The following is a 57671-nucleotide window of genomic DNA, read 5'->3' as shown; positions in this document are numbered from 1 at the left end:
TGCTGGCCGCCACAGCCGAAACACATCGCGCACCGGCTCAGGAATCTCGATCTCGCGCTCCTGGCTCACCTCCTGCATGATCAGCGCCATGGGGAACAAGGGTGCCAGGTCATCGGGCCCGACTGGCTGCAGGGTGCCCGGATGCAGCACGGCTGGCATCGGCTTGGGCAAATCGGCCTGCAGGTTGTACCAAAATTTTGGCATCTGGTCTTCGTTCAAAAGAAACTTGGTCTGCTTGCTCATCAATGCTCCTGGATCAGTTTGGAATCAACAATGGAAATGACGGGGCCACCCGGAGTATCCCCGGGTTTGGATTGAAATCGCGGCACCGAACAGCTCGGGTTTACCCGCAGCACATGGATCAAAACCCGGCATATCGATATGAAAACTCGGTCTGTGCACAGCCCGATGCGGGCCTTAAGATGTGTCTTCATTTTTTTGCACTCGAAAGCCCCTCATGAAAATCGAAACCCTGGCCGTCCACGGCGGCTACACGCCCGAGCCCACCACCAAAGCGGTGGCCGTGCCCATTTACCAAACCGTGGCCTTCGCGTTTGACGACACCCAGCATGGTGCCGATTTGTTTGACCTGAAGGTCGCGGGCAACATCTACAGCCGCATCATGAACCCGACTTGCGGCGTGTTGGAGGCGCGCGTGGCAGCCATGGAAGGCGGCATTGGTGCACTGGCAGTGGCCTCGGGCATGTCGGCGATTGCCTATGCGATTCAGACCATCACCGAGGCGGGCGACAACATCGTGTCGGCCTCCACCTTGTACGGCGGCACCTACAACCTGTTTGCCCACACCTTCCCGCAAATGGGCATCGAGGTGCGCTTTGCCGATTACCGCGACCCGGCCTCCTTCGCCAAGCTGATCGACGCGCGCACCAAGGCGGTCTACTGCGAAACCATTGGCAACCCGCTGGGCAACATCACCGACCTGGCCGCGCTCGCCACTGTCGCCCATGCCCACGGCGTGCCCTTGATTGTGGACAACACGGTCGCCAGCCCGTACCTGTGCCGCCCGTTCGAGATTGGCGCCGACATCGTGGTGCATTCGCTGACCAAATACCTGGGCGGCCACGGCACCACCATTGGCGGCATCATTGTGGATTCAGGCAAGTTCCCGTGGGCCGAGCACAAGGAGCGCTTCAAGCGCCTGAACGAGCCCGATGTGAGCTACCACGGCGTCGTCTATACCGAGGCGCTGGGCGCTGCCGCCTACATTGGCCGCGCCCGCGTGGTGCCGCTGCGCAACATGGGCGCCGCTTTGAGCGCGCTGGCTGCCTTCCAGATTCTGCAGGGCATCGAAACGCTGGCCTTGCGCATGGACCGCATCTGCGACAACGCCCTGCGCATCGCCCAGCACCTGCAGGCGCACGCCAAGGTGGGCTGGGTCAACTACGCCGGGCTGCCCGATTCAGCGGACCACGCGCTGGTTCAAAAGTACCTGGGTGGTCGCGCCTCGGGCATCATCACCTTTGGCCTCAAGGCCAGCGACAGCCTGGCGGCCGGTGCGCGCTTTCAGGACGCGCTCAAACTGTTCACCCGGCTGGTCAACATTGGCGATGCCAAGTCCTTGGCCTGCCACCCGGCCAGCACCACGCACCGCCAACTCAACGCCGAAGAATTGGCCAAAGCGGGCGTGAAACCCGACATGGTGCGTCTGTCAATCGGCATTGAGCACATTGACGACCTGCTGGACGACCTGGACCAGGCGCTGGCAGCGGTTTGACCGCCTGACTTAAGCCCGCTCCACCACCGGCCGCCCGGCCTGCACTGTGAAGCGGGCCAGGGTTTCAATTTTTGTGTCTTGCCGCGTCACGTCATCGACCACGCGCAGGGTGGTGGTGAGCTGCGCCTTTGTGAACTCGACCACGCCGTAGCCTTTGCGCAGCGCATCGGCAAAGACAAAATGCGGGTTCTCGGCCAGCCGCTGCGCCGTCTTGGCGTTGCCGCCGGAGCGCGAGCTGATGCTGGTGCCGCAGAATTCGACACCGACGCTGGCACTGTTCGGATCAGCGTAATCGGCCTTCACGTGGCCGACCCAGTTTTCATGCACATCACCGCCCAGAATCACCAGGTTGGCCACCGCGTGCTGGCGCAGGGCATCGGTCAAGCGCGTGCGGGCTGCGGGGTAGCCGTCCCAGCCGTCGTTCCAGAGGGTCTGGCCGGGGCCCGGTTTCAGATCACGCTGGCCAAACAGCGTGGGCTGGCCCAGCACATTCCAGCCGGATTCATGCGCATGGGGTTTTGAAAATTCGTCATACAGCCAGCGCTCCTGCGCCCGACCCAGCAGCGAGCGAGCCGCATCGTTCCACGGCGGACAATCAGCCGGGTTCACCATGCCGGAGCCCACGCCACCACCCGGGGTGCAAGTCTGCGGGTCTTTGTACTGCCTGCCATCGAGCAGGTACAAGGAGGCGAGCTGGCCGTAGGACAAGCGGCTGTAGATGCGCAGCTCAGCGCCCGTGGCCAGGCCGGCCAGCCCTTGCGTGAGGGCTGAGGCGCGCACCGGCATGTGCTCGTACCAGGCCTGGTAGGCCGCCGCACGACGGGCCAAAAATTGACTCGCCGCGGACGGGTCAGCCGCGCTGCTGTGACCCGCTTGCAGCCCCGCGTAATCGTTTTGCACCTCGTGGTCGTCCCAGGTCAGCAGCCAGGGACAGGCCGCATGCATCGCCTGCAGGTCGGCCTCGCCCTTGTACAGCGCATAGCGCTGGCGATAGTCGTCCAGCGTCAACACCCAGCCGCCGCTGGGCACACGCACCCGGCTGGTGAGCGCCGGGTATTCGTAGATGTAGTCGCCCAGAAACAGCACCAGATCGAGGCTTTCTTCGCGCATGTGGCGCCAGGCGGTGAAATAGCCGTCCTCCCACTTCTGGCACGAGGCATAGGCCAGCCGCAACCGGGCCACCTGTGCCTCAGGCCGGGGCACCGTGCGCGTACGCCCCACCGGGCTGACAAAATCGCCCACCTTGAAGCGGTAGAAATACCAGCGATCAGCGTCGAGCCCGGCCACCTCGACGTGAACCGAATGCGCCAGCTCCCGACTGGCCAGCGACTGCCCGCTTTGCACGAGGCGGCTGAACTGCTCGTCATGCGCCAGCTCCCAGCGCACCGGCACCGCAGCGTGACCCGGCCCGTCACTGACACCCGGCAGCGACGACTGGGAGGTATGCAAACGCGTCCACAAGACGACCGAATCATGCGTGGGCGAGCCGCTCGCCACCCCCAAAGTGAACGGGTTTTGGTGCAAGCGCGGCTGGCTCCAGGCGCTGCGCGGCAGACTCCAGATGGCAGCACCGGCGCCGATCAACTGCAACAACTGCCGGCGCGTCCGGGATTCAAGCGGGGTCATGAAAAAGCTCAGTGCGCCTTGTCCCAATTCGCGCCCACCCCCACCTCGGCCAGCAGCGGCACCTTCAGGTGCGCCACCCCCGCCATCAACCTGGGCACCTCATGGCGCACCCAATCGATTTCCGACTCGGGCACTTCAAACACCAGCTCGTCGTGTACCTGCATGATCATCTTGGTGGCCCGTTTTTCTTCATCAATCACTTGCTGCACTTTCACCATGCTGAGCTTGATCAAATCAGCCGCCGTGCCCTGCATGGGCGCGTTGATGGCGGCGCGCTCGGCGCCGCTGCGACGCGGGCCGTTGGGGGAGTTGATCTCGGGCAGATACAAGCGGCGGCCGAACACGGTTTCAACATACCCTTGGCGCTTGGCGAGCGCCCGGGTGTGTTCCATGTAGTTTTTCACGCCGGGGTAGCGGTCAAAGTAACGTTCGATGTAGTTTTTGGCGGCGGTGTTGTCAATGCTCAACGCTTTGGCCAGGCCGTAGGCACTCATGCCGTAAATCAGGCCAAAGTTGATGACTTTCGCGTAGCGGCGCTGCTCGCTGGTGACCTGGGCCCTGTCCACACCAAAGATTTCAGAGGCGGTGGCGCGGTGCACGTCGATGCCGTCATGAAACGCCAGCAGCAGGGCCGCATCGCCACTGATGTGCGCCATGATGCGCAGCTCAATCTGGCTGTAATCGGCGCTGGCAATGACGCTGCCGGGTGGTGCCACAAACGCCTCACGCACACGCCGCCCCTCGGGGGTGCGCACGGGAATGTTTTGCAGATTGGGCTCAAGGCTGCTCAAGCGCCCGGTCACGGCAATCGCCTGCGCGTAATGCGTGTGCACGCGACCGGTGCGCGGGTGCGCGAGTTGCGCCAGTTTGTCGGTGTAGGTGCCTTTGAGCTTGGCCAGGCCCCGGTGCTCCAGAATTTTGGCCGGTAGCGGGTAGTCTTCGGCCAATTTCTGCAGCACTTCATCGTCGGTGCTGGGTGAGCCGGTGGGGGTTTTCTTGACGACAGGCAGGCCGAGCTTGGTGAAGAAAATTTCAGCAATCTGCTTCGGGCTGCTCAAGTTAAAGGGTTGCCCGGCCAGCTCGTGTGCTTCTTTTTCAAGCTGCAAAATGCGCTGGCCCAGCTCGTGGCTCTGCACCGCCAGCGTGGGGCCGTCGATCAGCACGCCGTTGCGCTCGATCCGGTAGAGCGCTTCGCTGCTGGCGATTTCCAGCTCGTAGATGAAGCGCAATTTGTCATTCGCCTGCAGCAGCGGCCACAGCGCCCGGTGCACGTCCAGCGTCATGTCGGAGTCTTCACATGAATACTGGGCGGCTTGGGCAATATCCACCTGGTCAAAACAGATTTGATTGGCCCCCTTGCCGCATAAATCCTCAAAGCTGATGCCGCTGCGTCCCAGGTGCCGCTCGGCCAGGCTGGCCAGGCCGTGGGGTTTGGTCACCTCCAGCACATAACTTTGCAGCATCGTGTCGTGCGCGTAGCCTTGCACCTCGATGCCGTGGTTGGCAAACACGTGGCGGTCGTATTTGACGTGCTGGCCCAGCTTTTTGTGGCTGGCGTCTTGCAACCAGGGCTTGAGTTTGGCCAGCACATCGGCCAGCGGCAACTGCGCCGGGGCATCGGGGTAGGCGTGCGCCAGCGGAATGTAGGCGGCCTCGCCCGGCGTCACACTGAAACTGATGCCGACAATCTGGGCCCTCATCTCGTCGAGCGACGTGGTTTCGGTGTCCAGCGCCACCAGGTCTGCCGCTTGCACTTTGGCCAGCCAGCGGTCAAACGCTTCCCAGGTCAGGATGGTGTCGTAGTGCAGGTTGGTCACACTGGAGGGGATGGGGTCGCTGGCGGCTTCTGGCTCGTCGAACAAGCCCGGTTCACGGGTCAGTTGGCGCACGGAATTGGGGTCTGAGCCAGCGTCGCTTCGCTCCTTGGGTCCGACCCCAAATCCTGAGCTTGCCTTGCTTGCCACGCTGGCCGCCCCGCCACCCAAGGTGCGGGCCAGCCCCTTGAACCCGTATTTTTCATAAAAAATAGCCAGAGCCCCCGTATCCATTGTACCGGTAGCTATTGAATCAAGAGCGGGCAAATCAGGCATCCAGCCATCCAGATCGCAGTCGGTCTTGATGGTCAGCAGTTGGCGACCCAAGGGCAACCAGTCCAGCGACTTCTTCAGGTTCTCGCCCACCACGCCTTTGATCTGGTCGGCGTTGGCCACCACGGCGTCGAGCGAACCGTATTCCTGCAACCACTTGGCCGCGGTTTTGGGGCCGACCTTGGGCACGCCCGGCACGTTGTCAATCACGTCGCCCACCAGGGTCTGAAAGTCCACCATCAGCTGCGGCGGCACGCCAAATTCGGCCTCGACCCCGGCCACGTCGCGGCGGCGGCCGTTCATGGTGTCGATGATGGTGATGTGCGAGTTGACCAACTGAGCCAGATCCTTGTCACCGCTGCTCACGATCACCTCGATACCCTGGCGCGCCGCCGTCACCGCCAGCGTGCCGATCACGTCATCGGCTTCGACACCGGGCACAGCCAGCACTTTCCAGCCCATCAGGCGAACGACTTCATGAATCGGCTCGATCTGGGAGCGCAAATCATCGGGCATGGGCGAGCGGTGTGCCTTGTATTCGGGGTACAGCGCATCCCGAAAGGTCGGGCCTTTGTCGTCAAAAATACAGGCGGCATAGTCAGCGGGCACCTCTTTGCGCAGGCTTTGCAGCATGTTGATCATGCCGCGGATGGCACCCGTGGGCGCGCTGCTCGGGTCGCCCGGTACGGCGCGCAGGTCCGGCATGGCGTGAAAGGCCCGGTACAGGTAGCTGGAACCATCGACCAAAAGCAAGGTTTTGGGCTTGGCCGGGGAGTCAGTAAAGGAGTCATTCATATTCATGCGCCCATTTTGCCTGCGAGTGCCGCTCGGCTGCGCCCGCTCTACAATCGGGCGATGCGAATCGCCCTGTTTCTTACCCTCTCTTTGTCGTGTGGCAGCCTCGCGCTGGCACAGTCTGCCGCGCCAGCCCAGAGGGCGGCCGTGCAACCACGCGCTGCGGCGTCCGCCGCACCCGGCGTGATTGAAAAGCGCACCGAGCGCATTCAAATCGAAGACTCGGGCGCCCGCATTGATGAGCTGCGCGTTGGGGGTGAAACCAAAACCATCTCGGTTCAGCCCAAGGGGCGTCTGCCCGCCTATCAAGTTGAACCCACCAGCGGTGAGCGCAGCTGGAAAATTTTGGGTTTCTGATTCATGGCGGTTTACACAGAAGTCTCTACCCAAGAGGCACGCGCCCTGCTGCGACAACTCAAGCTGGGCGAACTCACCGCCATGCAAGGCTGCACCAAGGGCATCGAAAACACCAATTATTTTGTCAGCACCGAGCAGGGTGGCGAAACCTTTGATTACGTGCTGACCCTGTTCGAGCGACTCACTTTGGCGCAGCTGCCGTTTTATCTGCGCCTGATGAAACACCTGGCCGAGCGCGGCATCCCGGTGCCCGAGCCGAGCGCCAATGCGCGCGGTGATCTGGTGTTTGAGTTCAAAGCCAAACCGGCCGCGGTGGTGACCCGATTACGCGGCAGCAGCGAGCTCTCGCCCACGCCGGCCCATTGCGCGGCCATCGGCACCACCTTGGCCAAAATGCACCTGGCCGCACGGGACTTCCCGCTGTCGCAGCCCAATTTGCGCGGCCTGGCCTGGTGGAATGAAACGGTGCCGGTGGTGCTGCCCCATGTCAACCCGACGCAGGCCGCGTTGCTGCAAAGCGAACTGGCCTATCAAAACCACGTCGCCGCCTCATCGGCTTATGCCGCCCTGCCCCGTGGACCGATACACGCCGACCTGTTTCGGGACAACGTGATGTTTGACAACGGGCAAGGCCAGTTGGAGCTCACCGGCGTCTTCGACTTCTATTTCGCCGGCGTCGACAGTTGGCTGTTTGATTTGGCGGTTTGTCTGAACGACTGGTGCATTGATCTCGACACCGGGACGCATGACGGGGAGCGTTTTCAGAGCTTCCTGCGCGCCTACAGCGCGGTGCGACCGCTCGAGAGCGCGGAGCGGGCGCTGCTGCCCGCCCTGCTGCGCGCAGCAGCCCTGCGTTTCTGGATTTCACGCCTGTGGGACTACTACCTGCCGCGCCCGGCAAGCCTGCTCCAGCCCCACGACCCGGCCCATTTTGAACGGGTGCTGCAGCAACGGGTCATGCACCCGCAGGCCGCCAACTCGCTGGAGATGCAGCCATGAAGCTCAATATCGTTCCCGCCCGCAGCGGCACGCTCTGGGTCAAGCTGGGCATGCAGACATTTTTCAAACAGCCACTGGCCCTGGCCGGTCTGTTTTTTCTGTTCATGGCGACGATGACCGTCGTCAGTCAGGTTCCTTTCATCGGTATGGCACTGGCCATGACCCTGCTGCCCGCCGCGACGCTGGGCATGATGGCGGCGACCCGGGAGGCGATCGATGGCCGCTTCCCCATGCCCAAGGTATTGCTGACCGCCTTTCGCGCCGGCCGTCAACAAACCCGTGCCATGCTGCTGCTGGGCGCCCTGTACGCCCTGGGTTTTTTGCTGGCCATGGGGGTCTCCTGGCTGGTCGACGACGGTGCCTTTGCCCGGGTCTATCTGGGTGGCGCGACACCGACCCGCGAAATGATGCTGGAGCCCGATTTTCAGGCCGCCATGTGGGTTTTCATTGGCCTGCATCTGCCACTCTCCTTGATGTTCTGGCATGCACCGGCGCTGGTGCACTGGCACGGCCTGTCGCCCATCAAAAGCCTCTTCTTCAGCATCGTGGCGTGTGGGCGCAATTTCTGGGCCTATGCGGTGTTTGGCTTGATGTGGCTGGCCGTGCTGATCCTGGTGGTGGTGAGCGTGACCACCATCGCATCCCTGATGGGCAATCCGGGTTTGGCCGGCGACCTGCTGTTTCCCGCCCTGCTGCTGATGGCGTCGATGTTTTTTACCTCGCTTTACTTCACGTTCCGTGACAGTTTTGACTTCACACAAGAGGAGCATCCATGACACGGCACGCCATGGCGTTGCCATCGGGCGGGCTCCCCATGGCCACGTTGCGTTGTACCGATACGTGGCGCCGCTTGATACGGTTTTTGTGCTGGCCATGCGAAGCCAGCGCGAATCAGGGTACAAAAGCAAACGTTGAAATCGAGTAGGTCAATTTGGGTACCTACTGTTCAGAGGGACATTGTTATCACATAACTACAGGGCAAGTTGACGGACTCTTGAAGACTGACAAGAGACATTCGCTCCGCTCCAAAGCTGACGCTCAACGAGCTAAGCGGGGCGAGGGTTAGGCGTCACTCGGGTGCAGCAAGTGGCAGCCAGCCTCTCGAAGTTTTGGACGAGTAGGCTTGCCAATCCATCGCGGGACGCCTGGGCATTTCCCGGCGAAGGAAGTTGACGAGGTGAAGATAGAACTCAAGGAACATGTTCAGTTCGTCCTTGTCATTCGTCTTCCCCGCATTCTTGGCTGGTCTGATCATGCCTCGATTGAGAACGTAGACCACATCAATTAAGTTCAGCTTGCCTTTGACTGATGTCGCAGCCAGCTCCAGCCGCTTGAACTCTTTATTCAGCCAGTCTTCCGCTGACAGATTCGTTTCATACGAGAAAACGATATACATGCATCGGAAGTTGCCGTCTTCTGCAGGACGTCCTTCCTCGCGGGCAGCAACAAACGACTGCTTAAAGGGCCGAATTGCTCGCACTTTCCGCGACGCCATATAGCACCCGTTGAGATCGTTCTGGGTCAGTGTCGTCTTGACCTCGATGACAGCTAGTAGGCTTTCGGCAGGGATTAGCACGTTCTCAGATTGAGTGCTGATCGGTGCGGCCATGTCCGCGTCGTAAATCAATATATCAAGCTGGCCCGTCCTTCGATCCAAGAAATCAATCGCTTCGCCTTTGGCGACGCCTAGATTGCTGGGCAAGTGCCGGCGGAGGAAACTGGCGAGGGCTGCCGCTCTCTCGTCTCCCCGAATGCCGGTGTGTCGGAAGGCTGCTGCCTCACTTGATGCAATGTGCAGCTGGCGCGCGGCGGCGTCGAGAACCGCTGTGAAGATGACGCTGGGGCGAGTGGATCCGCGTGGCATGTGGGTGTGGTGGTTTGTGACGCTTAACGTTTGAGTTAGGGCTCAGATTTTGGTGCATGGCCTGCCACTAAACATTCCGCTAGCTTCTTCCTCTAGGAGCGGACGCAACCAAGCATGAAGGTCTTCGAGGCGTTGCACGGGCGGAAGGTCGTTCTCAGTCCAAGGATCTTGTTGCAGCGTTGCCATGGCAAACGCCTCGCAACTGCGACGGGGATGGTGAAAGGATATTGTTCGCCTGACATCAGGAAAGATGCCGTAATGCTGGCGGACAAAGAAGTCAGCCCAACTGCTCTTGATGGCCTCTCTCGGCCGAATGTCGACGATGTCGATCTCTGCGAGCTCCCGAGTCGGGTTTTCCATCCATTTATTGAGTAGTAGCGAACGTGCCTCGACATCGGTCGCCGGTGCGCTATAGCCGAAGATTGTTACGAGGTAGGCGCGTTCCAAGGCCCACTGCAACTGCTCCCACTCGCTTCGGATGAATGGGTCCGACGTGTAGTCCTTGTGTTTGACCGGAAACAGTAGGCGACTCGGCTCCATAAGATTACCGCATTCAGAGCACCTTTGTTCGATGAAGCCACTGCGTCGATGTTCACGGCAGGCTCCGACTTCGACGTTCCCATGTAGGAACAGAATCTTGGGTAGGCGTCGGATAGAACGGTTTCGCCGGAATGCTTGGGCGAGGAACGGGTCCCAATTGAAAGTTGCAATAACGTCCTTCTCTCGCAAAGAGAGCAGAAGCAGGTCATAGAGGGTCACCTCCTCAGGCAATTGCATCGCGGCGAAGTAGGCGTGGAGTTGGTCTTCTAGGGTTCGGAGCAGTTCAGGATTAGTGTTGTCTACAGCCAGACCGTCGTACAAGGCTTCAAAGTCCTCGTGGTTTTCGTGCACGCCATGAGCAGCCAACAAATCACCAAGACCTACCACTTCAACAAGATTACGCATCAGCGGAAGCTTGCGCCCGTTTGCGTCTCCAGCTGGGAAGGCCGCAAGGCTGGCACCCGCACCAAGAAGAACGACGTGTGAAGCGTGATTGATCTTGCGCTTGATGTCGAGCGGCGGAAGCGACGGCATCTGAGCCCTAGCGTAGAGCTAACCGGCGCTGCGCGGCTTTATCGCGCAGCGTCCAGCGACCAAAGGGAGCGAGGTTGAGCGCCGGGTTAGCTATCGATGCGTTCATGAACCCAATGCTTTTGCTGATCTCTTTTTGAAAAATGCACAGGTGCATTGAATAGTGCGGCGAGCGGCTTTAGAACTTCCACAATTCGATTGGAGTTCATCGATCTCGCGTTGAGGGAGAAGGTCTTAACGTAGAAGGAACTCCAGAATGCGACCGCGTGATCGAACTGAATGTCGTTCGCCGGTGCTGCGATAGAAATCACTTCCTTGTTTCTGCCTCCAACCACTTCCACAAATAACTCGTTGCCTGCGCTACAGGCTGATACGAAGAGGCGACGATCTTTAAGGCGACCGCTAAAAATATTGGCAAACTCTTGATAGCTAACAGAGTCAAGCGTCGTCTCAAGGGAAGTGTCTCCGCCGTGGCAAGAAACGTGCAAATACCGATAGCCAGAGGCTTCAAACTCTTCTGCCATAAGTTTAAGTTCTGCCTTCGTACGAATGTAGTAATAAAGGGGGTTCTTCCCACACATCTTCAGTACGGCAGCCAAAACCGCACCCTCCCGCCTTTCTTTCGCTTCATCGGTCAGTTCAAGCGACTCGATGATGAAGACCTCAGGAACAGTGTCACTTGGCTTCTTCTTGCGGGTTGGAACTTGAGGCTCAAACAACTCTGCTAGTCTCATATGTTTTCTCGATAGCTAACGATGTAGACCGTCGGATATTCTGGGAAGCCAGTCTATCCGACAGGACATACCTGAAATTCGAATCCAGGTACTGATGACCCATCAGGCGACAAAACCCGTACTGCCTTGATTTACAGCCACATTTCCAAGAAACCGAAGTCATTTCCATCCCTTTGTACCTTGTCGCCTATCCTGGCGAAATTTGGTCAGCGTCGGGTTCGCTTTCCCAACACTTCATGTGGTCTGACTATAGCCCACTGGGCAACGCACCTGAATGACTGCAAGCGCCCTGCAGCCCTGTCCTTAGCGGGCATCAAAACTTGCTTCGTTAACCAGGGACGTCGCCCGCAGAGATTGGGGCGTGGGCTCCCGCCGATTTCTGGGCGTTTGACAGTATGAGGCGGGGGCCCATGCCGCAATCTCTGCCCCCCCGCGACCAGCGCCGACTACGCAGCCCCTATGAGCGGCACCAGACTCCCAGCATCGCGCCCGCCTTTGAGCGCCGCGGTAAAGGCCAGCATGCGGTCAATCGGAATGCGAGCCCGCAGGCCCAACGCGGGGTCGACGTGAACCTCATTGGCGCCGGTCTCCAGCACGCGGGCCACGTCAGCCAGGCAGTTCATGGCCATCCAGGGGCAATGGGCGCAGCTCTTGCAGGTGGCGCTGTTGCCGGCGGTGGGCGCTTCCAGAAACAGCTTGCCCGGATTGAGCGTGCGCAGCTTGTGCATCATGCCGCTGTCGGTGGCGACGATGAACTCCTGGGCCTCCATCTCATGCGCCGCTTTGAGAATGGCCGAGGTGGAACCCACCGCGTCGGCCAGCGCCACCACATCAGCCGGTGACTCGGGGTGCACCAGCACGCGGGCAGCCGGGTGCTCCTTCATCAGGGCCTTGAGCTCGAAGGCCTTGAACTCGTCATGCACGATGCACGAGCCGCCCCACATCAGCATGTCGGCGCCGGTTTCACGCTGGATGTAGCCACCCAGATGGCGGTCGGGCGCCCACAGGATTTTGTGGCCTTTGTCTTTGAGCGCACTCACGATCTCCAGCGCGCAGCTCGACGTGACCAGCCAGTCGGCGCGCGCCTTGACGGCCGCGCTGGTGTTGGCATAGACCACCACCGTGCGGTCCGGATGCGCGTCGCAAAAGGCGCTGAATTCATCCACCGGGCAACCGAGGTCGAGCGAGCAGGTGGCGTCCAGGTCGGGCATCAAGACCCGCTTTTCGGGCGACAGGATTTTGGCCGTCTCACCCATGAAGCGCACGCCCGACACCACCAGCGTCTGCGCCGTGTGGTCGCGGCCAAAGCGGGCCATTTCCAGCGAATCGCTGACCAGGCCGCCGGTTTCCTCGGCCAGGTCTTGCAGGTCCGGGTGCACGTAGTAATGCGACACCATGACCGCGTTTTTTTCTCTCAAGAGACGGCGGATCTTGTCTTTCAGCGCAGCGCGCTCGGCTGGAGCGGGCTCGGCCGGCACCCGTGCCCAGGCGTGTTTGGTGGCACACACCGCGGCACCGGCTGCGGTTTCACGCTGGGGCTGTTCGTAGTCAACTTCTTTGACCGTGTCCGTGGTGTTCGTCATGGCAACTCCTGTTTATCAAAATCAATAGCGCACTACGCAGACTCAGAGCGGGCTAGAAGCAAAACGCATTGAAAAATCAATCGCCTTGACGTCTTTGGTCAAGGCGCCGATGGAAATACGGTCGACCCCGGTGGATGCAATGGCGCGTACCGTGGACATATTCACGCCACCCGAGACCTCCAGCACAGCCCGCCCGGCGTTGAGCTGCACCGCCTCCTGCAACTGCGCCAGGGTCATGTTGTCGAGCAGTACCATGCCGGCGCCGGCGTCGAGCGCCTCTTTGAGTTGCGCCAGGGTTTCCACCTCAATCTCGACAAACTTGGCCTCAGGCGCCAAGACGGCAGCGCGGCGCAGCACCTTTGCGACACCACCGGCGGCGGCAATGTGGTTCTCCTTGATCAGCAAGGCGTCATACAGACCCAGCCGATGGTTGCTGCCGCCGCCGGCACGCACCGCATACTTCTGTGCCAGACGCAAACCCGGCAAGGTCTTGCGCGTGTCCACAATCTGCGCCCGACTGCCGGGCACGCTCTGCACCGCGGCCACATACTCTGCCGTTTTACTCGCGACGGCGCTGAGCAGTTGCAGAAAATTGAGCACCGTGCGCTCGGCAGTGAGCAGCGCGCGGGCCGGGCCTTGCAACTCCAGCACCACTTGATCAATTTCACAGCGCTGACCTTCCAGCACAAGCCACTGCAGGCGGATGGCCGGATCAACCTGCTGCAGCGCGGCTTGCGCCCACGGGGCGCCGCAGATCACAGCCGCCTCGCGCGCCAGCACGTGTGCGCGGGCGTGGCAAGCGGGGTCAATCAGCCCGGCCGTGAGGTCGCCACTGCCGACATCTTCCTCCAGGGCTCGGGCCGCATCGACGCGGGCCAGTTCGGCCACGGCGAGGTCGGAAAAATCAAAATAGCTGGTCATGGCAGAAAGCATAGCGACATAAATCCATGGAAGTAGTTCATTAACGGGGTGGGCGCCATCGACATCTGAAAGTTACTATTAAATTGATAGCTGCTAGTCCATATAACACGGTGGCTAGAGGCCGATTTCTTATAAGAAACGGTCCAGAATTCTTTGACTTTCCTTGGTCAGATTCGAGCGGTCGCGGATCAAGAACTGGATGCCGTGCGAGTCGGTCACCAGCAAAATGGTGGGGCCGACGCGGCGTATGTCCTCATCGCCGCGCAGCACAAAGCGCGTGTCACCGCGGTCAGTCTGGACCTGCCAGGTGCACGGCGTGGAAAAGCTGGTGACACTGTCAATGTGCAAGATTTCGGGCATGAATTCGCGCGTTGCCAGCTCTTCGCGGATCAGGCCTTGCGCCGGCTCGGGCAGCTTGTCCAGGCGCTCAACCCACGCCACCTCATGGCCGTCGGTGTGCACCAGGGCAATACCGTCCTCGGGCGACTGGATCGGGAACGCGCGCACCGGCACCACGCCTTCAAACACCTCACCCGCGGCGGTCGTCAGAACAAGCAGCCCGAACGGATTGCGGGTCAGCTGAAAATGGCTTGTGGCGATGGCAGTGGTCGCGTTCATTTGTCGTCTTTCACGTTATCGACCCTGACATTGCGTCTTCTGTCATCGTCCACGTCCACATCCATGTTGCGCGCTTGCGCCTGGTACAGGTTGAAATAGGCCCCTTCGCGCGCCATCAGGTCGTCGTGCGTGCCCACTTCCACGATTTCGCCCCGGTCCAGCACCACCAAGCGGTTGGCGCGGTGCAGGGTGGAAAGGCGGTGGGCAATGGCAATGGTGGTGCGCCCCTGCACCAGATTCTCCAGCGCCTTCTGGATTTCCTTCTCGGTCTCGGAGTCGACCGAAGACGTCGCCTCGTCCATGATCAGGATGCGCGGATCGATCAACAGGGCGCGCGCAATCGAGATGCGCTGGCGCTCGCCGCCCGACAAGCCCTGGCCGCGCTCCCCCACCATCGAGTCATAACCCTGCGGCAGGCGCAGGATGAACTCATGCGCGTGTGCGGCGCGCGCTGCCGCAATGATCTCGGCTTGGCTGGCCTGCGGCTTGCCATAGGCAATGTTGTCGGCAATGGTGCCGAAGAAAAGAAAAGGCTCCTGCAGCACCAGACCGATGTTGCGACGGTAGTCGGCAATGGGGAAAGAGCGCACATCGACACCATCGACCCGGATCGAGCCTTCCGTCACATCGTAAAAGCGGCAGATCAGGTTCACCAGCGTGCTCTTGCCCGAGCCACTGTGGCCCACCAGGCCAATCATCTCGCCCGGCTCAATGGTCAAATTGACGCCCCGGTTGACTTCGCGGTTGCCATAACGAAAACTCACGTCGCGCAACTCGATGCGCCCTTCCACGCGCTCCAGCTTCACCGGTTGCGTCGGCTCGGGCACGCTGGAGACATGGTCCAGGATGTCAAAAATGCGCTTGGCGGCCGAGGCGGACTTTTCGGTCACCGACACGATGCGGCTCATGGAGTCGAGCCGGCCATAAAAGCGGCTGATGTAGGCAATAAAGGCCATCAGCACACCAACCGTGATGTCCCCCTTGGACACCAGCCAGATGCCAAACGCCCACACCACCAGCAGCCCCCACTCGGTCAGCAGGGAGACGCTGGGCGAAAACAGCGACCAGATCTTGTTGATCTTGTCATTCACCGCCAGATTGTGCTTATTCGCCTCGCGAAAACGCGCCGCCTCGCGATCTTCCTGGGCAAAGGCCTTCACCACGCGCACGCCGGGAATGGTGTCGGCCAACACGCTGGTGACTTGGGACCAGACGCGGTCGATCTTCTCGAAGCCGGTTTGCAGCCGAAAGCGCACCGATCGGATCATCCAGACGATGAACGGCAGCGGCACCAGCGTGACCAGCGCCAGCCAGGGGTTGATGGAGATCAAGATCACGGCCGTCATGATCAGCATCAGGATGTCGGAGGCAAAGTCGAGCAGGTGCAGCGACAAAAAGACGCAAATGCGGTCACTCTCGCTGCCGATGCGCGACATCAAATCACCGGTGCGCTTGCCGCCGAAGTACTCCAGCGACATGCGCAGCAGGTGCTCGTAGGTGGTGGTGCGCAGGTCGGCCCCGATGCGCTCGGACACCAGCGCCAGGATGTAGGTCTTGGCCCACGACAGTCCCCAGGCCAGCAGCGCCGAGCCGAACAGCCCCGACAGGTAGAGTGCCACCAGCATGGGGTCGATGTGCTGCCCGTTCTGAAACGGAATCAGCACCTCGTCCATCAAGGGCATGGCCAGGTACGGCGGCACCAGGCTGGCGGCGGTGCCCAGGAGCGTCAACGCAAAACCGGCGAACAGCTGAATGCGATACGGTCTGGCAAAACGCCAGAGCCGAAATAACGTGCGGGTCGAGGGCGGGGTGTGGATGACTTTGGTGCAGATCGGGCATTCGTCCTGATCGGGCGCCAGCGGCGCCTTGCAGCTGGGGCAACGACGCCCCTCAAGCAGCACCGGGGGCAGCCCGGTCACGGCACTCTGCGCATAAATCTGAAACTGATCGAGCAGGCGGATCGCCTGCAGATTGTGTCCCAGCGTGAAACACCAGGCGGCCAGCCGTCCCTGGGCGTCATTGAGCGCCAGATGGCCCACCCCCGCATGGTCATGGTGCTTCAGCAGCAACCCGGCCCGGTACGGCCAGGCCTGCCAACTGCCGTCCGGCGCGCGGCTCAGCAGGCGCCGGTTGGTGACCAGCACCAAACCGGGAACAAAACAAAGTTTGTTATCCAGGTCCACCTGCAGCAGGGCTGAAACGTTCTCATCTGCTTGCAGCTGCATTTGGACCTGGGCACGCTCCTCATGGGAGAGTTCATTCAGCCAGGGTTCGGAGTCGAGGATTTGGTTGGTCATGGGGGCCAGAGGATTCTGCAGGTTAACGGGCGGGTTGACGACAGCCCGGACCACCGGCGCCAGTTGCGAACTGCAATAGACTAGGCAACATCAAGATTTATACCGACTACGGGCTTTCCGGAAGTATTTAGATTCATGACAACGAAGAACATTCAATTGCTGCGGGTGACTCATCTGCGCGGCCCCAATATCTGGACCTACCGTCCGGTGATCGAAGCGTGGGTCGATATCGGCGCACTGGAAGACTTCCCATCCAACACCATACCCGGATTTTATGAGCGTTTGACCGCCATGCTGCCCGGACTCGCGGTGCATCGATGCGGCGTCGGCGCGCCAGGTGGATTTTTGGAGCGCTTGCGCGCTGGCACCTGGGCCGCTCATATCCTGGAGCATGTGGTGCTTGAGCTCCAAAATCTGGCGGGAATGCGCACCGGCTTCGGCAAGACCCGGCAAACGTCGGTGCGGGGCGTGTACAAAATGGCGTTCCGGACCCGGCAAGAGCAGGTCGGTCGTGCCGCGCTGGACACCGGCCGGGATCTTGTCATGGCCGCCATCAACGATCAACCCTATGACCAGGCGGCGGCCGTGGCCAGGCTGCATGACCTGGTCGATTCACTGTGCTTAGGCCCCAGCACGGCACACATCGTGGAGGCGGCCACCGAGCGCGGTATCCCCCACCTGCGCCTCACCGAGGGCAATCTGGTGCAACTCGGCCATGGCGCGGGCCAGCGCCGCATCTGGACGGCGGAGACCGACCAGACCAGTGCCATTGCCGAAGAAATAGCCAGTGACAAGGATTTGACCAAGTCCCTCTTGCAGTCCTGTGGCGTGCCGGTGCCGCAAGGGCAAGTCGTGAACAGCGCCCAAGAGGCGTGGGAGGCCGCGCAGGACATCGGGCTGCCAGTCGCACTCAAGCCCTATGACGGCAACCACGGGCGCGGCGTGTCATTGGACCTGAAAAACCAGAAAGACATCGAAGCGGCCTTTCTGCTCGCGCAGCGCAAAGGCGGCGGCAGCGTGATCGTCGAGCAATTTATTGCGGGCAACGAGCATCGCCTGCTCGTGGTTGGCAAGCGCGTGGTGGCGGCGGCCCGTGGCGAAACCGCCTGGGTCACGGGCGATGGACGGTCCAACATCATTGAACTGGTCGACCGCCAAATCAATACCGATCCCCGGCGCGGCACCGGAGAAGACGCCCCGCTGAACTCGCTGGCGCCCCAGGACGGCGCAGAAATCATTCTTGAGCTGGAGCGCCAGGGCCTCACGGCCTACTCGGTGCCGGCCCTGGGCGAAAAAGTCCTGATTCAGCGCAATGGCAATGTCGCCTTCGATGTCACCGACCTGGTCCACCCGAGCGTGGCCGCTGCGGCGACCCTGGCGGCGCGGGTGGTGGGGCTGGATGTTGCGGGGGTGGACCTGGTCCTTGAAGACGTCTCCCGCCCTCTGACCGAGCAGCGTGGCGCCGTGATTGAGGTCAATGCCAGCCCCGGTCTGCTGGCCCACCTGAAACCAGCAGACGGCCAGCCGCGACCGATTGGCAAAGCCATCATCGAACACCTGTTTGGCACGGACAAGACCGGGCGCATTCCGGTGGTCGGCGTCACCGGCACCCGGGACACCACCCGCATTGCCCGCCTGGTGGGCTGGCTGGTCCATATCAGCGGCAGACAGGTCGGCGTGGCCTGTCGTGACGGTTTTTATCTTGGCGCCCGGCAAGTGGATTCCAGGGACAGCACCCCATGGGACGCGGCGCAGCGCCTGCTCGTCAACCGTTCGCTGGAAACTGCGGTGTTCGAAAACAGCAGCCGCATGATTCTCAGTGAAGGCCTGCCCTACGACAAGTGCTCGGTCGGCGTGGTGACGGACGTCGGCGGCATGGAAGCACTGGCTGAGTTCCATATTGATCACATGGACAAACTCTACAACGTGGTCCGCACGCAGATCGACGTGATCCTGCCGCACGGAACGGCCGTGCTCAACGCGGCCGACCCCCAGGTGGTGGAGATGGCCTCCTTGTGTGATGGCAAGATCATTTTCTATGGGCCCGACCCTCAACTGGAGGCCATCGCCGCGCACCGGGCCAAGGGCGAGCGTGCGCTCTTCGTGCGCGACGGGCAGATCGTGCTGGCCCAAGGCATGCAAGAGGCGGCCGTGATCGCCCTGGCCAGCATGAAACCGGCCAAGGCCGAGAAACCGGACATGCTGATGGCGGCGGTGGCGGCGGCCTGGGCGTTGGGCATCGACCCGGAGCTGATCGCAGCCGGGCTGCGCGCTTTTGAATCAGATTTGAAGAAACAAAACTAAGCTTATGGACATCTCACGCGTTCGCGCCCTGCGCGGCCCCAATCTCTGGAGCAGTCACACCGCCATCGAGGCGGTCGTGACCTGCACACCGGCCGAGTGCGCCATCAACACGCACGACGGCTTTGAGAGCCGTCTTCGGGCGCGCTTCCCAAAACTCGGAACACTGCTGCCGACCGGGCACGACGCCACGGTACCCATGGCCCATGTGCTCGAAATGGCCGCGCTGGATCTGCAGGCCCTGGCTGGCTGCCCGGTTACCTTCGCACGCACAACGGCCACCACGGAACCCGGCGTCTACCAGATTGTGGTGGAGTATTCAGAAGAGGCGGTGGGCCGCCTGGCCCTGGAGCTGGCCCAATCCCTGTGTCTGGCGGCGCAAAACGACACCCCCTTCGATCTGCCGCAAGCGCTGCAGCGCTTGCGCGAACTCGACGAAGATGTACGCCTGGGGCCGAGCACGGGCGCCATCGTGCAGGCGGCGCTTGCGCGCAACATTCCCTTTCGCCGCATGACGCAAGGCAGCATGATCATGTTTGGCTGGGGCAGCAAGCAGCGCCGCATCCAGGCCGCCGAAATGGACATCACCGGTGCCATCGCGGAAGCAATCGCCCAGGACAAACAGCTGACCAAAAAGCTGCTGGCTGCGGCGGGCGTGCCGGTTCCGCTCGGCCGTGAGGTCGATACCCCTGAAGATGCCTGGATGGCCGCCTGCGAAGTCGGTCTGCCGGTCGTGGTCAAGCCCAAGAGTGGCAACCAGGGCAAGGGCGTGACGGTCAACATCACGTCGCGTGAACAGCTGACAGCGGCTTACGCGGCAGCCGCCGAGTTCGGCGATGACATCCTGGTCGAACGCTACATTCCCGGTAACGACTTTCGCCTGCTGGTGGTTGGCAACAAGCTGGTGGCAGCGGCCTATCGTGAACCGCCCAACGTGGTGGGTGATGGTCAGCACACCATCCGTGAAATGGTGGAACAGGTCAACAAAGACCCGCGCCGCGGCTCCGGCCATGCGACCTCGCTGACCAAAATCCGATTTGACGATATTGCCCTGGCGTGCCTGGCAGGCCAGGGCCTTGATGCCGACTCGGTTCCCCCCAAGGGCCAACGCGTCACCCTGCGCCACAACGCCAATCTATCCACCGGCGGCTCCGCCACCGATGTCACCGACAGCGTGCACCCGGAAGTGGCAGCCCGTGCCGTGGCTGCCGCACGAATGGTGGGACTCGATATTTGCGGCGTGGACGTGGTCTGCAACAGCATCCTGCATACGCTCGAAGAACAGGGCGGCGGCGTGGTCGAGGTCAATGCCGCGCCCGGTCTGCGCATGCACCTGTCGCCGTCCTACGGCAAGGGGCGCCCGGTGGGTGAGGCCATCATCACCAGCATGTTCGACCAGCATGAGAATGGCCGTATTCCGCTGGTGGCCGTCACCGGCACCAACGGCAAGACCACCACCGTGCGCCTGATCTCGCACCTGCTGGCCCAAAACGGCCTGCGCGTCGGCATGACCAATACGGATGGTGTCTACATCGCGGGTCAGCGCATCGACACCGGCGACTGCAGCGGCCCCAAAAGTGCGCGCAATGTGTTGCAGCACCCCGACGTGGATGCCGCCGTGCTGGAAACCGCCCGCGGCGGCATGCTGCGCGAAGGGCTGGCCTTTGACCGTTGTGATGTGGCCGTGGTGACCAATGTCGGAAGCGGTGACCACCTGGGCCTGAACTACATCACGACGGTTGAAGATCTGGCCGTGCTCAAACGCGTGATCGTACAAAACATCGCCAGTGACGGTGTGGCGGTGCTCAATGCGGCGGACCCCATTGTGGTCTCCATGGCCAGGCACTGCAGCGCTTCGATCATCTTTTTTGCCATGGACAGGCATCATCCGGTCATGGCCACGCACTTGGCGCAGGGGCGACGCGCCGTCTACGTGGAAGGCGACCATCTGGTGGCTGCCGAGGGCAAGGTGCAGCACCAGATGGCGCTGTCGGACATCCCCATTTCCCGTCGGGGCACCATCGGGTTTCAGATCGAAAACGTCATGGCTTCGGCGGCTGCCGTATGGGCCCTTGGGGTCGGGTGGGAGACGATCAAGCTCGGACTGGCCAGTTTTATCAACAACAACGACAACGCACTGGGCCGCTTCAACCTGTTCAGCTACCGGGGCGCCACCGTCATTGCCGACTACGGCCACAACCCGGATGCGATTGCGGCGCTGGTTCAGGCGGTGGCAAGCATGCCCTCCAAGCGTCGCACCGTCGTGATCAGCGGCGCCGGCGACCGGCGCGATGAAGACATTCGCCAACAGACTGAAATTCTGGGCAACGCGTTTGACAACGTGGTGCTGTACCAGGACCAGTGTCAGCGCGGCCGCGCCGACGGCGAGGTGCTGGCGCTGCTGCGCGAGGGTCTGGCCCATGCGACACGCACCGAATCCATCGCCGAGATTCAGGGTGAGTTTCTCGCCATTGACACCGCGATGGACACCCTGGGCGAGGGCGATCTGTGCCTGATTCTGGTTGATCAGGTCGAGCAAGCGCTGGCGCATATTGCAACGCGAATTAAAAAAGACGCGGGCTGACCGGCGTGTGGCGTCAGCATAGCGCTGGCGCCAGCCAACACTAGGGTTGTTCGTTGGCCGGATCACGGCCCATGAGTGCGGCCACAGCCTCCACCGGCTTCATCTGACCATCCAGCAAAGCCACCACCGCCTGCGCAATCGGCATCTCGACGCCCAAATAGGCAGCGCGCTGCACCACCGTGCGAGCGCTATAGACCCCTTCAGCCACATGGCCCAGCGAATCCACCGCTTGCTGCAAGGTCTGTCCTCGGGCCAGCGCCAGCCCAATCTGCCGGTTGCGTGACAGATCGCCGGTGGCGGTCAGTACCAGATCACCCAGACCACTTAAACCCATGAAGGTTTCGGCACGTGCGCCCAAGGCCACACCCAGGCGCGTCATCTCGGCCAGGCCGCGAGTAATCAGGGCCGCACGGGCATTAAGACCCAGGTTCAGACCGTCGCACAGGCCAACAGCAATGGCCAGCACGTTCTTCACCGCCCCACCGACTTCGACGCCCACGATGTCGTCATTGGCATAAACCCGCAGCGTCGGACTGTGAAAAGCCGCCACCAAGGTGTCGCGCACCACGGCATGAACACTGGCGGCGACCAGCGCGGTGGGCTGACCACGCGCCACCTCCAGCGCAAAGCTTGGGCCGCTGAGTCCACCCGCCATTAAATCAGGCGCTTCCTGTGCCTGCACCTCGTGGGCCAGCAGCCCCAAAGTCTCTAGAGACCTGGCCACTTCAAACCCCTTGCACAACCAGGCCACGGGCACGCGGCACGCGGACAGGTGCGCCAGCATGGCGCGCAAGCCGGCCATGGGTGTTGCCACAATGAGCAGATCAGCGCCGTCGATGAGACGGCCAAACGAGTCCGGGGCGGCAGAAGCGTCGGACAAGCGGGCTGAGCTGATGCCCAAAGCCGGTGGCAGGTTGACGCCCGGCAAGTAGCGCACATTCTCCCGGCGGGCCTGCATGACGGCGGCTTGCGCCGCATCGCGCGCCCAGAGCGTGACAGTGTGCCGGGCCGCGGGGTTGCTGCAGGCACTGAGCGCCAGCGCGGTGCCCCAGGCACCGGCGCCAAGCACTATTATTTTCATAGCTATTTACCCAATCAACACGGGGGCTAGAGGCTAAAACGCTTTATATCTTTACTGCGTAACGAGCTGTGGCGCATCGGCACCGGCGCCGGCCTGCTGCTGTTGCTGCTGCTCGAACATGGCCTGAAAGTTGATTTCAGACAGGTGCACCGGCGGAAAGCCGCCGCGCTGGACCAGGTCCGCCACGTTGCCGCGCAAATAGGGGTAAACGATTTGCGGGCAGGCGATGCCCATGATCTGGTTCATCTGCTCTTGCGGCAAATTGCGAATCTCGAAAATACCGGCTTGCGTGGCTTCCACCAGAAACACGGTTTTATCCTTGATCTTGGTCTGAACCGTCGCGGTGACCGTGACCTCGAACACGCCCTCTGCCACTGGCGCCGCGTTCACGCCGAGCTGGATGTCCACCGTGGGCGACTCCTGCTCCAGCAGAATGGCGGGCGAATTGGGTTGTTCCAGGGACGCCTCCTTGAGGTACACGCGTTGGATTTGAAAAACGGGGGCTTGTTGGTCGGTCATGGAATTTCCTTGAATGGTGGTGGCCAGCGCTGGCCCAGTGACCGCCTGGTGACGGTCTGTTACGCAAATTTCAGTTAAAACAAAGCCCGCTGCCTTGTGGATTGAGCGGGCCAACGAAGGGAAACGGGCGTCATTATCTCAGGTGAGAATCAAGGCGCCGGCGTCACACAGCGTCAGGCGGCATTGAGCATCGGCAGCAAGCCGTCCCGTGCATCGAGCGCGATCAGATCATCGCAGCCCCCCACATGGGTCTGACCAATGAATATCTGCGGCACGGTACGCCGGCCGGTGATCTCCATCATCTGGGCGCGCGCCTGTGCATCGGTGTCAATGCGGATTTCCTCAATTTGGGCCACCCCTTTGGCTTTGAGAATCTGCTTGGCTTGCATGCAGTAGGGGCAGACGGCGGTGGTGTACATCTTGACGGTTTGCATGGGACTCATTCTTCGGAAATCAGGTGGAAGGTGTTATTCATCAGGATTTTTCAAGCGGCAAATTGGCCGCTCGCCAGCCACCCAGGCCGCCCGCCAGGGATTGCGCCTGCGCATAACCCAGCTTTTTGGCGATCGCCTCGGCGCGCTTGGAACGGGCGCCCGACTGACACACCAGAATCAGCGGCACGGTCTTGTTCTTCACGACGGTGGGCAATTTTTCTTCCAGCTGGCCCAGGGGAATGTTCTTGGCGCCAACGATATGAGCAGCTGCAAACTCATTGACTTCGCAGATGTCGATCACCACCGCCTTTTCGCGGTTGATGAGCTGCACCGCGCCGGCCGCCGTCAGGGAGCCCCCGCTGGCGCCTTTGAGCACCGGCCAAAACAGCATGGCGCCTGATGCCAGCGCGACGGACATAATCATCCAGTTGTCGAGAATAAACTTCACTTTGATCCTTGTAGAGAGCCGTGGCTAAAGGCGGCATTTTAGAATGATGGCGCGCGCAAGGCATTTGCGCCTTCGTTTTGCCCTTGTCTGAACCCCAACCACACCATGTACAAACTCGTTCTCATCCGCCACGGCGAATCCACCTGGAACCTTGACAACCGCTTCACCGGCTGGACCGACGTGGATTTGACCCCCCTCGGCATCGAACAGGCCAAAAATGCCGGGCGCCTGCTCAAGGCCGAAGGCTATGAATTTGATGTCGCCTACACCAGCGTCCTCAAGCGCGCCACCCGCACCCTGTGGCACGTGCTCGATGAGATGGACCGCACCTGGCTGCCGGTGGTCAACAGCTGGCGCCTCAACGAGCGCCACTACGGCGCCTTGCAGGGCCTCAACAAGGCCGAAACCGCCAAACAATATGGCGACGCCCAGGTACTGGCCTGGCGGCGCAGCTACGACACACCCCCACCCGCACTGGAGCCGACCGACCCGCGCAGCGAGCGCGCTGATCGACGCTACGCCCGACTGTCACAAGACCAAGTGCCCCTGACCGAGTGCCTGAAGGACACGGTGGCGCGGGTCATGCCTTTTTGGTACGAGGCGCTGGCGCCCGCCATCAAAGCGGGCAAACGCGTCGTGGTGGCAGCCCATGGCAACTCGATCCGGGCGCTGGTGAAATACCTGGACAACATCTCCGACGACGACATCGTGGGCCTGAACATCCCGAACGGCATTCCGCTGGTCTATGAACTCGACGAGAACCTCAAGCCTATCCGCCACTACTACCTGGGCGATGCCGAGGCTGCAGCCAAAGCGGCTGCGGCCGTGGCCTCGCAAGGTAAAGCTTGAGTAAATGAGGAACCTCACCCTCTGACATTCGTCAAAGCGAGTACATTGCATGCGGTTAAAACCTTCCAGTTCAGACCACCGCTCTTCAAAGCGAAGTAAGCTCTTTGCTTAACCAACATGAGACTTTGCGGGACAGACCGCAGTGACAAGCAGCAAAAAAGCTCTGTTCACAACTGATTAGAGGAATATATGGGTCATAAACTGAAAATTACCGGTTGGATTTCAATTGGTGTCATGGCGGGCGCCTTGACCACGGTGTCGCTGCAGACCGTGGCGCGCGGCACGCTGACACCTTTGCCGCTGGAGGAATTGCAGCAATTGGCGGCCGTTTTTGGCATCGTCAAGAGCAACTACGTGGAGCCGGTGGACGACAAAAAGCTGATTACCGATGCCATCGCCGGTATGGTGGCAGGGCTGGACCCGCATTCAGTCTACCTCGACAAAAAGGCGCTGAAGGATTTCAACGAGGGCACAACGGGCAAATTTGTCGGCGTCGGCATCGAAATCTCGCAAGAAGATGGCTTGATCAAGGTGGTGTCCCCGATTGAAGGCTCACCCGCGTTTCGGGCTGGCATCAAACCCAATGACCTGATCATCAAGATCAATGACACCCTGGTCAAGGGTTTGACCTTGAGCGAAGGCGTCAAGCGCATGCGCGGGGAACCCAATACCAAAGTGCTGCTGACCATTCTTCGCAAATCCGAAAACAGAACCTTCCCGGTCCCGATCGTGCGCGAAGAAATCCGCACCCAGTCGGTGCGCAGCAAGGTGATCGAACCGGGTTACGCCTGGATTCGCCTGAGCCAGTTCCAGGAACGCACGGTGGAAGACTTCGCGCGCAAGATGGAAGAAATTTACAAGCAGGAGCCTCATCTCAAGGGCTTGGTGCTTGACTTGCGCAATGATCCGGGCGGCTATCTGGACGCGGCCGTGGCCATTTCGGCGGCTTTTTTGCCGGCCAACGTGACGGTGGTGTCGGCCAACGGCCAGTTGGCGGAAAGCAAATTCACCTACAAGGCGGCGCCCGAGTATTACCAGCGCCGTAGCGGCGGAGATCCGCTCAAGCACCTGACTGACGTGACCAAGGGCGCGCTCAAAAGCGTACCCCTGGTGGTGTTGGTCAATGAAGGCTCCGCCTCAGCCAGTGAAATCGTCGCCGGGGCACTGCAAGATCACAAGCGCGCCAAGCTGATGGGCAATCAGACTTTCGGCAAGGGTTCGGTGCAAACCGCAGTCTGCCTGGACTCTGGATTTCGCATGGACAACTGCCCGACGGCTGCCCTGAAGCTCACCACCAGCCGTTACTACACGCCCAGCGGCAATTCGATTCAGGCCAAGGGTATCGTGCCCGACGTCATGGTGGACGAAACCGCCGAGGGCAATCTGTTTGCCGCGCTGCGCACGCGCGAGGCGGATCTGGAGAAACACCTGAGCAACGGCCAGAGCGACGAAAAGAAAAGTAGCGTCAGCGATAAGGTTCGGGAAGATGCGCTTAAAAAGCTGGAGGACGAACTTAAAAAGCCCCTGGCCGAGCGCAAGCTGCCGGAGTACGGCTCCGACACGGATTTTCAGCTGATTCAGGCCATCCACCAACTCAAAGGTCAGACTGTCCTGGCCAGCAAGACCCTGGTCGAGCGCCCGGAAGAAAAGAAGGAAGAGTGAAAGCCAGCGCATGACGGACGAGCAACTGCTGCGCTACTCGCGCCATATCCTGCTGAACGAAATCGGGATCGAAGGCCAGGCGCAGATTTTGTCCAGTCATGCCCTGATCGTGGGTGCGGGTGGTTTGGGCTCACCAGTTGCCCTCTACCTGGGGTCGGCTGGCGTCGGGCACATCACGGTGGTTGACCATGACCGCGTGGACATGACCAATCTGCAGCGGCAGATCGCGCATACCATGGAGCGTGTCGGCCAGCCCAAGGTGCTGTCAATTCAGACTGCCATTGCCGCCATCAACCCAGACGTGCAAGTCACGCCCATCATGCTACGCGCCGATGCCGCGCTGCTGGACACCCTGGTGGCGCAGGCCGATGTGGTGCTGGACTGCTCTGACAACTTTGCCACGCGCCACGCCATCAATACGGCTTGTGTGAAACACCGCAAACCGCTGGTATCGGGGGCGGCCATCCGCTTTGATGGCCAGGTTTGTGTCTATGACCCGCGCGACGCCAACTCGCCCTGTTACGCCTGTGTTTTCCCCCCCGATAACACCTTTGAAGAAACACGCTGCGCCACGATGGGTGTTTTTGCACCGCTGGTGGGCATCATCGGCTCCCTGCAAGCGGCTGAAGCGCTCAAGCTGCTCAGCGCTGTCGGTAACCCCCTCACCGGGCGCCTGCTGATGCTCGATGGCCGCGCGATGGAGTTCACTGAAGTGCGCATCGCACGCCAGGCCGGCTGCCCCATCTGCGGCGCGGCGCACTGATACCCCGGAGTTATCGCGGCGCGTCATGACACGAACCGTGCCGCTGACGGAAATCACGTGGCAGTTCGGTAGTGTCAGCCGCAAATAATCCTGAACGCGATTGCCGCGCAACGGCCTCTTCGGCCGCGTACGGCCCCAGGGCGCGACGCCAGCGATAGGACCAGGCTTGGCCCGCCTGCACCATCTGCGCGCCCAGATCTTGGCCGTCGAGCCGAATGCGTGCCAATCCGCGTCCGTAATCGTCATTGCGCCGAATCGTTACCTCGACATGCTGGTGCAGCACCAGCTGCCTGAGGACCTCACGCGCGGCCTCGCCACCGGTCTGGCAGATCTCAGGCGCATCAATGCCGTCAATGCGCAGCTTGCGGGGCGGCCCGCCTGCGTCAGGGCGGACCCAGAGCGTGTCACCGTCAGAGACAAATGAAACGTTGCCAGTAAAGATGGTTTTCGCCTGCACATGGGTTGCGGCCATGAAGAGGACCAGCAACAAAAAGCGTACGGTTTTTCGCGGCTCATGGCCCAAGATTGTCTGATTCATCTCGTTGATTGTCAGGGCAATAGGTTCAAGGGCTGCGCCCCGGTCCTGGAACCACCAAAGCCCAGCTATTGGCTGGAAAGATCGGTTAACTTTTGGTCAAGATTCAAAAACGTTCCTGTTAGACTGATCCGCTATCACAGTAATTTTTCCGTGACTTCTAAAACTGTATCCGCCATGATCGATCTGCATGATTTGCGTCTGGATGATGCACGCGCGTTGCTGGCGCATGATGCGTATGGCAGTTTGCCCGAAGCGGATGAATCCCGCACCCAGTACCTGCAGAGAGTTATCGACCAGCTGTGCGAACTCTCCCTCAAAGACCCGCTGACGGGTTTGGCCAACCGACGTCATTTCCGCCATGTACTGGGGCGCGAAATTGATGCAGTGGCCCGTTCAGGTGAGTCTGCGTTGCTGTTGATGATGGATATTGATCATTTCAAGAAGGTCAACGACACCTACGGCCATTTGGCGGGAGACCGGGTGCTGCAGGCCGTTGCCAAAGCCCTGGCGTCCTGTTTGCGCCCGATGGACACCGTGGCGCGCTACGGCGGCGAGGAATTCACTGCAATCCTGCCCAACTGTCCACCCTCGTTTGGGAAAATCGTGGCGGAACGAATCCGCGCAACCGTCGGTTCGCTCCAGGTCTTAGTGGCGCCGCTGGTCAGTCTGCAGGTGACGATCAGTATTGGGGGCGCCTTTGCGCCCGAATGGGTTCGTTCCACCACTGCGTTATGGATCGACCGGGCCGACACCCAACTCTATCGGGCCAAGTCCGAGGGGCGTAATCGCGTTTACATTGATCAGCAGCCGGAGATCGCCGTGAGTGCAGAAGAAAGAAAAATGTTGTTTGGCCACCTCTCAATAGGGGACCCGGCCTGGCTGGAGAGTGTTTCGACTGACGCGGCGGTTGGTGCAGCAGACGGCGCCATGAAGAGGGTGAACTGACGATGGGCGACATCCTGAATCCTGCGCAAGACCATGTGGCTGCGCCCATCGTACCGCTGCGACCACTGGGCAAGGTGCTGGCGGTGACCAGCGGCAAAGGCGGCGTTGGCAAGACCTTTGTTTCGGCCAATCTGGCCGCAGCGCTGGCCAAACGCGGCCATCGGGTGCTGGTACTCGACGCTGACTTGGGGTTGGCCAATCTGGATGTGGTGCTTAACCTGTACCCCAAAGTCACCCTGCATGACGTATTTACCGGCAAAGCCAAACTCGAAGAAGCCATCGTGCGGGCGCCCGGCGGTTTTTCGGTCTTGCTGGCAGGCTCCGGCATGGTGGAGTACTCGCGCCTGACACCCGAAGTGCGCGACGACTTCCTGCGCATCATGAGCGGGCTGATACCGCATTACGACATCGTGCTGCTCGATACCGGTGCCGGCATTTCTGATGTCGTGCTGTTTGCCGTTTCCCTGGCCTCCGAGGTGCTGGTGGTGGCCACACCGGAGCCGACCTCGCTGACCGACGCCTACGCCACCATCAAGGTGCTGGTGGGCCAGCAAAAGCGGCAAAACATTCGCATGGTCATCAACCAGACGGCACGCCTGGGTGACGGGCGTGCCATCACGACCCAATTGCAGCAGGTGCTGGACCGTTTTGTGGTCACCGAACCGGGACGCCCGATTCGCTTGATCCATCTCGGCGACATACCGTCCGACCCCTCGGTACGCCAAGCGGTGATGCGCCGCCAGTTGCTGATGCAATCAACACCGGGCTGCCCGGCCGCCATGGCAATTTCCCAGTTGGCGGTCAAGCTGGAAGACACCGTCATCAATCAGAAGGTCTAAAACCGCCACTGCAGGCGGTGACGATCCAGCCCTCCAGCGGATCCAGGTCAGCCGGCAAACCGTAGCAAGCGTCACCTTGCGCCTGGCGCGCGTACGCCCAGGCCGCCTGGATCAGACACAGCACCGCATCCAGTGCATCACCGCTGGCGTCATCCACCAGTGCGTCGCGCTGTGCATGTGTCAGTTTGAGCCGCAAACCGAGCCGGGTCTGGCCATGCTCCAGCGCAGTGATCAGGTCTTTGCGGGCAATCAGGCGCTCTGGCGTTTGCCGTGCCTTGTCGTCGCTCTTGTAGCTGCGACGGCCCAAGACCTCGCGTGCCAGCAGACCTGGATAAGCCTCCAGCGCCACCCGGCGCGCCTGACCACTCCCATCCACATCCCTGGGGTCACCCGCATGCAGTCCCGGCAGCTGCACGCCGGCCGCCAGCAACAGCGGGACGCCGGCATGCAGCATGTAGGCCACCGGCGGGTTGACCCACTTCATGGACGGACTGGACCCGGCGGGGATGTCGGTCGCTCGGTGCGCAAATTTGCCACCCACCGGGCGGGCAGCGCAGAACGCGACAAAAGAGGCACGAACCTGCTCCCGGCTCAAGCTGGCGTAATGACGAATACAGGCTTCCCACTGCGTCGGCCAACCCAGAGTTTCGACCAGTTCACGCGGCAAACCAAATGGCAGGTCAAAGCCCCCGACCCAGCAAAGGGGTTGCTGCAACCAGCGTGCAAACGCATCCAGGGACTCCAGTCGCTCCAGTTTCGATAGCTGGACACGCCCGGATTGCAGGGCACCCAAGGCCAGAATGATGGGTTTTTTGCGGGACGGACGGCTTGAAAAGTCGCAGCCTAAAAGCACCATCCCGGTCACGGAACTGGCAGCTCAGGCGTGCCCAATGATGCAGGCGGTGGCCATCAATTCTTCCAGCAGTGCCAGTGACACCTTGCCCGAGACCGAATACGGGTTCAGCTCCGGTTTTTCAGCGTATTTGAGCAAAATGGAGGTATTGATCCTGGACATGTTGACCTGCCCCATGGTCCAGCCACCAAAGCGGCGCTCGGTTATTTCTTCATAGTCCAACAGCATCACGTCCTTGTGGCGCGGGTCCTTCTGGATGTGACCATAGAGCTCGCTCACGGCCATGCGTCCGCCTTCGATGGCCTGCAGAAAAATGCCGCCGCCGTAGCAAAGAATACCGGTGATGCCGCACTCCGGGTTGTGTTGGCGCGACTGCAGCAAGATTGCCTCAATGGCATCCGGGCCGGTGTCAACGGCGCGGCTGGCGTAAAGCAAACGGACCAACATGATCAGCCTTCTTTCTTGGGAATAAGGGACAGGAATTCACGGCGCAGATTGGGGTCCTTGAGGAAGCTGCCCCGCATGACCGAATTGATCATCTTGCTGTCCAGGTCCTTGACGCCGCGCCAGCCCATGCAGAAATGGGTCGCCTCCATCACGATGGCCAGGCCGTCGGGCTGGGTCTTTTCCTGAATCAGATCGGCCAGCTGGACCACCGCTTCCTCCTGAATCTGCGGTCGGCCCATCACCCACTCGGCCAGTCGCGCGTACTTGGACAGGCCAATCACATTGGTATGTTCATTCGGCAACACACCAATCCAGATCTGGCCGACGATCGGACACAAGTGATGGCTGCAGGCACTGCGCACCGTGATCGGGCCCACGATCATCAACTCATTGAGATGCTCGGCATTGGGAAACTCGGTGATGGTGGGCGCGCTGACGTAGCGGCCGTTGAACACCTCTTTGAGATACATCTTGGCGACCCGGCGCGCCGTCTCGTCGGTGTTGTGATCATGGTCGGTGTCAATCACCAGGCTGCTCAGGACGCCTTTCATCTTGTCTTCCACCTCGTCGAGCAACTGCTCAAGCTCACCGGGCTCGATGAAATCGGCAATGTTGTCGTTGGCGTGGAAGCGCTTGCGCGCCGCCAGCAGGCGTTGCCGAATTTTGACGGAGACGGGAATACCCTCATCGGCATCGCTTGGATTCATGGTGCTTTGGCTTTTCATTAACATACAAGAATGGTAGCAGCGTTTTACTTATAGGGTTTTTGACCGATAGCCCGCATACACTCTGCGTATCAAGCTATTTTTTTAATAGCGCTTCCCATTCAGGAACAGCAGGACGCGCATCACGCCCAATGCGACGCGATCCAGAAAGCGCTGACGCCACGGGCGGTTGGCATAGGCTGCAGGGTCCACGCGTACACCATCCTGGACCAGGGCGTCCTCAAGCCGCGAGCGTAAATTCTGCGCGAAGGCCACATCGTCCATCACCACGTTCGCCTCACGCGCCAACAGCAGACTCAAAGGGTCCAGGTTGGAAGAGCCGACCGTGGCCCAGTGAGAATCAATGACCGCCACCTTGGCATGGAGAAAACTGACCGAATACTCATGGATTTCAACGCCCGCCGCCAGCAGCGCACCATAGACGGAGCGCGCCGCATGGTACTGCATGAAGTACTCGTAACGACCTTGCAGCAACAACCGGACCCGCACCCCGCGTTGCGCCGCATGCATCAGGCCCTTGCGCAGTTTGCGGCCCGGCACAAAGTAGGCATTGGCAATGATGATTTCAGTGCGGGCAGCACCAATCGCTTTCCGGTAGGCGCGCTCGATCCGGGAACGGTTACGCAAATTGTCGCGCAGTACCAGATCGGCATTGGTGTTTTCGCCCGCAGCCTCATGGGCCAATGTACCCGCATCCCTGGGCATCTCAGCGTCCGAACGGGCCTGCAGCTTGAGCTTCACCGCTTCCTGCAGCGCCAGCCAGGCAGCCGGAAAATCGCTTTGCCGTATGGTACTGGCCGCCTGCGAGCGCCACCAGAACTGTGCCATGGTCTCATGCACCGCCTGTACCAGCGGGCCCGTCACCTGCACGGCAAAGTCAAAACGGGGCGCTTTCAGGGTGCCATAGTTGGGGTCATACCAGTCATCGAGCACGTTGATGCCACCGCAAAATGCCACCGTGCCATCCACCACGCACAGTTTGCGATGCAGGCGCCGCCAGCGACTCGGAATGAACAGCCCAAAGCGCCCCAGCGGCGAGAAAATCCGCCACTTGACCCCCGATGTGTCAAAACGGGACGCCCATTGCGCTGGAATACGCGGGGTGCCCACTCCGTCCATGACCAGATACACCGCCACGCCGCGCCGGGCGGCCTGCTCCAGGGCAATCGCCACACTTTCACCCGCAGCCTCAACACTGAAGATGTAGGTCTCCAACCGGACTTCATGCGCGCTACGCTCGATCGCTCGAACCAGCGCCGGGAAAAACGCCTGCGCACCTTGCAGCAGAAGAATCTGGTGGCCGGTGCGGGCTTGTGGCATGGTTTCCTTCAAGTGCTGCGGACAAGGCTGGCGGTGATGCCGCTACGAGCGGTCCGGCGATGGTTCGATTTCCGGCAAACCGAACTCGGCAATCAAAGGCAAATGGTCGGACATACGCGACCATATCCGGCCTTGGGGCACCTGCACCCCCAGCGGCACCAAGCCTCTGGCGTACACATAGTCCAGCTGCACCAGCGGCAGCCGGGCCGGATAAGTTGGATGACGCGCGCCCGTGAAGGTTTTCAAGTTGGTCGCATCAAGCGCCCGCTGCACCAGACTGCCCCAGTCATTGAAATCCCCGGCCACCAGCAAGGGTGCCATCGGGGGCACTTCGCGCGCGACAAAGCGTTGCAACTGCGCAATCTGGCGGGCTCGACTGGCCTTGATCAGACCCAGGTGCACCACCACCACATGCACGGCTCGGCCATGCACCAGCACCTCGACATGCAGCAAACCACGCTGTTCAAAACGGTGATCGGAAATGTCCTCCTGCTGGTAAGCCACCACCGGCCAGCGCGACAGCATGGCGTTGCCGTGCTCGCCATGCCGGGTAAACGCATTGGTGTGATAAACCGCCTCGTAGCCTTCCGGCGCCAGGAATTCAGCTTGCGACAACTCGGGCCAGCGCGTGAAATGCTGCGCCTCGCGCCGATTCAAAAGCCTCACCTCCTGCAAGCACACAATGTCTGAATCCAACTGCTCGACCGCATGGCCGAGGTTGTGTATTTCCAGCCGTCGCTGCGGACCAATACCCTGCACACCTTTGTGAATGTTGTAGGTGGCGACTCGCACAATATTCATATTGACGCCTTTGCAGCCGCCATCCTGGGCAGCATCAAACACGCTTCCGCGTTGGAAGGTGAAAAACACGCGGCCGCCGCTTCAAGATAGGGAAGCCACAGGTAGCTCGTATGTTCGCGCGGGCTCAGGCGCACCGGGGTTGCGGCGGGCACCTGCAAGCCAAACAAATGCTCGGTGTTGCGTGTCACACCGGGCTCGTAACGATGCCGCCAACGAGGATAAATGTCATAGACGTTCTCAAGTCGCCAGTCGCGCAAATGAGCGGCCAGTGGCGTACCGGGGGCGCACTCAATGCCGGTTTCCTCCAGGACTTCACGCACCGCTGTTTGCTCAAAGGTCTCATCGAGCGTGTCTTTGCTGCCGGTGACCGACTGCCAGAAATCCGCAGCGTCGGCTCTTTTGATCAGCAGCACATCGAGCGCCGGTGTGTAAATCACAACCAGGACGGATTGGGGAATCTTGTAGACTTTAGGCATAAAAAAACGGGCGCCATTCAAGCGCCCTTTCATTCTGCCTGAAGCCCGCCGTCCAGGGCTTGATCAAGCCGCTTTTATGGGCTCAGGCGTGCGCAGCCGGATGTGCAGTTCGCGCAACTGTTTCTCGTCCACCGGTGACGGCGCTTGCGTCAGCAGACACTGCGCACGCTGGGTTTTGGGGAAGGCGATGACGTCGCGAATTGACTCGGCACCGGTCATCAACGTAATGATGCGGTCCAGACCAAAAGCCAGGCCGCCATGCGGTGGCGCACCATATTGCAAGGCATCCAGCAAGAAACCAAATTTGTCTTGCGCTTCTTCCGGCGAGATTTTCAAGGCATCAAACACTTTTTGCTGCACATCGGCGCGGTGGATACGCACCGAGCCGCCGCCCATCTCCCAGCCGTTGAGCACCATGTCATAACCCTGCGAGATGCACTTCTCGGGGGCTGTGACCATCCAGTCTTCATGCCCTTCCTTGGGCGCCGTGAAGGGGTGATGCACTGCGGTGTAGCGCTGCGCCTCTTCATCAAACTCAAACATCGGAAAGTCAACCACCCACATCGGGCGCCAGGACTTCTCGAACAAAGCATTCTTCTTGCCAAACTCGCTGTGACCAATCTTGATGCGCAAAGCGCCGATGGCGTCGTTGACAATCTTGGCTTTGTCAGCGCCAAAGAAAATCAGGTCTCCATCTTGCGCACCGGTGCGGGCCAGCACTTCGGCAATGGCTTTGTCGTGAATATTCTTGACGATGGGCGACTGCAGGCCCGGCCACCGAAGGGCCTTGTCGCCCGGGCCCTTGGCCAACTCGTTGACCTTGATGTACGCCAGCCCTTTGGCCCCGTAGATTTTGACAAACTCAGCGTAGGCATCAATCTCGCCACGGCTCAAGCCGCCGACTTCACGCGCGCCGCCCGGAATGCGCAGGCCCACCACACGACCGCCCTTCATGGTCGCGGCACCCGAGAACACCTTGAAGTCCACGTCGGTCATCACATCGGTCAGCTCGGTGAATTCGAGCTTGACGCGCAGGTCGGGCTTGTCCGAGCCATAACGATGCATGGCCTCGGAATACGCCATCACCGGGAATTCGCCCAAGTCAACATTCAAGGTGGTCTTGAAAACGGTCGTGATCATTTCCTGGAACAGGTCACGAATATCCTGTTCACTCAGAAACGAGGTCTCAATATCAATTTGTGTGAATTCGGGCTGGCGGTCAGCACGCAAGTCCTCATCACGAAAGCACTTGGTGATCTGGTAATAACGATCGAAACCCGCCACCATCAACAATTGCTTGAACAACTGCGGGCTCTGCGGCAAGGCAAAAAAGTGGCCCTCATGGACTCGGCTGGGCACCAGATAGTCGCGCGCACCCTCTGGGGTGGACTTGCCGAGCATCGGGGTTTCAATGTCAACAAAACCGTTGGCATCGAGAAACTTGCGCACCTCCATGGCCACGCGGTAGCGCAACATCAAATTGTTTTGCATATAGGGGCGACGCAAGTCCAGCACCCGGTGCGTCAGGCGCGTGGTCTCGCTCAGGTTGTCATCATCGAGCTGAAACGGGGGCGTGACCGACGGGTTGAGTACCGTCAGCTCATGGCAAAGCACCTCGATCTTGCCGCTCTTGAGGCCTTCATTGACCGTGCCTTCAGGGCGGGCACGCACCAGGCCTTTGACCTGAATACAAAACTCGTTGCGAAGACCCTCGGCCACCTTGAACATGTCGGCACGGTCCGGGTCACACACCACCTGCACGTAACCTTCGCGATCCCGGATATCGACAAAAATCACGCCCCCGTGGTCGCGGCGACGATTAACCCAACCACACAGGGTGACGGTTTGACCCAACAGGGTGTCGGTGACAAGACCGCAATAATGAGAGCGCATGGCCATAAACAGCTTTCAGAGCCCGCCTCGCGAGGCGGCACAGGTTATCAAAAATTAAGGCGAAACTTGCTTGGGCGCAAGCTCAATTGCGACCGCTGGTGCCACTGAACCCATGGAAATGACATAGGTCAGTGCCTCATCCACACTCATGCGCAATTCAATCACTTCGGAGCGCGGCAGCAGCAGAAAAAACCCACTGGTCGGGTTCGGCGTCGTCGGAACATAAACACTCACAAAATCAGCCCCGAGGTGGTGAGCCACCTCGCCGCCGGGAGTGCCGGTCTGGAACGCAACAGTCCAGACACCGGCGCGCGGATACTGGACCAGCATGGCCTTGCGAAACGCATTGCCATTGCTGGAAAAAAGCGTGTCCGACACTTTCTTGACGCTGTTGTAGATCGACTTGAAAACCGGGATATGGGCAAACAACCGGTCCCATTGCGCCAGCCACCAGCGGCCTGCCACATTGGAGACCAGTGCGCCCGTTACCAGCAAGGCGCTAAAAACCAGCACCACGCCAAGCCCGGGAATATGGCGCAGCGGCTCAATCAGGGTGCCCGCCGAGTTGGGGGTCAACGCGACCAGTCCCGTCAATAAACCGCCAAAAATGGCATCGAGCAGCCCGACCAGCCACAACAGCACCCAAATGGTGATGGCCAATGGCAACCAGACCAGTAAACCAGTGAGCAGGTACTTCTTGATGGGCACGAGATTTCCAGCGCTTGGGTGGGGCAACGTTAATGGCAGGCGCAGGCGCCACCGCAGCCACCGGCTGCCGGCGGCGTTGCAACTGGTTTTGTCGTGGAACTCTCGCTTGGCTTGGCGCCCTCTGTCGCAGTTGCCACAGCGCCGGCGCTGTCGGCGGCCGGAGCCGTTGCAGTGGATGCAGCCGAGGCGCCGCCCTTGAAATCGGTGGCGTACCAGCCAGAACCTTTGAGCTGGAAGCCCGCCGCGGTCAGTTGCTTCTTGAAGGCAGAAGCGCCGCAGGAGGGGCAATCGGTCAGCACCGCATCCGACATCTTTTGCAGCACGTCCTTGGCAAACCCGCAGGACTCACATTTATAGGCATAAATTGGCATGGCAATACGGCTCGGATTTCAAGTAACAAAGCCCGACATTATAAAGCGCCATGCAACCAAGCGGGCTGACTAAAAAACCCGTACCCGCACAATCACCTGCATGACCAGCAAGCCGAGCACAAATCCCAGAACCCCATAAAGGAGCGCCTGCAACAAACGGTTGGTGCGTTTTTGCTCCACCAGCAAGGCTTCGAGTCCGCCATTCTGGCCCGACTTTCCATGTTTCAGAAAATCGACCAGCAGGCGCGGGAGTTCAGGGATCAGCTTGGCATAGAGCGGGGCTTCGTTGCGCAACTGGTCCATGAGCATTTTCGGCCCCAGTTGGTCAATCATCCATTTCTCAAGAAACGGTTTGGCCGTGCTCCAGAGATCCAGATCAGGGTCCAGTTGGCGACCCAGGCCTTCGATGTTGAGCAGCGTCTTTTGCAGCAACACCAGCTGCGGCTGGATTTCGACATGAAAACGCCGCGAGGTCTGGAACAGGCGCATCAACACAATGCCCAGCGAGAAATCCTTCAACGGCCGATCAAAGTACGGCTCGCACACCGAGCGGATGGCCGACTCCAGCTCATCGACCCGGGTTGCAGGCGGCACCCAGCCGGACTCGATGTGCAACTCGGCGACCCGCTTGTAGTCGCGCCGGAAAAAGGCGGTGAAATTTTGCGCCAGGTACTCTTTATCAGACGCCGTCAAAGTGCCCACAATGCCGAAATCGAGCGAGATATAGCGGCCAAAGGTGGCCGGATCAATACTGACCTGGATGTTGCCGGGGTGCATGTCGGCATGAAAAAAGCCGTCACGAAACACCTGCGTGAAGAAAATCGTCACCCCGTCACGCGCCAGCTTCGGGATATCAACCCCCGCGGCCTTCAGGCGATCCACCTGGCTGACCGGCACCCCATGCATACGCTCCATCACAATGACATCGGTCGTGCAATAGTCCCAGAACATCTCGGGAATCAGTACCAGATTGAGCCCTGACATATTGCGGCGCAACTGCGCGGCACTGGACGCCTCGCGGATCAGATCAAGTTCGTCATGCAGGTACTTGTCAAACTCAGCCACCACTTCGCGCGGCTTGAGACGCTTGCCACCGTTGGAGAGGCTGTCGACCCAGCCCGCCATCATGCGCATCAGGCTCAGGTCTTTTTCAATCGCCAGCATCATGCCGGGGCGCAACACCTTGACCGCCACCTCGCGTTCGCGACCGTCCCGGTCCTTGAGCACAGCAAAATGGACCTGGGCAATCGAGGCACTGGCAACCGGCACCCGCTCAAACGAGACAAAAATGTCGCCGACTTTTTTATTGAACGCCCGCTCAATGGAGGCAATGGCCACATCGCTGTCAAACGGTGGCACCCGATCCTGCAAGCGGGCCAGCTCATCGGCAATATCGAGCGGCAACAAGTCGCGCCGCGTCGACAGCACCTGCCCAAACTTCACAAAAATCGGGCCCAGGCTCTCCAGCGCCTCGCGAATCCGTTGCCCCCGGGGTGCGTCGAGATTTCGCCCGATCGACACGATGCGGGCCAAGGCATGCAGCCAGGGCTTGCGAAAGCTGGTCAGAAACAGCTCATCGAGACCATAGCGCAACATCATCCAGACGATGAAGACGCCACGAAACAGACGCGTCATGTGGGCGCCTTGGTCGAGTCGGCCGCCGCGGCATTGCCCAGAAACTGACGCAGGGCGGCCGCCATGTTGCGGGCAGCTTGACTCAAGGTATGCGCGGGCGCGTCGCCGATCACACGCGCCAGATCTTCTTCAATGTCCCAGCGCACATGGTCGACCAGCCAATTCACATCGGCGGCAAGTTGCACATCGCCCTCAATACGCACCGCCGGTTTGTCGCCTCGCAGCACGTTTTGAGCGAGTGTCAACGGCGACTCTTCAGAAACCGCCAACACCAGGTCGGGCTTGTCTTGCGCCGTGGCCCGATCCAGCAAACCCGCCGGCGTAGCAACCAACCTGACAGAAAATGAGCGCCACTGCATCAGGACGACACGCCCTTTTTGCCTGGCCAGGCGGCTGGTCGCCTCAACTTCCTGCATCAGAATGTGATTGAGCAGCAAGACGATGCGACGCTGCGCCTCATCAACCGCCCATTCCGGCGGCTGCAAATTGGGCAGGGGTGGAAGATTTTGGAGGAGACCCTCCAGCCATGAAAAAGGGGACTGTGTTGCCATAGCCCCCGATTATTCCCTGAAATCAGACCGTTATTCGCGACCGACTGTGATTGCGGCCCCGGATCCCTGTCCGGCTTGACAGCTATTGCAGTGCCTGCACCCCTGCCACCAGCCAACCGCTCTTGCCGCTCTTGGTCTTGGTCATGTTCCACACTTCGCGGAACGGGCTGGCACCGGCCGACGGTTCTTCACGGATCATGCCGGAAAACTCGACACTGGCCATGTAGTCGTCACCGGTATCTTCAATGCCCAGAAGCTGCGCTTCGATCATGACAACATCCGTGAGATTGACCGGGCCACCGGTGTGGGCTTCCCGCTCAGCGAGTTGCGCTTGAATCTCCTTGAGCATCGTATCGGTCATCATGACGCGCAAGGCGTTGATGTCTGACTTGTCCCAAGCCGCCTGCAGCGACACAAAATTCGCTTTCGCCGACGTGAGGAAACCCTCCGCGTCAAAGCCGTCAGGAACACCCCAACTTTGCGAACCCGCCAGGCCAGAGCCAATCATCGAGCCGGCCACGGCAGGCGTTGTTTTCAGGGCCTCAAACGCCGTGCTGTTGCGCTCCCAGGGACGGGCGGAGGCGTCGTTCCCCACGTTTTCCGGCCGGTAGCTGGCAGGCAACTGCGCTGCGGTTGCGGGTGCTGCGCCTTGAAAAGCAAACGGCGACTTGGCCGTGTCCTGCGATTGCGCGCCTGAGCGAGACCGCTTGAACCAGGCCACCGCCATCATGATCACCATCGCCAGCAAGGCAAACATCAAGATCTGGCCAAAGGCCCCGCCCATGCCCAGGGAATTGGCCAACCAGGCCAGGCCCAGACCGGCGGCCAAACCGCCCAGCATGGCACCCCAAGGCCGCTTGGGCGCAACGCCCGCCGGTGCTGCGGCGGGTGCCGCAGCCGGAGGCATGGGCGCGGCCTGACGCTGCGTCACGTTGCTCGACTGTTTGCCAAAAGAACGGCCGCCGCCAAGGCGCGCTGCCTCGGCGTTAAAACCTGCCAAAAGCATCAATGCCGCCAAAACCCAAGTCCACAATTTCATAAGGTCTCCAAAAAATTCTTTACATCAACATTTGATGCCAACGTGCAAGGCTACCAGCCCCCCGGTCAGGTTGTGGTAATCCACATGACCAAAGCCATTATTTTTCATCAGGGCTTTGAGCTCCTCTTGCCCCGGATGCATGCGAATCGACTCGGCCAGGTAGCGGTAGCTGGCATCGTCACCGGCTACCAGTTGCCCCAGCTTGGGCAACACCTTGAATGAATACCAGTCATAGACTTTCTCCAGAGGCGGTGCCACCTTGGAAAACTCCAGCACCAGCAATTTGCCCCCGGTTTTGAGCACCCGGTTCATCTCGGCCAGCGCCAGGTCCTTGTGCGTCATGTTGCGCAGGCCAAAGGCGACGCTGACCACATCAAAGTGGTTGCTCGGGAACGGCAGTTTTTCGGCGTCACACACCACGGTCGGCAGGGAAACCCCGGCGTCCAGCAAGCGATTGCGCCCGGTGCGCAACATCGCCTCGTTGATGTCGGTGTGCACCACCTGCCCGCTCCGGCCCACTTTTTTGGAAAAAGCCAGCGCCAGGTCACCGGTGCCGCCGGCAATGTCGAGCACCTGATAGCCCTCACGAACATTGGCCACCATCACCGTGAAGGCCTTCCAGGCGCGATGCAAACCCATCGACATCAGGTCGTTCATCAGGTCGTATTTGGGCGCCACGGAATCGAACACGCCCCGCACGTGCTTCGCTTTTTCGGTTTCTGGAACCGTCTTGTAACCAAAATGTGTTGTCGTCATGGGTGCAATGTTAATTGTTTGTTCAATGGCTGCCGCAGGCTTTCCCGGCTTTCTCGGGCATGGGCGCATCCCGCTCCACGCCGGCGGCGGCGAGACGGGCGGTGTAGTCAGCCCACAGCTTGTCCTGCTGGGAACCCAGAAAATAGAGATAGTCCCAGGAAAAAATGCCGCTATCGTGACCATCCGAGAACGCGGGCTGGATGGCGTAGTTGCCGACCGGCTCCAGCCCGGCCAGTTCGACCTGGCGCTTGCCGGTCTGCAATACCTCTTGCCCCGGCCCGTGGCCCGCGACTTCGGCCGAAGGCGAGTACACGCGCATCAACTCAAAGGGAATACGAAAGGTGGCGCCATCGGAAAATGTCACCTCCAGCACCCTGGACTGGCTGTGCACCGTGATCGCCTGGGGCGTCGGCGCGCCTGCTTGCAAACCTGCCATATGAACCACCTTTTCAGAATTACCAGCTACAAAATCACAAAACTCACCAAGCGGCGCGCATCTCGGACAGTGCCCGTTCAATAGTGCCATCCACGTCTTCCAGGCGGGCCGCAAGGGCCGCCACAGCCGCCAAATCAACCGGGCGCTGAGGGGCGCTCCACACCGGCGCCGGAAAATGACTGTCCCAGTCAAAGCGGGCAATCACATGCCAGTGCAGGTGCGCCACCACATTGCCCAGGGCCGCCAGGTTGATCTTGGTCGGCTGCAGATGCTCCCGCAAGGCCTGCTCTACGGCACACACAGCCGCCATGCACAAGGCGCGATCGCTCGGGTCAAGGTCCGAAAACTCGGCCACATGCGCCGTCCAGACGACCCGGTAAAAGGCCGGGAAACCGGCCTCCATCGCCCGGATGACCCGGAATTTTTCGCCCTGAAACACCAGTGCACCACCCGTGGCGGCGCACAGGGGACAAGTTGAGTCGCTCATGCCTCAGACCAGCACCCGTTCAATACCGCCGTCATTGGCTCTGCTGACGTAGTCCGGCATCCACTGCTCGCCCAGAATCTGGTTCGCCATCTCGACCACGATGTAGTCCGCCTCCAGCAGGCCGCCTTTCAAGTCCTCACCGAATCGGCTCAAACCCTGCAGGCAGGCCGGACACGAGGTCAGCATCTTGATGTTGGCGTCCGGCGCCAGGGAACCCTTGGCGCGCAGCTGGGCTTCACCTTTGAGAATCTCTTCTTCCTTGCGAAAGCGCACTTGCGTGGACACGTCGGGCCGGTTCAGGGCCAGCGTACCCGACTCGCCACAGCAGCGCTCGGACTGGATCACGTTGTTACCCAACAAAGCCTTGACGGTTTTAAGAGGTTCCTGCAGCTTCATCGGGCTGTGGCAGGGGTCATGAAACAGGAAGGAGCCCGCATTGGCCAGCGTGATGCCTTTTTCCAGCAGGTATTCATGGATGTCGATGATGCGGCTGCCGGGGAAAATCTTGTCGAACTCGTAGTCCTGCAACTGGTCATAACAGGTGCCACAGCTCACCACCACGGTTTTGATGTCGAGGTAATTCAGGGTGTTGGCGACCCGGTGAAACAGCACCCGGTTGTCGGTGATGATTTTCTCCGCCTTGTCAAACTCGCCGCCGCCACGCTGCGGGTAACCGCAGCACAGGTAGCCCGGTGGCAGCACGGTCTGGACACCGGCATGCCACAGCATGGCCTGCGTCGCCAGCCCGACCTGGCTGAACAGGCGCTCCGAGCCGCAACCGGGAAAATAAAACACCGCCTCGGTCTCGGCCGTGGTGGACTGCGGGTTGCGGATGATGGGAACGTAGTCCTTGTCTTCAATATCGAGCAAGGCCCGTGCCGTCTTTTTGGGCAAACCGCCGGGCAGCTTCTTGTTGACGAAGTGAATGATTTGCTCTTTCAGCGGCGCGGCCCCCAGCGTGGCCGGTGGCGCCTTGGTCTGCGGGCGCGCCAGGCCGCGCAACAGGTCAGCCGCCAGGCGCTGCCCCTTGATGGCCACCTTGGTCATGACCGCACGCGCCAACTTGATGGTCTCGGGGTTGGTGGCATTGAGCATGAACATGGCGGCGGCACCGGCCGGGCGGAAGGTCTTCTTGCCCATCTTGCGCAACAGGTTGCGCATGTTCATGGTGACGTCGCCAAAGTCGATGTTCACCGGGCACGGCGACAGGCATTTGTGGCACACCGTGCAATGGTCAGCCACATCTTCAAACTCCTGCCAATGGCGGATCGAGATGCCGCGGCGCGTCTGCTCTTCGTACAAAAACGCTTCCACCAGCAGCGAGGTCGCCAAAATCTTGTCGCGCGGGCTGTAGAGCAAATTGGCGCGCGGCACATGGGTGGAACACACCGGCTTGCACTTGCCGCAGCGCAGGCAGTCTTTCACGCTGTCGGCGATGGCGCCAATGTCTGACTGCTGCATGATGAGCGACTCGTGCCCCATCAGGCCAAAGCTGGGGGTGTAGGCATTACTCAAGTCGGCATGCATCAAGTCAGGCTCTAGCCCCCGTCTTATCTCATTAGTATGCTCATTATTTCGCAGCAACTTACCTTTGTTGAAGCGCCCTTCGGGGTCGACGCGGGCCTTGTAGTCGGTGAACGGCTGCAACTCTTCGTCGCTCAAGAATTCGAGCTTGGTGATGCCAATGCCGTGCTCGCCCGAGATCACGCCGTCGAGCGAGCGCGCCAAGGCCATGATGCGTTTGACCGCACCGTGCGCGGCCTGCAGCATCTCGTAGTCATCGCTGTTGACCGGGATATTGGTGTGCACATTGCCGTCGCCGGCGTGCATGTGCAGCGCGATCCAGACCCGGCCTTTGAGCACGCGCTGGTGAATCGCCACGCACTCGCGAAGGATCGGCTCGAACGCCGCACCGGAAAAGATCTGCTGCAGGGGCGCGCGAATCTGCGTCTTCCAGCTGGCGCGCAGGCTGTGATCCTGCAAGGGGGGGAACAAGGCCTGCACGTCATCCAACCAGCCGCGCCACAGCGTGCGCACCTCGGCAATCAGGCTCAGCGCCTGTGCCACGCGGTCTTCCAGCAACTCGGCCGACGCAATCTCGTTGGCGTCGTCCTGCTTGCCCAAGGGTAAATGACCCTGCTCAAAAAAGTCTTGCAGCGCGTCACACAGCGCCAGCTTGTTGGCCAGGCTGAGCTCGATATTGATGCGCTCAATGCCGTCGGTGTACTCGGCCATGCGCGGCAACGGAATCACCACGTCTTCGTTGATCTTGAACGCGTTGGTGTGCCGGCTGATGGCGGCGGTGCGCTTGCGATCGAGCCAGAACTTTTTGCGTGCTTCCGGGCTGATGGCAATAAAGCCTTCCCCATGACGTGAATTGGCAATGCGCACCACCTCGCTGGTCACCCGCGCCACGGCATCGGCGTCATCACCGGCGATGTCCCCAAACAACACCATTTTGGGTACGCCGCCACCACTCAGAGCGGCGCCGCGCTTGCTCTTGGTGGCATAGCCCACCGCTTTCAAATAGCGGTCATCCAGATGCTCCAGCCCAGCCAGCACCACGCCCGAGCGTTTCTGCTCGGCAAACATGAAATCCTTGATCTCGACAATGCTGGGCACGGCATCCTTGGCATTGCCAAAAAACTCCAGGCACACGGTGCGGGTGTGTGTCGGCATACGGTGCACGACCCAGCGCGCACTGGTGATCAGGCCATCGCAGCCTTCTTTTTGAATGCCCGGCAGGCCGCTCAGAAACTTGTCGGTCACATCCTTGCCCAGGCCTTCCTTGCGGAAGGTCCTGCCGGGAATGTCGAGCCGCTCGGTGCGGATCGGCGTCTTGCCGTCCGCCTTGAAGTACTGCAGCTCAAAGCTGGCCACCGCCACATCGTGAATCTTGCCCAGGTTGTGGCCAATACGCGTCACCTCCAGCCACTCGGCCTGCGGCGTCACCATGCGCCAGCTCGCCAGGTTGTCCAGCGACGTGCCCCACAAGACGGCCTTTTTGCCGCCCGCGTTCATGGCGATGTTGCCGCCAATGCAGGAGGCTTCGGCCGAGGTCGGATCGACCGCAAACACGTAGCCGCCCCGCTCCGCCGCTTGCGACACGCGCTGGGTCACGACACCAGCTTCGGTCCACACCGTGGCCACGGGCTGGTCCAGACCGGGGAGCTGGACCATCTCGACTTCGGTCATGGCTTCGAGCTTTTCGGTGTTGATCACCACGCTCTTCCAGGTCAGGGGAATCGCGCCGCCGGTGTAACCGGTGCCGCCGCCCCGCGGGATGATGGTCAAGCCCAGTTCGATGCAGCCTTTGACCAGGCCCGCCATCTCGGCCTCGGTATCGGGCGTCAGGACCACAAACGGGTATTCGACGCGCCAATCGGTGGCGTCGGTCACGTGGCTCACACGCGAGAGGCCATCAAACTTGATGTTGTCTTTGGCGGTCAACTTCAGCAGCACGCGCTGGGTTTTGCGGCGCAAGGCGGCAGCTTCGACAAAAGACGCGTCAAACAACTGCACGGCCTGCCCCGCCGCCTTGAGCAGCTCGCCCACCAGGCCATCGCGCTCGGGGTCGGCCTCAGGCGTGCGGCGCTTTTGCACCTCATCAAGGCGATGGTGCAGGGCGTTGACCAGCAGCACCCGGCGTTTCGGGTTGTCCAGCAGGTCGTCCTGCAAATAGGGGTTGCGCTGCACCACCCAGATATCACCCAGAACCTCGTACAACATGCGGGCTGAACGGCCGGTGCGGCGCTCGTCGCGCAGGCGGTTGAGCCAGTCCCAGGCCGACGCCCCCAAGAGGCGAATAACGATTTCGCGATCAGAAAACGAGGTGTAGTTGTACGGAATTTCGCGAATGCGTTCATGCCCATGTGGCGCGACGGCGCCAGCGGGCAACAAGGACTTAAGCTGAGTGGGAGCGTTCATCGGGTTGTGTGATTGCAGCCGTTACGGAGCATGGCGGCGCTAATTAGATCGTGTCCGGGCTGGGTTGACGATGTTACCGCAGCGCAGCATTGCCCTACTGGGTTGATGGAAACCCTGATGACCACGCGTCAAAAACATGGGTTTAATCAAGCTTTTGGCAGATTGACATCTTTCTGCCGCAAATTGGTCATATTTCTTGACTATGCTCAGGCCCCTAACTCTAGGAGATCGCATGAAATTGAAACTTGCTGCTGTCGCTCTGGCAGCGTCGTGTGCCCTTTCGGCCCAGGCTGTGACCGAGGTCCAGTGGTGGCACTCGATGACTGCGGTGAACGGCGAATGGGTCAACGACCTGGCCAAAGGTTTTAACGCCAGCCAGAGCAACTACAAAATTGTGCCCACCTACAAAGGCACTTACGACGAATCCATGACATCGGCCGTGGCAGCGTTCCGCGCCGGCAATGCGCCGCACATTTTGCAGGTGTTTGAAGTGGGCACCGCCACCATGATGGCGAGCAAGAACGCCATCGTGCCAGTCGGCAAGATCATGAAGGATGCGGGGCAGAAGTTTGACCCCAAAGCCTATATCTCGGCCGTGGCCGGTTACTACACCGCACCCAGCGGCGAGATGCTGAGCTTTCCCTTCAACAGCTCCACCACGGTCTTCTATTACAACAAGGATGCCTTCAAAGCCGCCGGGCTGGATCCTGAAAAAGCCCCCAGCAGTTGGCCCGAAGTGGCGCTGGCCGCCGCCAAGCTCAAGGCCAACGGCCACAAGTGCCCACTGACGGTGGCCTGGCAAGGCTGGACCCAGTTGGAGAGTTTTTCCGCCTGGCACAACGTTGAATTTGCCACCAAGGCCAACGGTCTGGCCGGCATGGATGCCCGCATGAAGGTCAACTCGGATCTGCATGTGCGTCACATTGGCAACCTGGCCAACATGGCCAAGCAGGGCCTGTTTGTCTACAAAGGCCGCGCCAACGTGCCCGAAGCCACCTTTGTCTCGGGCGAGTGCGCCATGATCACCACCTCCAGCGGCTTTTACGGCAATGTGAAGAAAAACGCCAAGTTTGCCTATGGCCTGGCCCCCTTGCCCTACTACCCGGATGTGCCCGGCGCACCGCAAAACACCGTCATTGGCGGTGCCAGTTTGTGGGTCATGGCGGGCAAGAAAGCCGATGAATACAAGGGCGTGGCCGAGTTCTTTACCTATGTCTCAAGCCCCGAAGTGCAGTCCGCCAGCCACAAGCGCACCGGCTACCTGCCCATCACCACCGCAGCATTTCAGTTGACTGAAAAATCCGGTTTCTACAAGGAAAATCCGGGCACCGATGTGGCGGTCAATCAGATGATCCGCAAGGTGACAGACAAGTCGCGCGGCATCCGCCTGGGCAACTATGTGCAGATCCGCACCATCGAGGACGAAGAACTGGAACAGGTCTGGGGCGGCAAGAAATCGGCCAAAGAGGCCTTGGACGCCATTGTCAAGCGCGGCAATGAGCTGCTGGAGCGGTTTGAGAAAGCCAACAAAAATGGCTAAGCGCTAGAAAGTGGAAAAGCGCGTTTTTTTCCGGTCAGCATGGCTGCCCTGGGTGCTGATGGCACCCCAGGTGGCCGTGATTGCGCTATTTTTCTTCTGGCCAGCCGCCCAGGCCCTGCTGCAGTCGGTGCAGCAGTCGGATGCCTTTGGCACTTCGGTCGACTGGGTCGGGCTGGACAATTTCCGCAACCTGTGGAACGACGACACCTACCTGGCATCGTTCTATACCACGGCCATTTTTTCAACCCTGGTGGCCGTGTTGGGCATCAGTGTGTCCTTGCTGCTGGCAGTTTTTGCGGACCGCATCGTCAAAGGTGCGCTGGCGTATAAAACCCTGCTGATCTGGCCCTACGCAGTGGCGCCTGCCGTTGCCGGGGTGTTGTGGCTGTTCATGTTTGCGCCCAGCGTGGGCGTGGTCTCTTACTGGCTGCGCGCGCTCGGCGTCGACTGGAATCATTTGCTCAACGGAACGCACGCCATGACGCTGGTCGTGATGGCGTCGGTGTGGAAGCAGATCTCCTACAACTTTTTGTTCTTTTTGGCGGGCTTGCAAAGCATTCCCAAATCATTGATTGAAGCGGCCGCCATTGACGGCGCGCGCCCCTGGCGACGCTTCTGGACGATGGTGTTCCCGCTGCTCTCACCGACCACGTTTTTTCTGCTGGTCATCAACATGGTCTATGCGTTTTTCGACACCTTTGCCATCATCGATGCCGCCACGCAAGGCGGCCCCGGCAAAGACACCGCCATTCTGGTTTACAAGGTCTACTTTGACGGCTTCAAGGCCATGGACATGGGCGGCTCGGCCGCGCAGTCGGTGGTGCTGATGGTGATTGTGGTGGCGCTGACCGTGGTGCAGTTCCGTTTTGTCGAGAAGAAAGTAAATTACTGATGAAGGTCACTCTGCATGGTTGAGCGCCGCCCTTTCCTGACCATGCTGTCACACGCCGTGCTGATTCTGGGTGTGCTGGTAGTGGCGTTTCCGCTCTACCTGACGTTTGTCGCCTCTACACAGACTTCGCAGGCCATTGTGCAAACCCCCATGCCGCTGCTGCCGGGCGGGCATCTGATTGAAAACTACACCGCCGCGTGGAACGGCACAGGCGGCGGTTCGGGCTCCAAAGCGCCGGTCGGGCAGATGATGGTGGTAAGCCTGATCTCCGCGTTGATCATCGCCATTGGCAAGATCGCCATCTCGCTGCTGTCAGCCTTTGCCATCGTGTACTTTCGCTTTCCCGGCCGCATGTTTTTCTTCTGGGCCATCTTCATCACGCTGATGCTGCCGGTAGAGGTACGCATTGGCCCAACGTACAAAGTGGTGTCGGACCTTGGCATGCTCAACAGCTATGCGGGCCTGACGATTCCGCTGATCGCCTCGGCCACCGCCACCTTTTTGTTCCGGCAGTTTTTCCTGACCGTCCCGGAAGAACTGGTGGAAGCCGCGCGCATGGACGGCGCCGGGCCGATGCGGTTTTTCAAGGACGTGCTGGTGCCGCTGTCAGCCACCAGCATTGCAGCGCTGTTTGTCATCCAGTTCATTTACGGCTGGAATCAGTACCTGTGGCCGCTGCTCGTCACCACCAGCGAGGACATGTACCCGGTGGTGATCGGCATCAAACGCATGATCTCCGGTGGCGACTCCGAGATGCAATGGAACATCGTCATGGCCACCGCCGTGCTGGCCATGATTCCACCTGCCCTGGTGGTGATGCTGATGCAGAAATGGTTTGTCAAAGGGCTGGTGGATACAGAAAAATAAACGTGCTTGCGGGACAGGCCAAGATTTGCGCAGCAAATTTGCTCTGTCGCCACAACTGATTAAAACTATGGCTTCAATCACATTAAAAAACGTCACCAAACGCTATGGGCACGGCAAAACCGCCACCCCGGTCATCCATGGCATCAGCGCCGGGATTCTTGACGGCGAGTTCGTCGTCATCGTCGGCCCCTCCGGTTGCGGCAAATCGACCCTGTTGCGCATGGTGGCGGGACTGGAAGAAATCACCAGCGGCGACATTTCCATTGGCAACCGGGTCGTCAACAAATTGGAGCCCTCCGAGCGTGACATTGCCATGGTGTTCCAGAACTACGCCCTGTACCCGCACATGAGCGTGTTCGACAACATGGCTTACGGGCTCAAGATCGCGAAAGTGCCAGTCGACGAGATCAAGACACGGGTGGACAAGGCCGCCAAAATCCTTGAGATCGGCCCGTTTTTGCAACGCAAGCCGCGCGAGCTCTCAGGTGGCCAGCGCCAGCGGGTGGCCATGGGCCGCGCCATCGTGCGCCAGCCGCAGGTTTTTTTGTTTGACGAACCCCTCTCCAATCTGGACGCCAAGCTGCGCGCCCAAACCCGGCTTGAAATCCAGAAACTGCACCGCGAACTGGGCATCACCTCGCTGTTTGTGACGCACGACCAGGTGGAGGCCATGACCCTGGCGCAGCGCATGATCGTCATGAACGCGGGTGTCATGGAACAGTTTGGCACCCCCGAAGAGGTCTACACCCGCCCGGCCAGCACCTTTGTCGCGGGCTTCATGGGCTCGCCGCCGATGAACCTGCTCAAAAACGCCCCCGGCGCCAGCGCCAACACCATCACCGGCGTGCGTCCCGAGCATCTCGACATCGCATCCAGCGGCTGGGCGCTGCAGGTGGAAGCGGTCGAAATGCTGGGCGCCGAACGGCTGGTCTATGGACGCTGGGCGCATGGCGCCGGCGACGAGTTGGTCATTATCCGCAACGAAGAATCACACGCCGTGCCGACCCTGGGTAGCACCCTGCACGTCACCCCGCGCGCCGGCAAGCTGCACTGGTTTGACGCCAGCACCGGCAAACGCCGGGAGTCCGCCGGCGCCCATCCCTGAACGCGCCCGCCATGACAACACAAGACACACGCCCCCCCTGGCCCTACCCGCGCTGGATCGCGCACCGGGGCGCCGGCAAACTGGCGCCCGAAAACACGCTGGCCGCGTTTCGTACCGGGGCCAGCCACGGTTACCGCATGTTTGAGTGCGACGTCAAGCTGAGTCTCGATGGCGTGCCGTTCCTGCTGCACGACGACACCTTGGTGCGCACCACCAGTGCGCGTGAGCAGTTGGGAGCAGGACTTGGCGCCGTCGGCGGCGATCACCCCTGGAGCACCTTGGCTCAGCTGGACGCAGGCAGCTGGCATTCGCGTGCTTTTGCCGGCGAGCCGCTCGCCAGTTTTGAGAATATTGCCCGTTTTTGCCTGGCCAACGGCTATTTTCTGAACATCGAAATCAAGCCCACGCCGGGACTCGAACACCAGACCGGCGCAGCCGTGGCAGACCATGCCGCCCGTCTCTGGGCTCACGCCACCGTGCCACCGCTGCTGAGCTCTTTCGCCCCGCCCGCACTGGCAGCGGCCCGCCACGCCCAGCCGCAGCTGCCGCGCGCGCTGCTGCTCGACGCGCTGTGGAGCGGCTGGCTGGAGACCGCCTTGTCGCTGGACTGCGTGGCCATCGTCTGCGACCAGGTGCTGTGGGACACCTCCACCGTGGCTCAAGCCCGCAGCGCAGGACTGCGCACCCTGAGTTACACCGTGAACGACCCCTCACAGGCGCAGCGCCTGATCGACTTGGGGACTGACGGCCTGATCACCGACCGGGTCGACTTGTTCGCCCCGGCGCGCCAGCCCTGAGCAACTTAAACGGCAACTAAGGCTGCCAAGCGCGGCGCATCAGCCACTGGCTGCTGGCGCAAAACAACGCCATCGCGCTGTAGGTGGCCATCTTGCCGTCATCACCCCATAACCACAAACCAAGCGCCAGCACGGCCGCCGACACTATAAAATTAATAGCTACTTGCGCATACAGGGAGAGGGCTTGCGGTCTTTTCTTCATAAAAAAACGCGCAGCCAGTGTCATCAGCACGGCCAGCCACAAGGCCGGGGCCATGAAATTCGACAAGTGATTCAGAAGGGCAAGCGGGTCCATCAATAACGGGTCCAGGAAAATGAAAAAAAGTTCGGGCCTTTGCGGACGCGCGATGATTTTATAATCCCCGTATGGCAGTCTGGACTTTGGGCATCAATCACACGACCGCGCCGCTTGATCTGCGCGGTCGCTTCGCGTTCGCCCTCGATCAGGTCGAGCCCACCTTGCGGGCCTTGCGCGGCTCACTGTCTCGCCAGCCGGAGGCGGCCTTGATTTCCACCTGCAACCGGACCGAGATTTATTGCGCCGGTGAAAAGCCCGAGCTGGAGCACACGCTGGACTGGCTGGCCCAGACCGGTGGCGTCTCTTCAAGCCTGCTGCGCACCCACTCCTACACCCTGCAAGACGATCTGGCCGCGCGCCACGCCTTTCGGGTCGCCAGCGGGCTCGACTCCATGGTGCTGGGCGAAACCCAGATTCTGGGTCAAATCAAAAACGCGGTGCGCGCGGCCGAAGCCGCCGGTGCGCTGGGCAACACCCTGAGCCAACTGTTCCAGCGCTCCTTTGCCGTCGCCAAAGAGGTGCGCAGCTCGACCGAGATCGGCGCCCACTCCATCAGCATGGCCGCCGCCGCCGTGCGCCTGGCCGGGCAACTGTTTGAAGACCTGGGCCAGGTGAAAATTCTGTTTGTCGGCGCAGGCGAGATGATTGAACTGTGCGCGACCCACTTTGCGGCCAAAAGCCCCAAAGCCATCGCCATTGCCAACCGCTCGCTGGAGAACGGCGAGAAACTGGCCAGCCGCTTTGGAGCGGAGGTCATGCGCCTGGCGGACTTGCCCGATCGCTTGCATGAATTTGACGCGGTAGTGAGCTGCACCGCCAGCACGCTGCCGATCATCGGCCTGGGCGCGGTGGAGCGGGCTTTGAAGCGGCGCAAACGCCGCCCCATGTTCATGGTTGACCTGGCGGTGCCGCGCGACATCGAGATCGAAGTCAAGGCGCTCGAAGACGTGTACCTGTACACCGTGGACGACCTGGCCAGCGTGGTGCAGACCGCGCAGGCCAGCCGTCAAGCCGCCGTGGCGCAGGCCGAGGCGATTGTGGACGCCGGGGTGCTGAGTTTCATGCACTGGGTCGATCAGCGCGGCTCGGTACCTTTGATCCAGCAACTCAATGCCCAGGCCGACGAATGGCGTGCGGCAGAACTGGCACGCGCGCGCAAGCTGCTGGCCAAAGGCGAGGATGTCGAGGCCGTGCTCGAAGCGCTCTCCAAGGGCTTGACGCAAAAAATGCTGCACGGCGCCATGACGGAGTTGCGAGCCAGCGACACCGCCGCGCGTGAGCGGGCCAGCGCCGCCATCCAGCACTTCTTCTTGCGCAAAGAGCGTTAGCGGCGCTGATCCTGGGCTTGCGCCCGGCGCGCTGTCGCCCCTTGGGCACCACGCTCTGCACACCGTTCGAACCCAGCCAGGCGAAGTTGCCCGCCGAAGAACCACACCATTGCCCCCATGAAACCTTTTCTCCGCCAACAACTTGCACGCTACACCGACCGCCTGGGTGAGCTCGAATTTCTGCTCTCGCGCGAGGACATCATGCAAGACATGAAGCAGTTTCTGCTGCTGTCGCGCGAGCACACCGAAGTCGGCGCCGTGGCGAGCCGCTGGGCGCGCTACCAACAACTGGAAGCCGACCTGAGCGGCGCCCAGGAACTGCTGCGCGGTTCGGTCGACGACCCCGACATGACGGCCATGGCGCAAGAAGAAATCGACAACGCCAGTGCCGAATTGCAGAAACTTGAAAACGAGCTGCAACGCATGCTGCTGCCCAAGGACCCGGATGACGCACGCAACGCCTTCGTTGAAATCCGCGCCGGCACCGGCGGTGACGAATCGGCCCTGTTTGCCGCCGATTTGCTGCGCATGTACACGCGTTACTGCGAACGCCGGGGCTGGAAGGCCGAGATCATCAGCGAGTCCCCCAGCGAGCTCGGGGGCTACAAGGAGGTGGTGATCAAAATCGAAGGTGACCATGTCTACGGCGCGCTCAAGTTCGAGTCCGGCGGCCACCGGGTCCAGCGCGTGCCGGTCACCGAAACGCAAGGCCGCATTCACACCAGCGCCTGCACCGTGGCGGTACTGGCCGAGCCCGATGAAGCGGTGGCGATCCAGATCAACCCGGCCGACCTGCGCATCGACACCTACCGCGCCAGCGGCGCGGGCGGCCAGCACATCAACAAGACCGACTCGGCCGTGCGCATCACCCACCTGCCGACCGGCATCGTGGCCGAGTGCCAGGACGGGCGCAGCCAGCACAGCAACAAGGCGCAAGCGCTCAAAGTACTGACCGCCCGTATCCATGAAAAAGACCGCAGCGAGCGCGCGGCCAAGGACGCCGCCGAGCGCAAGGGGCTGATTGGCAGCGGCGACCGCAGCGACCGCATCCGCACCTACAACTTTCCGCAAGGGCGCCTGACCGACCACCGCATCAACCTGACGCTGTACAAGCTGCTGACCATCATGGAGGGCGACCTCGACGACGTGGTGCAGGCGCTGCAAGCTTTCGAGGCGGCGCAGCAGCTGGCGGCGCTGGAACTGGGCGCGGGCGCTTGATTTACCATTTTTATATGCAAAATTGCCTGTAGCCCCCGTCCAATCTTCCTAAGCCGCTAGTTCTTTTATAGCAAGTGACCATGCCGACCCTCTCACAAGCCTTGCGCCAAGCCCAGTCCCACGGCCTGGACCGGCTCGACGCGCAGTTGCTCCTGCTGCACGCGCTCGGCAAGTCGGCCCAGGAGCGGGCCTGGCTGCTGGCCCACGACACGGACGAACTGCCGCCTAGCGCGCAAGCCACGTTGGACGCCTGGGTTCAGCGCCGCGCCGCCAGTGAACCGCTGGCCTATATCACCGGCCACCAGGAATTCTTTGGCCTGGACCTGGCGGTGGACGCCCGTGTGCTGGTGCCGCGGCCAGACACGGAAACACTGGTGGAATGGGCACTGGACGTGCTGCAAGCCCCAACCGGGACCGCACCCGCCGTGCTCGACCTCGGCACCGGCAGCGGCGCCATCGCGCTGGCGCTCAAGGCAACGCGGCCTGAGCTGCGGGTGAGCGCCGTTGACTACAGCGCAGACGCACTGGCCGTGGCGCGGGCCAACGCCCAGCGTCTGGGACTGGCGGTGCAGTTCAGCCAGGGGGCGTGGTTGGCCGGCTTGGCACAGCCGGACGCCCGTTTTGACGCCATCGTCTCCAACCCGCCCTACGTTGCCGCGCAAGACAAGCACCTGGACGCCCTCACCTTTGAGCCGCTGCAAGCCTTGGCCAGCGGCGCCGACGGCCTGGATGACATCCGCCAGATCATCACCCAGGCCCCGGCCCATTTGAATCCTGGCGGCTGGCTGCTGCTGGAACACGGCTACGACCAGGCGGCTGCGGTGCGCGCCCTGTTGCTGGACGCCGGCCTGCATGACGTGCAGTCACGGCGCGATTTGAGCGGCATTGAACGCTGCAGCGGCGGACGTGTGCCACAGGCTTAAGGCCGGACGAAGAACTTGATCGGCCGATTCGACACAATGTGTTGCTTCTATTCGATGTCCAATTGATCAATTTCAACTGGACGATGGGCTTGAAAAGCTCCAATCGATAACATGAGCCATCAGACTGCCCATTCCCAGCGGGTTTTCCCGCATGAATTCGGAGAAATGTACGCCGGCACGACCGAGGCGCAATTCGGCCCCATGCAACGCAGCAAGGCGATGCGTCGCCGGGTCTTTGTTTTTTCCGGCGCATTTTTGCTGTGCCTGCTGGCGAGCCTGAGTTACACCTTCATGCGCAGCCCCATCTACGTGGCCAATGCCAGGGTGCAGATCACACCGTCTGAACAGGTGGTGCTGGGCGACGCGCCCGCCGTTCATGACGGTACGCCGGCTTTTCTGATCGAGGTGCAGGTTCTCACCAGCCGCCCGCTACTTGAAAAGGTGGTCAAACGGCTGCAGGAACAGGAGCATTTGAAGAGTCTGGACGCCGATCCCGTCCTGGCGGTACAAGGCATGTTGACGGTGACGCCGGTTGCAGGCACGCAGGTGGTGAGGCTGCGGGCACAAGGCGCTGAGCAAACCTTGGTGGGGCCCCTGGTCAACGCCGTGATCGATGTCTATCGCAACGAACAGGCGAGCACCGGCACGGCGGTGTCGCAAGCCCAGTTGCTTGAAAGCCGCGAGGCGCTTCGTGTCATCGAGGCCAGCGTAGCCGAGAAGAGGAAAGCGCTGGAGGCGCTCAAACTGCGCTCCAACATCGTGTCGAGTGAACGCGATGAGAACCAGACGCTGTCGCGCCTGAAAGGGCTGGGCACCTCACTGACTGCGGCGACTGATCGCGAGGCCACGGCGGCTGGCCGCGTCCGGGCCATCGAGCAAGCCATCGCGCAGGGCAACCGCACGCCGCTGGCCAAAGACAATCCCACCGTGGCCGCCATTGAGTCGCGCCTGTCGCAGGCGAAGGAAGAATGGCGCGCTTTGGAGCGCCAGTTCACGCCGCAGTATCTGGACATGGACGCGAATGCCCGTGGCCTCAAGACCAGAATTTCCAACCTGGAGCAACAGCTTGAGGCCGAACGCCAGAAAAGCCGGGAGATGGCGCTGGCCGACGCCAAAGAGGAACTTGCCAGTGTGCGGGGCACGACGCAGCGCCTGCAGCAGCAACTCTCGCAGGACAGACAGGACGTGCAGACATTCAGCCGCCGGTTCAGTGACTACCAGGGCATGTTGGAAGAGCTGAAGGGTCTGGAGAAAATGCAGCAGACCGCCCAACAGAAGCTGGTCGCCCTGGAATCCAGCGAAACGGCACGCCGGCCACGGATTCTGGTGGTGGAACCCGCGGCCACACCCGATGCGCCATGGCGCCCGCTGTACTGGCGCGATGCAGGCATCAGCCTGGCCGCCTCCATCGTGCTTGGTTTTTTGGCGGTCTGGTTCGTGGAATTTTTCAACCGGACAGAGATGGAGCCCCAGGGGCCTTCGACCGTGATCGTTCCACAGCCCTGGATGGCGATTCCCCAGCCGCTTGAGCCGGCGCTGGGCGCAGGGCCGACGCCTGAGACGCTGACGGGCGGACCTGACACCCGGCTTTTGACCCAGCCCCTGCCGCGGGAACTGCGCGCCGATGAAGTTGAGAAATTACTGGCGTGCGCGGCGCCAGAGAATCTGCCCATCCTGGCCTGCCTGCTGTGCGGCTTGAGCGCCGACGAAGTCGTGTCTTTGCAGCGCCAGCATGTAGACACGGCAACGGGCACGCTCAAGGTGCCGGGCGAGTCGAGCCGCGCCGTGCCCTTACCGGTCCATGTGCTTGCCCTGCAGACGCACCGTCAGGCGGATGCCCCCGACGCGCCTCTTTTTTTCAAGGCAACGGACCGCCCCCTGGACACGGAGGACATCAATTCCGTTGTCACCTCCAGCGCCTACGACGCTGGTTTGGAGCAGCCGCAATCGGTCGCGCCGGCCACGCTGCGCCACACTTATGTGGCATTTCTGGTGCGCCAGGGTTTGCGCTTCAGCGAGCTGGGCCGCCTGGTTGGCCGCCTGAGCGCGGAAGCTCTCCATCATCTGGCGCCGCTAGCGCCAGATGCCCAACGGGTATCGATCGACAGTGTGGAGCGCGTGTTGCCAGCCTTGCGCACGCGCTAGGCTTCTCGCAGATCGGGGTTGCCGGCGCTCAGTGGTGATGCCCATGCTCGCCATGCACATGGCGATGTGTAATCTCTTCCTCGGTGGCGGCGCGAACTTCCATCACGCTGACGCTCAGCCGCAAGGCCTTGCCGGCCATCGGGTGATTGCCATCGAGCATGACCTTGTCGCCCTTGATCTTCATGACAGTGAACATGTGGGCTTGCCCGTCCTCGCCTCGGCCTTGCAGTTGCCCGCCGACCTTGACGCCCGGCGGGAACTGGGTCTTGGGGATGGTCTGCACCAGGCTCTCGTCGCGTGAACCGAAGGCGTCCTGCGGCTGCAGGTCCAGTGTGGTCTGAAAGCCCGGCATTTTGCCTTCCAGGGCCGCTTCCAGCTTCGGAAACGTGTTGTCGTAGCCGCCGTGCAGGTAGACCATCGGCTCACTGCTTTGCTCAAGCAGTTTGCCATTGGCATCAGCCACCTTGTAACGCAAGGTGACGG

The 57671-nt window shown here is 61.0% G+C and carries 53 protein-coding genes (2 of these 53 cut by a window edge); 20 read left to right on the top strand and 33 right to left on the bottom strand.

From position 1 onward, the window contains the following. Positions 1-243, bottom strand: the 5' end (the start) of a protein-coding gene (locus RFER_RS06670) for a TrpB-like pyridoxal phosphate-dependent enzyme (protein WP_011463630.1). Its footprint begins 1128 nt before the window's first position; 243 of the gene's 1371 nt are visible here — the first part of the coding sequence; it begins with the start codon at positions 241-243; its stop codon lies off the left edge, out of view. A 214-nt stretch (positions 244-457) separates the two neighbouring features. Here RFER_RS06670 and RFER_RS06665 point away from each other — a divergent pair, with 214 nt between their 5' ends. Then, positions 458-1735, top strand: coding sequence for an O-acetylhomoserine aminocarboxypropyltransferase/cysteine synthase family protein (locus RFER_RS06665; RefSeq protein ID WP_011463629.1), 1278 nt, complete (start codon positions 458-460; stop codon positions 1733-1735). Between the two features lie 9 nt (positions 1736-1744). Here RFER_RS06665 and RFER_RS06660 read toward each other — a convergent pair whose 3' ends face one another. Together RFER_RS06660 and polA are read right to left on the bottom strand one after the other, a co-directional pair. Then, positions 1745-3361, bottom strand: a complete 1617-nt coding sequence (locus RFER_RS06660) for an alkaline phosphatase D family protein (RefSeq protein WP_011463628.1) — start codon at positions 3359-3361, stop codon at positions 1745-1747. An 8-nt stretch (positions 3362-3369) separates the two neighbouring features. Then, a complete protein-coding gene (gene polA, locus RFER_RS06655; RefSeq protein WP_011463627.1) occupies positions 3370-6243 on the bottom strand; it encodes a DNA polymerase I in 2874 nt (957 codons plus the stop codon). A gap of 60 nt (positions 6244-6303) precedes the next feature. Between polA and RFER_RS06650 the strand changes: the two genes are divergently transcribed. The 3 genes from RFER_RS06650 to RFER_RS06640 are packed head-to-tail and all read left to right on the top strand — an operon-like array spanning position 6304 to position 8375. Then, entirely contained in the window at positions 6304-6600 is a 297-nt protein-coding gene (locus RFER_RS06650; protein ID WP_011463626.1) for a hypothetical protein, read from the top strand. A 3-nt stretch (positions 6601-6603) separates the two neighbouring features. Continuing rightward, positions 6604-7599 (top strand): homoserine kinase, encoded by a 996-nt coding sequence (locus RFER_RS06645; RefSeq protein WP_011463625.1) that lies wholly within the window; start codon positions 6604-6606, stop codon positions 7597-7599. Then, positions 7596-8375, top strand: coding sequence for a BPSS1780 family membrane protein (locus RFER_RS06640; RefSeq protein ID WP_011463624.1), 780 nt, complete (start codon positions 7596-7598; stop codon positions 8373-8375). The genes RFER_RS06645 and RFER_RS06640 overlap by 4 nt, the downstream gene beginning before the upstream one ends. A gap of 293 nt (positions 8376-8668) precedes the next feature. On the opposite strand, the gene RFER_RS06635 is transcribed toward RFER_RS06640, so the two are convergent. The 7 genes from RFER_RS06635 to RFER_RS06605 form a co-directional block, all read right to left on the bottom strand. Continuing rightward, on the bottom strand, positions 8669-9463 hold the full coding sequence (locus RFER_RS06635) for a DUF6602 domain-containing protein (protein ID WP_011463623.1): 795 nt from the start codon (positions 9461-9463) through the stop codon (positions 8669-8671). A 42-nt stretch (positions 9464-9505) separates the two neighbouring features. Beyond that, positions 9506-10537: a hypothetical protein gene (locus RFER_RS06630; protein WP_011463622.1), complete on the bottom strand. Its 1032-nt coding sequence runs from the start codon at positions 10535-10537 to the stop codon at positions 9506-9508. An 86-nt stretch (positions 10538-10623) separates the two neighbouring features. Then, on the bottom strand, positions 10624-11253 hold the full coding sequence (locus RFER_RS06625) for a hypothetical protein (RefSeq protein ID WP_244095821.1): 630 nt from the start codon (positions 11251-11253) through the stop codon (positions 10624-10626). 461 nt (positions 11254-11714) lie between these two features. After that, on the bottom strand, positions 11715-12851 hold the full coding sequence (nadA, locus tag RFER_RS06620; protein ID WP_011463621.1) for a quinolinate synthase NadA: 1137 nt from the start codon (positions 12849-12851) through the stop codon (positions 11715-11717). 42 nt (positions 12852-12893) lie between these two features. Then, complete coding sequence (nadC, locus tag RFER_RS06615; RefSeq protein WP_041790307.1) at positions 12894-13772, bottom strand: carboxylating nicotinate-nucleotide diphosphorylase; 879 nt, start codon at positions 13770-13772, stop codon at positions 12894-12896. Positions 13773-13901: 129 nt separating this feature from the next. Continuing rightward, a complete protein-coding gene (locus RFER_RS06610) occupies positions 13902-14390 on the bottom strand; it encodes a DUF1854 domain-containing protein (protein ID WP_011463619.1) in 489 nt (162 codons plus the stop codon). Beyond that, the gene (locus RFER_RS06605) at positions 14387-16687 is read right to left on the bottom strand and encodes an ABC transporter ATP-binding protein (protein WP_084795457.1); all 2301 of its coding nucleotides are present in this window, start codon (positions 16685-16687) and stop codon (positions 14387-14389) included. Before RFER_RS06605 ends, RFER_RS06610 begins: the two co-directional genes overlap by 4 nt. Positions 16688-16822: 135 nt before the next feature. Between RFER_RS06605 and cphA (RFER_RS06600) the strand changes: the two genes are divergently transcribed. Beyond that, positions 16823-18991 (top strand): cyanophycin synthetase, encoded by a 2169-nt coding sequence (gene cphA, locus RFER_RS06600; RefSeq protein WP_011463617.1) that lies wholly within the window; start codon positions 16823-16825, stop codon positions 18989-18991. Between the two features lie 4 nt (positions 18992-18995). After that, on the top strand, positions 18996-21572 hold the full coding sequence (gene cphA / locus RFER_RS06595) for a cyanophycin synthetase (protein WP_011463616.1): 2577 nt from the start codon (positions 18996-18998) through the stop codon (positions 21570-21572). Positions 21573-21612: 40 nt separating this feature from the next. Here the strand turns inward: cphA (RFER_RS06595) and RFER_RS06590 are convergent, their stop codons facing one another. The 4 genes from RFER_RS06590 to RFER_RS06575 form a co-directional block, all read right to left on the bottom strand. Further along, the gene (locus RFER_RS06590) at positions 21613-22653 is read right to left on the bottom strand and encodes an NAD(P)H-dependent glycerol-3-phosphate dehydrogenase (protein ID WP_011463615.1); all 1041 of its coding nucleotides are present in this window, start codon (positions 22651-22653) and stop codon (positions 21613-21615) included. Between the two features lie 51 nt (positions 22654-22704). Beyond that, positions 22705-23172, bottom strand: a complete 468-nt coding sequence (gene secB, locus RFER_RS06585; protein ID WP_011463614.1) for a protein-export chaperone SecB — start codon at positions 23170-23172, stop codon at positions 22705-22707. A 173-nt stretch (positions 23173-23345) separates the two neighbouring features. Then, a complete protein-coding gene (gene grxC / locus RFER_RS06580) occupies positions 23346-23606 on the bottom strand; it encodes a glutaredoxin 3 (RefSeq protein ID WP_041790304.1) in 261 nt (86 codons plus the stop codon). A gap of 40 nt (positions 23607-23646) precedes the next feature. Next, positions 23647-24054, bottom strand: a complete 408-nt coding sequence (locus RFER_RS06575; RefSeq protein WP_011463612.1) for a rhodanese-like domain-containing protein — start codon at positions 24052-24054, stop codon at positions 23647-23649. 105 nt (positions 24055-24159) lie between these two features. Here RFER_RS06575 and gpmA point away from each other — a divergent pair, with 105 nt between their 5' ends. From gpmA to RFER_RS06560, 3 genes are all read left to right on the top strand, one after another. Then, positions 24160-24903: a 2,3-diphosphoglycerate-dependent phosphoglycerate mutase gene (gpmA, locus tag RFER_RS06570; RefSeq protein ID WP_011463611.1), complete on the top strand. Its 744-nt coding sequence runs from the start codon at positions 24160-24162 to the stop codon at positions 24901-24903. Positions 24904-25092: 189 nt separating this feature from the next. Continuing rightward, a complete protein-coding gene (locus RFER_RS06565; protein ID WP_011463610.1) occupies positions 25093-26565 on the top strand; it encodes a S41 family peptidase in 1473 nt (490 codons plus the stop codon). A 10-nt stretch (positions 26566-26575) separates the two neighbouring features. Further along, positions 26576-27328 (top strand): HesA/MoeB/ThiF family protein, encoded by a 753-nt coding sequence (locus tag RFER_RS06560; protein ID WP_011463609.1) that lies wholly within the window; start codon positions 26576-26578, stop codon positions 27326-27328. Positions 27329-27338: 10 nt separating this feature from the next. On the opposite strand, the gene RFER_RS06555 is transcribed toward RFER_RS06560, so the two are convergent. Then, entirely contained in the window at positions 27339-27866 is a 528-nt protein-coding gene (locus RFER_RS06555; protein WP_011463608.1) for a thermonuclease family protein, read from the bottom strand. 174 nt (positions 27867-28040) lie between these two features. Between RFER_RS06555 and RFER_RS06550 the strand changes: the two genes are divergently transcribed. Further along, a complete protein-coding gene (locus RFER_RS06550; RefSeq protein WP_011463607.1) occupies positions 28041-28811 on the top strand; it encodes a GGDEF domain-containing protein in 771 nt (256 codons plus the stop codon). 2 nt (positions 28812-28813) lie between these two features. Next, on the top strand, positions 28814-29650 hold the full coding sequence (locus RFER_RS06545; RefSeq protein ID WP_011463606.1) for a MinD/ParA family protein: 837 nt from the start codon (positions 28814-28816) through the stop codon (positions 29648-29650). On the opposite strand, the gene RFER_RS06540 is transcribed toward RFER_RS06545, so the two are convergent. The 16 genes from RFER_RS06540 to RFER_RS06465 all read right to left on the bottom strand — a co-directional run bounded on the left by RFER_RS06540 (position 29634) and on the right by RFER_RS06465 (position 46075). Further along, entirely contained in the window at positions 29634-30506 is an 873-nt protein-coding gene (locus RFER_RS06540) for a DUF429 domain-containing protein (RefSeq protein WP_011463605.1), read from the bottom strand. The two genes, RFER_RS06545 and RFER_RS06540, sit on opposite strands and share 17 nt — an antisense overlap. 21 nt (positions 30507-30527) lie before the next feature. Next, positions 30528-30950, bottom strand: a complete 423-nt coding sequence (locus RFER_RS06535; RefSeq protein WP_011463604.1) for a BLUF domain-containing protein — start codon at positions 30948-30950, stop codon at positions 30528-30530. Between the two features lie 2 nt (positions 30951-30952). Next, positions 30953-31681, bottom strand: a complete 729-nt coding sequence (gene folE / locus RFER_RS06530; RefSeq protein ID WP_011463603.1) for a GTP cyclohydrolase I — start codon at positions 31679-31681, stop codon at positions 30953-30955. Between the two features lie 78 nt (positions 31682-31759). Next, entirely contained in the window at positions 31760-32995 is a 1236-nt protein-coding gene (clsB, locus tag RFER_RS06525; protein ID WP_011463602.1) for a cardiolipin synthase ClsB, read from the bottom strand. A gap of 42 nt (positions 32996-33037) precedes the next feature. Further along, positions 33038-33796 (bottom strand): endonuclease/exonuclease/phosphatase family protein, encoded by a 759-nt coding sequence (locus RFER_RS06520; RefSeq protein ID WP_011463601.1) that lies wholly within the window; start codon positions 33794-33796, stop codon positions 33038-33040. After that, positions 33793-34272 (bottom strand): dihydroneopterin triphosphate diphosphatase, encoded by a 480-nt coding sequence (gene nudB / locus RFER_RS06515; protein WP_041791605.1) that lies wholly within the window; start codon positions 34270-34272, stop codon positions 33793-33795. Before nudB ends, RFER_RS06520 begins: the two co-directional genes overlap by 4 nt. 63 nt (positions 34273-34335) lie before the next feature. After that, a complete protein-coding gene (aspS, locus tag RFER_RS06510) occupies positions 34336-36171 on the bottom strand; it encodes an aspartate--tRNA ligase (protein WP_011463599.1) in 1836 nt (611 codons plus the stop codon). Between the two features lie 48 nt (positions 36172-36219). Further along, positions 36220-36867: a DUF502 domain-containing protein gene (locus RFER_RS06505; RefSeq protein WP_085998770.1), complete on the bottom strand. Its 648-nt coding sequence runs from the start codon at positions 36865-36867 to the stop codon at positions 36220-36222. A gap of 35 nt (positions 36868-36902) precedes the next feature. Then, on the bottom strand, positions 36903-37244 hold the full coding sequence (locus RFER_RS06500) for an FmdB family zinc ribbon protein (RefSeq protein ID WP_011463597.1): 342 nt from the start codon (positions 37242-37244) through the stop codon (positions 36903-36905). Between the two features lie 69 nt (positions 37245-37313). Further along, on the bottom strand, positions 37314-38879 hold the full coding sequence (ubiB, locus tag RFER_RS06495; RefSeq protein ID WP_011463596.1) for a ubiquinone biosynthesis regulatory protein kinase UbiB: 1566 nt from the start codon (positions 38877-38879) through the stop codon (positions 37314-37316). Continuing rightward, positions 38876-39430, bottom strand: coding sequence for a hypothetical protein (locus tag RFER_RS06490; protein ID WP_011463595.1), 555 nt, complete (start codon positions 39428-39430; stop codon positions 38876-38878). The genes ubiB and RFER_RS06490 overlap by 4 nt, the downstream gene beginning before the upstream one ends. A gap of 82 nt (positions 39431-39512) precedes the next feature. Further along, positions 39513-40469, bottom strand: coding sequence for a Tim44 domain-containing protein (locus RFER_RS06485; RefSeq protein WP_011463594.1), 957 nt, complete (start codon positions 40467-40469; stop codon positions 39513-39515). A gap of 24 nt (positions 40470-40493) precedes the next feature. Beyond that, positions 40494-41225, bottom strand: a complete 732-nt coding sequence (gene ubiE / locus RFER_RS06480) for a bifunctional demethylmenaquinone methyltransferase/2-methoxy-6-polyprenyl-1,4-benzoquinol methylase UbiE (RefSeq protein ID WP_011463593.1) — start codon at positions 41223-41225, stop codon at positions 40494-40496. Positions 41226-41247: 22 nt separating this feature from the next. After that, the gene (locus RFER_RS06475) at positions 41248-41661 is read right to left on the bottom strand and encodes a gamma-butyrobetaine hydroxylase-like domain-containing protein (protein WP_011463592.1); all 414 of its coding nucleotides are present in this window, start codon (positions 41659-41661) and stop codon (positions 41248-41250) included. A gap of 43 nt (positions 41662-41704) precedes the next feature. Next, on the bottom strand, positions 41705-42148 hold the full coding sequence (locus RFER_RS06470) for an HIT family protein (protein ID WP_011463591.1): 444 nt from the start codon (positions 42146-42148) through the stop codon (positions 41705-41707). 3 nt (positions 42149-42151) lie between these two features. Next, the gene (locus RFER_RS06465; RefSeq protein ID WP_011463590.1) at positions 42152-46075 is read right to left on the bottom strand and encodes a DUF3683 domain-containing protein; all 3924 of its coding nucleotides are present in this window, start codon (positions 46073-46075) and stop codon (positions 42152-42154) included. A gap of 232 nt (positions 46076-46307) precedes the next feature. Here RFER_RS06465 and ugpB point away from each other — a divergent pair, with 232 nt between their 5' ends. From ugpB to ugpQ, 5 genes are all read left to right on the top strand, one after another. Beyond that, entirely contained in the window at positions 46308-47615 is a 1308-nt protein-coding gene (gene ugpB / locus RFER_RS06460; RefSeq protein ID WP_011463589.1) for a sn-glycerol-3-phosphate ABC transporter substrate-binding protein UgpB, read from the top strand. A 10-nt stretch (positions 47616-47625) separates the two neighbouring features. Further along, positions 47626-48507: a sn-glycerol-3-phosphate ABC transporter permease UgpA gene (ugpA, locus tag RFER_RS06455; RefSeq protein ID WP_011463588.1), complete on the top strand. Its 882-nt coding sequence runs from the start codon at positions 47626-47628 to the stop codon at positions 48505-48507. A 15-nt stretch (positions 48508-48522) separates the two neighbouring features. Further along, positions 48523-49374, top strand: coding sequence for a sn-glycerol-3-phosphate ABC transporter permease UgpE (gene ugpE / locus RFER_RS06450; RefSeq protein ID WP_011463587.1), 852 nt, complete (start codon positions 48523-48525; stop codon positions 49372-49374). A 67-nt stretch (positions 49375-49441) separates the two neighbouring features. Next, positions 49442-50479, top strand: coding sequence for a sn-glycerol-3-phosphate import ATP-binding protein UgpC (locus tag RFER_RS06445; protein ID WP_011463586.1), 1038 nt, complete (start codon positions 49442-49444; stop codon positions 50477-50479). A gap of 11 nt (positions 50480-50490) precedes the next feature. Next, on the top strand, positions 50491-51276 hold the full coding sequence (gene ugpQ, locus RFER_RS06440; RefSeq protein ID WP_011463585.1) for a glycerophosphodiester phosphodiesterase: 786 nt from the start codon (positions 50491-50493) through the stop codon (positions 51274-51276). A 16-nt stretch (positions 51277-51292) separates the two neighbouring features. Here ugpQ and RFER_RS06435 read toward each other — a convergent pair whose 3' ends face one another. Beyond that, positions 51293-51571: a hypothetical protein gene (locus RFER_RS06435; RefSeq protein WP_011463584.1), complete on the bottom strand. Its 279-nt coding sequence runs from the start codon at positions 51569-51571 to the stop codon at positions 51293-51295. 71 nt (positions 51572-51642) lie between these two features. Here RFER_RS06435 and hemA point away from each other — a divergent pair, with 71 nt between their 5' ends. The 4 genes from hemA to RFER_RS06415 all read left to right on the top strand — a co-directional run bounded on the left by hemA (position 51643) and on the right by RFER_RS06415 (position 57188). Next, a complete protein-coding gene (hemA, locus tag RFER_RS06430; RefSeq protein ID WP_011463583.1) occupies positions 51643-52902 on the top strand; it encodes a glutamyl-tRNA reductase in 1260 nt (419 codons plus the stop codon). Between the two features lie 117 nt (positions 52903-53019). Further along, entirely contained in the window at positions 53020-54120 is a 1101-nt protein-coding gene (prfA, locus tag RFER_RS06425) for a peptide chain release factor 1 (RefSeq protein WP_011463582.1), read from the top strand. Between the two features lie 80 nt (positions 54121-54200). Beyond that, entirely contained in the window at positions 54201-55043 is an 843-nt protein-coding gene (gene prmC, locus RFER_RS06420) for a peptide chain release factor N(5)-glutamine methyltransferase (protein ID WP_011463581.1), read from the top strand. A gap of 111 nt (positions 55044-55154) precedes the next feature. Continuing rightward, on the top strand, positions 55155-57188 hold the full coding sequence (locus RFER_RS06415) for a GumC family protein (RefSeq protein ID WP_011463580.1): 2034 nt from the start codon (positions 55155-55157) through the stop codon (positions 57186-57188). Between the two features lie 28 nt (positions 57189-57216). Here the strand turns inward: RFER_RS06415 and RFER_RS06410 are convergent, their stop codons facing one another. Beyond that, positions 57217-57671 carry the 3' portion of an FKBP-type peptidyl-prolyl cis-trans isomerase gene (locus tag RFER_RS06410; RefSeq protein ID WP_011463579.1) on the bottom strand. The gene runs 22 nt beyond the window's last position, so the window shows 455 of its 477 coding nt (coding positions 23-477); its start codon lies beyond the right edge, outside the window; it ends in the stop codon at positions 57217-57219.

The organism is Rhodoferax ferrireducens T118 (assembly GCF_000013605.1).
Taxonomy (GTDB): domain Bacteria; phylum Pseudomonadota; class Gammaproteobacteria; order Burkholderiales; family Burkholderiaceae_C; genus Rhodoferax; species Rhodoferax ferrireducens.
Note: the sequence above shows the minus strand (reverse complement) of the source record. Positions and strands in the feature narration are given on the sequence as shown.

Coding starts and splice junctions, on each gene's coding strand:
- RFER_RS06645 (WP_011463625.1), top strand. CDS start 6,604: ATGGCGGTTTACACAGAAGTCTCTACCCAAGAGGCACGCGCCCTGCTG.
- RFER_RS06500 (WP_011463597.1), bottom strand. CDS start 37,244: ATGCCAATTTATGCCTATAAATGTGAGTCCTGCGGGTTTGCCAAGGAC.
- RFER_RS06470 (WP_011463591.1), bottom strand. CDS start 42,148: ATGAGCGACTCAACTTGTCCCCTGTGCGCCGCCACGGGTGGTGCACTG.
- polA (WP_011463627.1), bottom strand. CDS start 6,243: ATGAATGACTCCTTTACTGACTCCCCGGCCAAGCCCAAAACCTTGCTT.
- secB (WP_011463614.1), bottom strand. CDS start 23,172: ATGACCGACCAACAAGCCCCCGTTTTTCAAATCCAACGCGTGTACCTC.
- RFER_RS06545 (WP_011463606.1), top strand. CDS start 28,814: ATGGGCGACATCCTGAATCCTGCGCAAGACCATGTGGCTGCGCCCATC.
- gpmA (WP_011463611.1), top strand. CDS start 24,160: ATGTACAAACTCGTTCTCATCCGCCACGGCGAATCCACCTGGAACCTT.
- RFER_RS06535 (WP_011463604.1), bottom strand. CDS start 30,950: ATGTTGGTCCGTTTGCTTTACGCCAGCCGCGCCGTTGACACCGGCCCG.
- ugpB (WP_011463589.1), top strand. CDS start 46,308: ATGAAATTGAAACTTGCTGCTGTCGCTCTGGCAGCGTCGTGTGCCCTT.
- RFER_RS06490 (WP_011463595.1), bottom strand. CDS start 39,430: ATGGCAACACAGTCCCCTTTTTCATGGCTGGAGGGTCTCCTCCAAAAT.
- RFER_RS06660 (WP_011463628.1), bottom strand. CDS start 3,361: ATGACCCCGCTTGAATCCCGGACGCGCCGGCAGTTGTTGCAGTTGATC.
- nudB (WP_041791605.1), bottom strand. CDS start 34,272: ATGCCTAAAGTCTACAAGATTCCCCAATCCGTCCTGGTTGTGATTTAC.
- folE (WP_011463603.1), bottom strand. CDS start 31,681: ATGTTAATGAAAAGCCAAAGCACCATGAATCCAAGCGATGCCGATGAG.
- RFER_RS06635 (WP_011463623.1), bottom strand. CDS start 9,463: ATGCCACGCGGATCCACTCGCCCCAGCGTCATCTTCACAGCGGTTCTC.
- clsB (WP_011463602.1), bottom strand. CDS start 32,995: ATGCCACAAGCCCGCACCGGCCACCAGATTCTTCTGCTGCAAGGTGCG.
- RFER_RS06640 (WP_011463624.1), top strand. CDS start 7,596: ATGAAGCTCAATATCGTTCCCGCCCGCAGCGGCACGCTCTGGGTCAAG.
- RFER_RS06520 (WP_011463601.1), bottom strand. CDS start 33,796: ATGAATATTGTGCGAGTCGCCACCTACAACATTCACAAAGGTGTGCAG.
- RFER_RS06650 (WP_011463626.1), top strand. CDS start 6,304: ATGCGAATCGCCCTGTTTCTTACCCTCTCTTTGTCGTGTGGCAGCCTC.
- RFER_RS06605 (WP_084795457.1), bottom strand. CDS start 16,687: ATGACCAACCAAATCCTCGACTCCGAACCCTGGCTGAATGAACTCTCC.
- grxC (WP_041790304.1), bottom strand. CDS start 23,606: ATGCAAACCGTCAAGATGTACACCACCGCCGTCTGCCCCTACTGCATG.
- ugpE (WP_011463587.1), top strand. CDS start 48,523: ATGGTTGAGCGCCGCCCTTTCCTGACCATGCTGTCACACGCCGTGCTG.
- RFER_RS06565 (WP_011463610.1), top strand. CDS start 25,093: ATGGGTCATAAACTGAAAATTACCGGTTGGATTTCAATTGGTGTCATG.
- RFER_RS06665 (WP_011463629.1), top strand. CDS start 458: ATGAAAATCGAAACCCTGGCCGTCCACGGCGGCTACACGCCCGAGCCC.
- cphA (WP_011463617.1), top strand. CDS start 16,823: ATGACAACGAAGAACATTCAATTGCTGCGGGTGACTCATCTGCGCGGC.
- ugpQ (WP_011463585.1), top strand. CDS start 50,491: ATGACAACACAAGACACACGCCCCCCCTGGCCCTACCCGCGCTGGATC.
- nadA (WP_011463621.1), bottom strand. CDS start 12,851: ATGACGAACACCACGGACACGGTCAAAGAAGTTGACTACGAACAGCCC.
- RFER_RS06610 (WP_011463619.1), bottom strand. CDS start 14,390: ATGAACGCGACCACTGCCATCGCCACAAGCCATTTTCAGCTGACCCGC.
- ubiB (WP_011463596.1), bottom strand. CDS start 38,879: ATGACGCGTCTGTTTCGTGGCGTCTTCATCGTCTGGATGATGTTGCGC.
- RFER_RS06475 (WP_011463592.1), bottom strand. CDS start 41,661: ATGGCAGGTTTGCAAGCAGGCGCGCCGACGCCCCAGGCGATCACGGTG.
- nadC (WP_041790307.1), bottom strand. CDS start 13,772: ATGACCAGCTATTTTGATTTTTCCGACCTCGCCGTGGCCGAACTGGCC.
- RFER_RS06550 (WP_011463607.1), top strand. CDS start 28,041: ATGATCGATCTGCATGATTTGCGTCTGGATGATGCACGCGCGTTGCTG.
- RFER_RS06445 (WP_011463586.1), top strand. CDS start 49,442: ATGGCTTCAATCACATTAAAAAACGTCACCAAACGCTATGGGCACGGC.
- hemA (WP_011463583.1), top strand. CDS start 51,643: ATGGCAGTCTGGACTTTGGGCATCAATCACACGACCGCGCCGCTTGAT.
- ubiE (WP_011463593.1), bottom strand. CDS start 41,225: ATGACGACAACACATTTTGGTTACAAGACGGTTCCAGAAACCGAAAAA.
- RFER_RS06560 (WP_011463609.1), top strand. CDS start 26,576: ATGACGGACGAGCAACTGCTGCGCTACTCGCGCCATATCCTGCTGAAC.
- RFER_RS06540 (WP_011463605.1), bottom strand. CDS start 30,506: ATGGTGCTTTTAGGCTGCGACTTTTCAAGCCGTCCGTCCCGCAAAAAA.
- RFER_RS06415 (WP_011463580.1), top strand. CDS start 55,155: ATGAGCCATCAGACTGCCCATTCCCAGCGGGTTTTCCCGCATGAATTC.
- prfA (WP_011463582.1), top strand. CDS start 53,020: ATGAAACCTTTTCTCCGCCAACAACTTGCACGCTACACCGACCGCCTG.
- RFER_RS06435 (WP_011463584.1), bottom strand. CDS start 51,571: ATGGACCCGCTTGCCCTTCTGAATCACTTGTCGAATTTCATGGCCCCG.
- aspS (WP_011463599.1), bottom strand. CDS start 36,171: ATGGCCATGCGCTCTCATTATTGCGGTCTTGTCACCGACACCCTGTTG.
- RFER_RS06590 (WP_011463615.1), bottom strand. CDS start 22,653: ATGAAAATAATAGTGCTTGGCGCCGGTGCCTGGGGCACCGCGCTGGCG.
- RFER_RS06465 (WP_011463590.1), bottom strand. CDS start 46,075: ATGAACGCTCCCACTCAGCTTAAGTCCTTGTTGCCCGCTGGCGCCGTC.
- RFER_RS06555 (WP_011463608.1), bottom strand. CDS start 27,866: ATGAATCAGACAATCTTGGGCCATGAGCCGCGAAAAACCGTACGCTTT.
- cphA (WP_011463616.1), top strand. CDS start 18,996: ATGGACATCTCACGCGTTCGCGCCCTGCGCGGCCCCAATCTCTGGAGC.
- RFER_RS06485 (WP_011463594.1), bottom strand. CDS start 40,469: ATGAAATTGTGGACTTGGGTTTTGGCGGCATTGATGCTTTTGGCAGGT.
- RFER_RS06630 (WP_011463622.1), bottom strand. CDS start 10,537: ATGCCGTCGCTTCCGCCGCTCGACATCAAGCGCAAGATCAATCACGCT.
- prmC (WP_011463581.1), top strand. CDS start 54,201: ATGCCGACCCTCTCACAAGCCTTGCGCCAAGCCCAGTCCCACGGCCTG.